We start from the raw sequence: 57671 nt of genomic DNA, 5'->3' as shown, positions 1-57671 counted from the left end.
CGACAACGTGGTTGTTGGTCACCGCATAGCCGTCAGCGGAGATGAAGAAGCCGGAGCCCTCGCCGGTGATCACCTGGTGACGCTGGCGCGGCATGCCGTTGGGGCCACGGAAACCGAACTGCCTGGAGAACTGGTCGAATGGCGAATCCTCGTCGGAGTCCATCCGGTTCTGTTGCAGCATCGCGCTCTTGTCGTTGTCCTGGTCGATTCTGACCCGCACCGAGATGACGGCGGGTTTGACCTTGGCAACGAGGTCGCCGAAGCCCGGCGGCGTTGCGGTGGCTTCCGCCGCCTGCGCTGGCGCAACGAAGGGGGTCACACCGAACGGCGAAGAACCGGGAGAAGCAGCAAGCACCGCCGCGCCGAGCGCGGCGACGGTGCCGAGCAGCGCGAGCCGACGCGGCCTCAGAATCTTGCGGGACGTGCTGGTGTCGGAATTGACGCGGTCGTTCATGTCGAAATGTCCATGTTGCTGAAGGTGTCGCCTTGCACGCAACATGGGCGCTGGCACCTTACGGCGTCCCGTCCACGCAATTAAATCTTGGCAAAGAAGCCGCGGCCCCGATTTGCCGACGCAGCGTCAGCGGTCCATCCGGAAAACCACAAAAAACACAAGAGTGCTGTCAGGCTGCGACCGTGGTCTCGCACGCCGCGATGCCGTCACCTTCGCGTTGCGCATTGCACGCGTCAAAATGCGCCTTCAGCGCGATCTCGGCGAGATATTCGAAATGTTCGGCTTGACCAAGCAATTCCCAGTTCTGGAGCGGCCGATAGGCCGCCTGCTGACGACAGAGGGACGCCAGCGCCCGGTAGCGACGTACGTTCTCCATGAGACCCTCCCTCGCGTTCACTGGCTTATCGTCCTGATTTGCGTCACGCCGATGGCGGTTGTGCAAAACATTTGCTGGGAGCACGGCCCGCCTGATCGCAGTTAAGTTCTGAAACGCGCGTGAGGGATTTAGTTCCAATCGGCGCAGACTCTACACCATGGAACATGGCTCGCCGGCCAGCGAGCTGGGCGTAGAGCCGGCGCTCGCCGTTTATGGCTGCCGTAGTCTACCGGAGGCGCACGCTTTCGCCGGCGCGCATCGGCTGCGTGGAGCTATCTTGCAGCTTTGGAACCCGGCCGGCCTCGGCGGCAATGCGAATGGCTGCGATGTTGCCGGCATAGTCGGCACTGCTATTGCCGCGAAACACGGCCGAGCCCGCCACCAGCGTATCGGCGCCCGCGGCGGCAACGGCAGCGGCATTGTCGCGCGTGATGCCGCCATCGACCTCGAGCCGGATCGGCCGGTTGCCGATCATGGTTCGAATGCGCCCGATCTTCGCGAGCTGGGATTCGAGAAAAGACTGGCCGCCAAAGCCCGGATTGACCGTCATCACCAGCACGAGATCTATACGGTCAAGCACATATTCGATCGCATGTTCCGGGGTCGCCGGACACAGGCTGACGCCGGCCTGCTTGCCGAGCGCGCGAACGGCCTGGAGCGAGCGGTCGAGATGGACACCGGCTTCGGCATGCACGGTGATGACATCGGCGCCCGCCTTCGCGAAGGCCTCCAGATAAGGATCGGCCGGCGCAATCATGAGGTGGACGTCGAAGACCTTCTTCGTCAGCGGCCGGATGGCCTTGATGACGTCGGCGCCATAGCTGATGTTCGGCACGAAGTGTCCGTCCATCACGTCGCAATGGATCCAGTCGGCGCCGGCCTTATCGATAGCAGCGATCTCCTCGCCGAGGCGCGCGAAATCCGCAGCCAGGATCGACGGCGCAATGAAAATCTCTCTGGTCATGGCTTTGCACTCCGCACATCGGCACCGCCGCTGAAGACGCGGCTCGCCAGCACGTCGGCGGGATCGATCCTTTCGAGGTCGGCGACATCAAGCATGCGGTCGAGATCGGAGACCAGCCGATCGGCCTGTCGCAAGCGGATGCGGTCGACCGCGTTGCGGATCGATCGCGCATTGGAGAAGAACGGCTGGGTCCGGCGCAATTCGATGTATTTCTCGAAGGCCTCGCGCGCGGCGGCCGAGAAGCGATAACCGCGCTCCCTGAGCATCAGCTCCGCGATGACGAGAAGCTCGGTCTCCCCATAGTCCGGAAAGTCAATATGATGCGCGATGCGCGAGCGGAAGCCGGGATTGCTGGCGAAGAAGCTCGTCATCCGCTCGCCATAGCCGGCAAGGATCACAACGAGGTCCTCGCGCTGGTTCTCCATGACCTGTAGCAGGATCTCGATCGCCTCCTGGCCGTAGTCGCGCTCGTTGCCGGGCCGATGCAGGTAATAGGCCTCGTCGATGAAAAGCACGCCGCCCATCGCCTTCTTCAATATCTCTTTTGTTTTCGGCGCGGTATGGCCGATATATTGGCCGACGAGATCGTCGCGCGTCACCGAGATCACCTGCCCGCGCCGCACGAAGCCGAGGCCGTGCAGAATTTTCGCCATGCGCAGCGCCACGGTGGTCTTGCCGGTGCCGGGATTGCCCGTGAATGACATGTGCAGCGTCGGCGGCGCAGAGGCCAAGCCCGCACGCTGGCGAATGCGTTCGATCAGCAGCAGCGAGGCGATCTGGCGTACGCGGCTCTTGACCGGCCTCAAGCCGACCAGCTCCTGCTCGAGCTGCTGCAGCGTATCCGTGATTCCGGCCGCTTCAGCTTCCTTGCGGAGATCGAACCTGGTCTCGCCGCCTTCAGTGGTCGTTGCATGGGGCACATCAAGCATCGGCACCTCGAAGAAAAAGGGCTTCGCCGCGGGGAAGCGGCGAAGCAGTGGTCCGCCAAGGATACGGAGCAGGGAGTGCTCCGCGCGGAGTGGAAGGATTTACTGCGAAGCGTTGGCCGCCGGCTTTCGCACAGTCGTGTACCGGATCGCGCGCCCGCCAATCTCTTGCCGCACCAGCTCGAACTCGGCCTCCTGCGGCGGGCGGTTGACCAGGAAGGAGATCCGCACCGATTCCCAGCCGTGGCTGGAGTCGAAGCCACTGATACGGATGTAGCGGTCGCCGTACACCCGGCGGCACTCGGCGAGCTCCATCATCACTCCGGCGGCATCCTGGAGATCGAACATCGGCAGGCCCCACATCTCCCAATAAGTATTGCGGGGATGTGGATCGTCGGTGAATTCGATGTTCACCGCCCAGCCATTGGCCAGGCAATATTGCACCTGCTTTGTGATCTGGTCGTCGGTCAGATCGGGCAGGAACGAGAAGCAGCCTTGCGTCAGTTTCATCTCATGTCTCCTCAAACGGTTTCCAACGCTGTCGGCACGAAGTCCGGCGTGTCGGTGGATTGATAATTGAAAGTGACGTCCTTCCAGACCTCGAGCGCTGCCTTCAGCGGCGTGCAGGTCTCGGCCGCCCTGGCCAGGATCTCCGGACCTTCATGGACGTAGTCGCGGCCCTCGTTGCGCGCGAGGATCATCGCCTCCAGGGCGACGCGATTGGCGATCGCGCCGGCCGCAATCCCCATGGGGTGGCCAATCGTGCCGCCGCCGAACTGGAGCACGACGTCCTCTCCTAACAGGTCGAGCAGCTGATGCATCTGGCCGGCATGAATGCCGCCGGAGGCCACCGGCATCATCTTGTTCAGGCTCGCCCAGGACTGGTCGAAAAACAGGCCGTGCTCGAGCTTCATCGGATTGAAGTCCTCGCGGCAGACATCGTAGTAGCCGCGCGTGGTGTTGGGATCGCCCTCGAGCTTGCCGACCACCGTGCCGGCATGGATGTGGTCAACGCCGGCAAGCCGCATCCATTTGGCGATGACGCGAAATGACACGCCGTGGCTCTTCTGCCGCGTATAGGTCGAGTGGCCGGCACGGTGCAGATGCAGGATCATGTCGTTGCGGCGCGCCCATTTCGCCATCGACTGGATCGCGGTGTAGCCGATCACCAGATCGATCATGACGATGCACGATCCGAGCTCCTTGGCGAACTCCGCACGCTCGTACATGTCCTCCATGGTCCCGGCGGTGATGTTGAGATAGGTTCCCTTCACCTCGCCCGAGGCGGCCTGCGCACGATTCACGGCCTCCATGCAATAGAGGAAGCGATCACGCCAGTGCATGAACGGCTGCGAGTTGATGTTCTCGTCGTCCTTGGTGAAATCGAGCCCGCCCTTCAGCGCCTCGTAGACCACGCGGCCGTAATTGCGGCCGGACAGACCGAGCTTTGGCTTTATCGTCGCGCCCAGCAGCGGCCGGCCGAACTTGTCGAGGCGTTCGCGCTCGACCACGATGCCGGTCGCCGGCCCCTGGAACGTCTTCACATAGGCGACCGGGAAACGCATGTCCTCGAGGCGCAGCGCCTTCAGCGGCTTGAAGCCGAAGACGTTGCCAATGATCGAGGCGGAGAGGTTGGCGATCGAGCCGGACTCGAACAGGTCGAGGTCATAGGCGATGTAGGCAAAATATGAATCCGGCGAGCCCGGCACGGGATCGACGCGATAGCATTTTGCACGGTACTTCTCCGCCGCGGTCAGGCGGTCGGTCCACACCACCGTCCAGGTCGCCGTCGAGGATTCGCCGGCGACCGCAGCGGATGCTTCGATCGGGTCGACCCCCTCCTGCGGCGTCACGCGGAACAAGGCGATGACGTCGGTATCCTTCGGCACATAGTCGGGCTCCCAATAGCCCATGCGCTTGTATTCCATGACGCCCGAGCGATAGCGCTCTTTGCCGCGGACCGTGCCGGTATGTGCGTTCATGACTGTCTCCTCGTTTCTCTCTCTTCTGCTTTCTGAATGGCTCAGGCCGCGACGGGTTCGCGCGCGTCGATCCGCGGGTCGAGTTCGCCGGCGCGGTAGCGCCGCGCCATCTCGCTGATGGGGATCGCCTTGATCTTGCCGGCATGACCCGCGGTACCGAACTGCTCGAAACGTTCGCGGCACAGATCGCGCATCGCATCCATCGCGGGTTTGAGGAACTTTCGCGGATCGAATTCGGATGGCGCCTGCGCGGCAATCTTGCGGAACACCGCCGTCATCGCCAGCCGGCAGTCGGTATCGATATTGACCTTGCGCACGCCGCTCTGGATGCCGCGGACGATTTCCTCCACCGGCACGCCCCAGGTCTGCGGCATCTCGCCGCCGAACTGGTTGAACATGTCCTGGAGCGGCTGTGGCACCGAGGACGAGCCGTGCATCACAAGATGCGTATTGGGCAGCCGGCGGTGGATCTCCTCGACCACCCGCATCGCCAGGATGTCACCATCCGGCTTGCGGCTGAACTTGTAGGCGCCGTGCGAGGTGCCCATGGCGATGGCAAGCGCATCAACCTTCGTTGCCCGGACGAAATCGACAGCCTGGTCGGGGTCGGTCAGCAACTGGTCGTGGCTCACCTTGCCTTCGACGCCATGACCGTCCTCCTGCTCGCCGCCGCCGTGCTCGAGCGAACCGAGCACGCCGAGCTCGCCTTCGACCGACGCGCCGACCCAGTGGGCGAGATCGACCACGCGGCGCGTGATCGCGACGTTGTAGTCGTAATCCGCGGCTGTCTTCGCGTCCGCCTTGAGCGAGCCGTCCATCATCACCGAGGTGAAGCCGTGCGCGATCGCGGACGCACACGTCGCCTCGTCATTGCCGTGGTCCTGGTGCATGCACAGGGGAATGTCAGGATAGGTGCGCTCCAGCGCATCGATCATGTGCGAAAGCATGAGATCGCCGGCATAACTGCGTGCGCCGCGCGAGGCCTGGATGATCACGGGCGCATCGACCTCGGCCGCAGCCTGCATGATCGCAATGCCCTGCTCCATGTTGTTGATGTTGAACGCCGGCACTGCGTAGCCATGGTGAGCTGCATGATCGAGCAATTGCCGAAGGGTGATACGTGCCACGGGATATCCTCCTATTGTGTCTTGCCTGCGCGGGCGATCGCCCGCCGGGCGGCGTCCGCGATGCCTTGCGAGGTGATGCCGAATTCGCGGTAGAGCACGGGCGCCGGCGCCGAGGCGCCGAAGCCGCGCATGCCGACGAACTCACCATCGGCACCGAGCCAGCGTGGCCAGTCGCCAAGAACGGCGGCCTCGATGCCGATGCGCGGCGCGGCGCCGAGAACCTCGGCGCGGTAGTCCTCCGACTGCTCCTCGAACAGGGCGAAGCAAGGCGCGGAGACCACGGCCGCGCGGACGTGTTCGGTCGCAAGCAGGCGGGCCGCTTCCAGCGCAATCGACACTTCCGAGCCGGTCGCGATCAGCGTCACGTCACGGCCGCCATCCGGCGTGACCACGAGATAGGCACCACGCGCCACGCGGTTCCTGCCACGGGCATCGCTGCGGAAGGTCGGCAATGCCTGGCGCGACAGGCACAGCACGGACGGACGATCCTCGGTCCCGAGCGCGCAGTCCCAGGCTTCCAGCGTTTCCACCGCATCAGCAGGACGGAACACCAGCAGATTTGGAATCACCCGCAGCGCGGCGAGATGCTCGACCGGCTGATGTGTCGGTCCGTCCTCGCCAAGCCCGATGGAATCATGGGTCATCACGTGAATCACGCGGATCCGCATCAAGGCCGCAAGCCGGATCGCTGGCCGGCTGTAGTCGGAGAAAGCGAGGAAGGTGCCGCCATAGGGAATGAAGCCGCCATGCAGCGCGAGGCCGTTCATCGCGGCGGCCATGCCGTGCTCGCGGATTCCGTAGTGGATGTAGTCACCTGCGAATGCGCCGCGCGTGACGGGCGTCTGCACCTTGGCGTGCGTCAGGTTCGAGTGGGTCAGGTCCGCCGAGCCGCCGACCAGGCCGGGGATTGTCCCGGCAATGCCGTCGAGGACCTGTTGCGAGGCCTGCCGGGTCGCCAGCTTCGGACGCTCGGTGGCAAAGCGCTCGCGCAATTTGGCCGCGGCTAGCGCATAAGCGGCCGTAAGCGCAACGGCCTTGCCCTCGATGAACAGGTCGCGCTGCTCGGGCGCTGCGCATTCATAGCGATCGAGCCAGGCCAGGCGCGCCACTTGTCCGCGCTGGCCGACCATCCGCCACGCTTTCAGGATCGGGGTCGGCACCACGAAGGGCTGGTAGTCCCAGCCGAGCGTTCGCCGCGCCGCCGCCGTCTGTTCAGGGCCGAGCGGAGCGCCATGCGCCTTCTCGGTGCCCTGGCGATCCGGCGCGCCATAGCCGATGATGGTGCGACAGGCGATCAGCGACGGCCGTGAGGTTTCACGTTCTTCGGCAATCGCCTGCGCGATCGCCTCGGGATCGTGCCCGTCGATGCGGCGCACTGACCAGCCGGAGGCGGCGAAGCGCGCGAGCTGGTCGTCCGATGTCGCGAGCGAGGTCGGCCCGTCGATCGAGATGCCGTTGTCGTCGAACAGCACGATCAGCCGGGACAATTGCAGATGCCCCGCAAGCGAGATCGCCTCCTGGCTGATGCCCTCCATCAGGCAGCCGTCGCCGGCGATCACATAGGTGAAATGATCGACCAGATCATCGCCGTGCCGCGCATTGGCCATCCGCTCGGCGAGCGCCATGCCGACGGCGGTCGCGATCCCCTGCCCCAGCGGCCCGGTCGTGGTCTCGACGCCCGGTGTGTGGCCGTATTCGGGATGGCCCGGCGTCTTTGAGCCCCACTGCCGGAACGCCTTGATGTCGTCGAGGCTGATATCGCCGCCGGTGAGATGGAGCAGCGCGTAGAGCAGCATCGAGCCGTGGCCCGCGGACAACACGAAGCGATCACGGTCGGGCCAGTTCGGATGCGCCGAGTCGAATTTCAGGAAGCGCGAGAACAGCACGGTCGCGACGTCGGCCATGCCCATCGGCAAGCCGGGATGGCCGGACTGCGAGGTCTCGATGGCGTCGATCGCGAGGAAGCGGACCGCGTTGGCGAGATCGTTGTGGCTGACCGCGTAGAGGTCGGCTTCGGCATGGACGGAGATGTTCATCGGATTCTCCCCTTGTTCACTTCAAATTTCGCTTGCGCTCGATCAGCTGCATGATCAGCGGCGTCAGGATGAGCTGCATTGCGAGGTCGAGCTTCGCGCCCGGGCAAACGATGGAGTTCGCGCGCGACATGAAGCTGTGCGGCAGCATCGAGAGCAGATAGGGAAAGTCGATGCCGCGCGGGTTCTTGAAGCGGATCACGACCATCGATTCGTCCGGCGTCGGAATCCAGCGCGCGATGAACGGATTTGAAGTGTCAACCGTCGGCACGCGTTGGAAGTTGATGTCGGTATCGGTGAATTGCGGACAGATGTAGTGGATGTAGTCCGGCATTCGCCGCAAAATGGTGTCGGTGACGGCTTCGGTCGAATAGCCGCGGGCGCTGCGGTCGCGGTGCAGCTTCTGGATCCACTCGAGATTGATGACGGGCACCACCCCGATCTTGAGGTCGGCGTAGCGCGCGACGTTGACCTTGTCGGTGACGACGGCGCCGTGCAGACCTTCGTAGAACAGCAGATCCGAGTTTTCGGGTAGGCGCTCCCATTCGGTGAAGGTGCCGGGAGGCGCGCCGTGCAGTGCTGACTCTTCGGCGTCATGGACGTAGTGCCGCGTCGTCGCAGTGCCGGTCTCGCCATAGTCGCGGAACGCGCGCTCCAGTTCCTCGAACAGATTGGTCTCGGGGCTGAAATGACTGAAATGCTTGTTGCCGCGCTCGGCCTCCTTGGCCATCTGCGTGCGCATCTCGGTGCGGTCGTAGCGATGAAACGCGTCGCCCTCGATGTAGACGGCATTGACGCGCTCGCGAAAGAAGATCTGCTCGAACGTCTTCTTGACCGAGGTGGTGCCCGCGCCGGAGGAGCCGGTGATGGAAATGATCGGATGCTTCCTGGACATGTCCTATCTCCTCAAAGCCGGAAGAAACCGCGCCGCGCGAACAGGGGCGCGGAGACGCTTGCGACCAGCAGCGGATCGCAATGCAGTTCTGCCACGCGCTGCACCGCGTTGCTCGATCCCATGATCAGCGGCACGCGCTGGTGCAGGCTTTCCGCCGACAGCTCGAGGATGCGCTCGCGCCCGGTCGACGCCGAGCCGCCGGCCTGCTCGATGATCATGGCCATCGGGTGCGCCTCGTAGGTGAGGCGCAGGCGGCCGTCGCCATAGCCGGGGCGCGCGTCGGACGGATAGAGAAAGACGCCGCCGCGGGTGAGGATCCGATAGGCCTCCGCGACCAGCGAGCCGATCCAGCGCATGTTGAAGTCATGGTTCGCCGGCCCGTCGACACCGGCGAGGCACTCGTCCACGAAGGCACGCACCGGCGGATCCCAATGCCGGCGGTTGGAGCCGTTGATCGCGAACTCGTCGCAGGCCTCGGAAATCTGCACGGCGCTGCGCACCAGACGGAAGCCGGCGGACCTGCGGTCGTACGTGAAGATGTCGACGCCGTCACCGAGGGTCAGCACCAGCGAGGTCTGTGGACCGTAAGTGACGAAGCCCGCCGCAAGCTGCGCCGAGCCGCGTTGATGGAAGGCGAGGGCGAGATCGTCCGGCGCCGGCAGGATCGAGAAGATCGTGCCGACGGTCATGTTGATGTCGATGTTGGACGAGCCGTCGAGCGGATCGAAGGCGACGCAGATCTTCGCGTCGCGGTCGCCGAGCTGCGGTTCGCGCATCTCCTCCGAGGCGAGCGCCGCAATCGGTAACTTGCCGAGGTAGCGGCGCAGGATCGCATCCGCCTGGACGTCGAGGTTACACTGGAGATCGCCGTCGCTGTTGCGCCCGGTCGTCAGGCCCGATGCGTCTGCGATGTCTCCGGTGCCGATCAGGTCGGCGATCTCGATTGCGGCCGCCGCGATGGCATCGACCGCGGCTGCAACCGCCAGCGCGTGGGGTGCGGTCTCGGAATACCGCTGAAGGTGGTCGTCCAGCCTGAGTTGCCCGGTCATGTGCGTCCATCCCTTGCTGGCGCCGTCTCCAGTTCCCTCCCTGGCGGAGGTTGGTACGGTCCGTCCCAGCATCAGGAGATTGACAGAGGTGGCTTAATAAGGAAAATTTCTAATCATAATGAGCGCCAAAGAATTATCTTATAATGCCCGCCTAGTGGCGCAGCTCCGGCATCTCACGATCCGGCAGCTGCGTTCGCTTGCGGCGCTCTCGGCCAAGGGCAGCGTCACAGCGGCCTCGAGCCATCTCGGGCTGACGCAGCCGGCGGTCACCCAGCAGCTGCGCCAGCTTCAGGATCTCGCAGGCCTGCCGCTGGTGCAGCGGACCGGCGACGGCATGCTGCTGACGGAGGCAGGCAGGGAGGTTCTCACGCTCGCCGAGCGCGTCGAAGCCGCAATCGCCGACTGCCAGGGCGCGCTCGACCTGCTCGCCGGGCGAACCGGCGGCACGGTGCATCTCGGCGCGGTTTCGACCGCAAAATATTTCGTGCCGCACGCGATCGCGGCATTCTCGAAGCGGTATCCGAAGATCGAGATCAAGCTGACCATCGGCAATCGCGAGGAGATCCGCGAGGCCATGCACGGCTATGACCTCGACTTGGCCGTGATGGGTCGGCCACCGGCCGACGTCAGCGTCGACGTCCGCCAGCTCGGGCGCAATCCGCACATCATCGTCGCCCGCAAGGGGCACTGGCTGGAGAAGGATGCCGGCCTCAGCCTGACCGACCTCGTGCACGAGACCTTCCTCACCCGAGAGCCGGGATCGGGCACGCGCACGCTGATGGAGGGCATGTTCCAGAAGTCGGATCTGGAGCCGATCATCGGCATGGAGATGAGCAGCAACGAGACCATCAAGCAGGCGGTGATTGCCGGACTCGGCGTCGCCTTCATTTCAGCCCACACCGTCGCGCATGAGCTCACTGAGGGCCGGCTCATCGTGCTCGATGTCGCGGGCCTGCCTATCGTGCGGCAATGGTACGTGATCCGCCGCAGCGACAAGGTGTTGCTGCCGCCGGCGCAGGCGATGTTCGATTTTCTGGGCTCGGAGGGCTCGAACTATCTGCCCGAGGTGCCCGAACTCGGCGGGCGATAGCTCGCCGACGTTCAGCCCATCAGCTTCATCGCGACCGTTGCAGCCAGGATGACGATGATCTGGAGCAAACGCTGGGTCGTGAAGATGCGGTTGAAGGTGGTCATCGCGTGCCCCCGGCCGACGCAAATATCGCGGTCAGCGCCTTGCTAGCACACGCAAGCACCGAGACAACTCCGTAGTTGCCACCGTCTGCTCGGATCCGCCCGCTCGCGGGCCTTGCACATCCCGGCTTCCGGGAGAGACGGTCGACCACCACGCAAGATCCGGTCCGCGCCTGTACGACCGCAGCGATGGCTAACGATCAGGCAGCGAACTGGACGGCGTGATCCGCGCGGCTGGCGAAATAGGCTTCCAGCTCCGTCAGCGCCCGTGCTTCCCATTCCCCCGCCTGCTCCAGCAGCGACCAGCTCTGGCTCGGCCGGAAGACGGCAGTCTGGCGATAGAGCGATGCGATCCCGCGGTAGCGGCGCACATTCTCCAAAATGGCCTGGCCGTTCATGTTTCGAAAACTCCCTCGTCATTCCCGCGGGAGAAATTGCGGCCAAATCTTTTTCGAAAAGTTAGCGGCGCAGGGCAAGCGCGCAAATGGTTGCCGGACTGTTGCGCCGACGCAACGCGCCCCGCTCGCGCCCGGCCCTTTTATTGCGAATTCGTTGCCGCGCTCTCGCCAGACGGCCTCAAGCCGCCGCGGCTGATGATCGCCGTGGTCTCGCGGCAGAGATCGGCAAGGCCGATCAGCAGCACGGCGAGCAGGAAGAACAGGTTGATGGAATCGGTATTGGCGCTGGTCAGCGCATTGAACTCGAAGAACGGCGGCATGAATGCCCACCACACCACCGGAACGGTGAGCAGCGCCGCGAACACCGCAGCCGGTGCGCCGGCGAGAATTCCGACCACGAAGATGCTGGGCAGGAAGGCCGCGAAGTAAAGTTTTGCGCCGAGCACAACGCAGATGCCCTGAACGGCGGCCGACGCGGCAACAATTGCGAATCCGAGCACAAACGCCTGCCACGTCCATGGCCGTACTTGCGGTACGCCGAACAGTTCCGCACGCTCCATAAGCCTCCCCCTGCCACCTGTTGACCAGGCCCGATTGAGACCAAAGTACAACAGCGGCGGGCAAATCGCGAGGTGGAAATCGCAGCCACGAGGTCTTGGTAAACGGCCGCGGGGCACGACGTGTTTGGTGTTTGCCCACTTTGCTACTCGGTGGCGGCATACGCCAAGCCCGCGACCGGCACGGCGAGGCCGATCCCCGATGCCAGCGTCCAGCCGCCTTGGGCGAAAGCCCAGGCGCCGAGCGCGGAGCCGGCAGCGCCGGCTGCGAAGAAGGTCGCCATGTAGAGACCGTTGAGGCGGCTGCGGTGCGCGTGCCCGAGCCCGAAGATGGCGCGAAAGCCCAGCACGACATTGCCCTGCACGCCGAAATCGATGGCGATGGCTGCTGCGACCAAGCAGGCGAGATTGAGCACCGATCCGGCCGCGCCGAGATACGTAATCAGGAAGCCCACTGCGACGAACAGCATCGCCACCAGGGTTGCCACGCGGCTATGTCCGCGATCGGCCAGCCGTCCCGCTATCGGTGCCGCACACACGCCGGCGACGCCGGCGAGTGCGAACAGCGCGATGCCACGCTGGGAGAAGCCGAATGCGCTCGCGAGTTGCAGCGGCGCCACGGTCCAGAACAGCGTGAAGGCGCCGAACAGGCTGGCCTGATAGAGCGCGCGGCGCCGCAGCAGCGGCGTGGTGCGCACCAGATGCGGCATCGACAGCAGCAACTCGCCATAGTGCATGCGCGCCACCGGCTTGCGCTTGGGCAGGGTCATCCAGAGCGCTGCGGCAAGCGCGATCATCAGCGCCGCCGAGCCGAAGAACACCGCGTGCCACGACAGGGCCGCGGTGACGAAGCTCGACACCGGCCGCGCCAGCATGATGCCGAGCATCAGGCCGGTCGAGACGTTGCCGACGACGCGTCCGCGGATGGCTTCCGGCGCGCATTCATCTTCGCCACAGGGTCCCCAGCAGTGTGCACACGCGCCGGAGAATGTTGGCGAGACGAACCTTTCAGCGCCGCTCGTCCGCACGTGGCCTCGGGCTCACAGGGACTACCCGCCCTGCCCGCACCTCTCGTGCCGACGCTGCCGCGTCCACCGCAAGCCCGGCTCGCGAAACGTGACGACGTACGATCGCCCCTCAAGGTCGAGCCGGGATGGACGACACATACGCCGTTTCCGAATTTCGGTAAAGTAGAATATTTCGGCGCGAAGGACTTGACACGCCGCCGACACAGCCGGCGGCTCGCCCCGCTGGCCGTTACCCAGCCCGGTTTTCGCCGCACAAAATCCCAACTCACCCGAATTGGGGGCGGCCAGGAACCAGATGCTTCGGCCTCTATTGTTGCACAAAGCGAGGAGCGCAACATGGCCAGACATCTGACACGAGCGGGACTTGCGCGCGGCGTGACCGGCGCGATCTCGGCGCTGGTCGTCTGCACGATGATCGCATTTGGCGCCGCGTATCATTTCGCGCTGTAAGGGGAAACGTTGGCATGACATCGGACCCCGAGGAATCGGTCAGGCTGCAAGGCTATGGCGAGATGACGCTGCGCACCGGCGCTCATGGTCGCGTTCCTGATGGGGGTGCTGGTGGCGCGGAGGTGACGACCCCGACGCGCGACGCATCAACCGCCGATCGGCCCCGACAGGGTCCGCAGGCCCGCTTCGATCAAGGCGATATCCTCATCGATCTGCGCGATTGACGACCCGCACTCGAAGCCCGTCGTCGCCTTCAGATCAGCGACCAGGCGCCGCCGGTGCATCACCAACTGCTCCAGCGACTGACGATCCTTCAAGCGGGTGTAACCCCCAACGATCAATTTCATCGCACTCGACATAATGCTGCCTCACAAACACAAATGAAAAATCTGCAATGAGCAGAGTGTACGGCCGATGTGACGGCCGCGCCATCCCATGGAAGCGGCATGGCGGGCCCGCTGCCCGGCCCCAGGCTGGCATTCTGCTTGCTCCACTGCGGTCAATCCCCCAGACCCGCCGTGGGTCTGTCTCAAAGTGAGGCGATCACATGCAGCCGACGTCCCGTTTCGAAGCGACCATGCCGACACAGCTCCATGCGCTGATTTCCGATCTGCGCTGGCGCACGCAACTGCTCGATGCCGATATCCGCGACGAAGAGCGCAAGGCCGGAATCTCCGACCCGACGAACCTTGCCTATCCCCTGCTCGCTCTGAACCTGAGGGCCCGGCGCGACAATCTCCAGGTCAGCATCGCAATCCTGGAAAACCGGCTTTCGAGCCAACCGACCGAGTGGCCTCGCGCCGCCTGATTCGAATCGTTTTGGGGCACAGATTGGCAATGCGAGGCCTCGCTTTTGCGTTGCTAATCTGCAACGGTTCCCGTCCGTCAGACGCCGGACAAAAGAAACTCCCATTGCCGCCACGAACCCCGCTCACAACGCTGTGAGACTATCAGGGGAACTACGATGCGTGCACAACGGGTGTGGGTGGTGAACGGGACCGCCAGCGTCGAGCAATTGCAGTCCAGGCTGGACGATCTCAACAAGCGGCTGGGTCAGCTCGAGCGCGAGCACCCGGAAAATCGGAACGTCGAGGCACTGAAATCAGGTGCGCTCAACCTCTCGCGCGAGATCGACGAGATCCGCTGCGCCGAGGCGACGGCGGCGTTGAGCGAGCTGCTGCGGAAGTAGACGGGCGCCGCGATTCGGCGTGGGGACGGAGGAACCAACATCCGCCGCCGATTGGTCGCCCACGCCTTTCGGATCGACTCCGAGGTCGATGCGCACGGAAACTTCTTGCTGACGAAACATGTAGACGTGACATTCAGCATCTTCGATCTGATCGAAGTCCAGCTGTTCGAATTCACGGAAGCCGGAATCATGTTCGGGCTCGACGTTGAGATCGATCCCGACGGAACGACACTGAGCTTCGATTCCAGCTATGGCGTGCATGGCCGCATCAAGGCCAAGCGAGTCGTCGTCTCGTTCGAGCCCGGCTGATCGGTTCATCCTGACAAGCCATGCCGCGCGCACAGGCCGCCCTGCCCGGCCAAATCGGCCGTGGACCGACGCTGAAAATCGTTGCAATAAGGCGCTTCCGAGGCGCTGGCGGCCGGTCCGCCAAGCCTCTAGGAAAACGTCGATATTTGGAAGAATGGTCGGAGTGGCAGGATTCGAACCTGCGACCCCTGCGTCCCGAACCCGGTTATGGAGCCGCATAATACTGAAAAGTCGAGAGTTTTGACTTCATTCGACCCTGGTTATGTCCGTTCGTTCCTGACGTAGCCGGGGTTATCCCGGGGTTGGCACTTCATACAGAAAATCGGCTTCGACCAAAGCTTTTCGGTTGGTTGCGGGGACCAATCCTTATCGCAGCCGTCGAACTCCTCGAACAGCACACCCAAGCCCGCTTCAATCAAGTCGTGCTTCGGCTCGGCCTTGAACAGGAAATCTCCTCCAGCACCAGCCTCAGCGTCGCTAAGAAATGCGACCTTCTCGGTCGCATTGTCGTGCAGAGGGCTGAGACCGTGCTCGACACGCTCGACGGCAGCATGACGCTCGGCGAAGCTGTGATCCGCCAAACCGCGCAACTGGCGCAGCGCGACTCCGACCACCCCAGCAAACAGCCTTTGCGCGCGGGCTTGCGCGCGACGGGTATGTGCTCGCCTGGGACAACTATGGGTGCAATGCCTCCATTCGGGCTGCTCCGCCTGGCGAAATCCAGCTCCCCGAGACCGACGACGAGGTTCATCAGCTCCTCAAATCGTTCGGTTTTGTTCTCGATCCGATTCCATGGAGATTGGTTGGACAGGCAAACCGGTGCGAAGCCAAGCAGCGGAAAAGACTCGAAAATTCCATATGCGATACCCCTGCCCTCGCGGGGGAGGGGTTAGGGACAGGGATAAACCGCAACGGAGGTGCGCCTAGGAACGTCAGTTCGACTTCGGGGTCGCCGCTGCCGGCTGGGCGGCCGCCTGCGGGGCGCGGCCGACGATTACGGTGAGCAGGCCGTCGCCCCAGAGCTTCTTCGCGACCCGCCTGGTGTCATCAAGCGTCACCGCGTCGACGATGGTGTTGCGCTTCTCGATATAGTCGATCGGCAGCTTGTCGAGCTGATACTGCAACAACGTCCACGCCAGCTTGGAGGAGGTGTCGAGCGCCAGCATCTGCGAGCCCTTGAGATAGGACTTCGCCTCGTCGAGCTCCTGCTGCGTCGGGCCCTCCTCGGCGATGCGGCGGATTTCCTTCTCGACCGCATCGACGGTCTCGCCGGCGCGATCGGCGCGGGCGCCGGTCTCGCCGATGAACAGCGCGGAGTGATCCATCCAGAGCAGCGCTTCTTGGATCGAATAGGCCAGCCCGCGCTTCTCGCGCACTTCCTTGAAGAGCCGCGACGACAGGCCGCCGCCGAGAATGTGGTTCACCACATCGGCCGCCATGAAATCCGGGACTTGCCTGTTGATGCCGGATCCGCCGAAGGTGACGACGGTCTGCGGCACGTCGAGCGGGATGAAGGCGCGCTGCGGCGGCTTGGCCGCCACGACGTCGGGGATCGGTGTCAGTTCAGCCTTGGCCGGCAGGGCGCCGAAGGTCTTGTCGAGCAGCTTGCCGAGCGTATCGGGATCGACGTCGCCGACCACGACGATGCGCAGCGTATCCTTGGCGAGGATCCGGCGCGCATAGTCCTTCAGATCGGCGATCTCGATCTTCGGTACGCTGTCCAGCGTGCCGGTGTCCGGCCTGCCATAGGGATGATCGCCAAACGCGACTTCGAGGAACTTGCGGTGGGCCAGCGAGGACGGACTGGTCGATTCACGGCGCAGGGTGGAGATCACCTGGGCGCGGATGCGTTCGACATCGGCCGGCTCGAACCGCGCGGAGGTCAGCGCCATCCGCAACAGGTCGTACGCTTCGTCCTTGTTGTCCTTGAGCATGCGAAGCGAGCCGCGGAAGTGATCGCGCGTCGCGGAGAAGCTCAACTTGATGGCCCGGCGGTCGAGCCGCTCATGGTAGGTCTTGGAATCGAGATCGCCTGAGCCTTCCTCAAGCAGGTCGGCGACCAGATTGCCGACGCCGGGCTTGCCGGCTGGATCCTGGCTCGCGCCGCCGCTGAAGGCATATTCCATCGCGATCAGGGGCACGGTCGCGTCCTGCACGAACCACGCTTCGATGCCGCCAGGCGACACCAGTCGCTGGATCTTGGCTGCAGCCTGCGAGGGCGCGGATGACAGCGTCAGCATCGCGGCGCAGGCGCCGCCGATCAGTGCCGCGCGGCGGGTGAAGGAATAGGTCACGAGCGCTTCTCCTTATGTTTCGGCGCAGTATCCTTGATCAGATAGCCGGTCACCGATCGCTTCTTGTCGAGCCATTTGGCCGCGGCGTCGCGCACCTGCTCGGCGGTGACGGCGCGGATGCGGTCCGGCCAGCTCCTGATATCGTCGATGCTGAGACCGGTGGTCAGGGCACCGCCATACCAGCGCGCCAGGGCCGCCTGATTGTCCTGGGCGTAGATCGCTTCGGCAATGAGCTGGGTCTTGACCCGCTCGAGGTCCTCGGCGCGTGCGGTATTCTGCGCGAGGTCGGCGATCACCTTGTCGATCGCCTCCTCGATCGGCGCAAATTCGACGCCGGGCTTCGGCGTCACCAAGATCGAGAATTGCGACGGGTCGAGCGCCGTGCCATCGTAGCCAGCGTCGGCGCTGATCGCGAGACCCCTGTCGGTCACCAGCGCGCGGTAGAGATAGGAGTTGGCGCCGCCGCCCATCAATTGCGCGAGCACATCGAGCGCGGGGCTTTCGCCCGTTGCCGCCGTCGCGGCCGCCGGAACCAGATAATAGCGGCGCAGGCCGGGCTGCTCGACGCGCGGATCCGACAGCGTCACGGTGCGCGGCGCCGCCGGCATCGGCTCCTGCGGCCGGATGCGCTTCTCGGGGATTGCGTGCTGCGCAGGGATCGGACCGAAGTTCTTCTCCACCAGCGGGCGGATGTCGTTGACGTCGACGTCGCCGGCGACGACCAGGATTGCGTTGTTCGGGGCGTAGAAGCGCTTGTAGAACGCGAGCGCATCCTCGCGGTCGAGCTTTTCGATCTCCTGGTGCCAGCCGATCACCGGGCGGCCGTAGGGATGGTTGAGGTAGAGCGCGGCCATGATCTGCTCGGTCAGCCGCGCGTCAGGGCTGTTGGCGACGCGCATGTTGTACTCTTCGAGCACGACGTCGCGTTCGGGCAGCACGTTCTCGTCCTTGAGGATGAGGCCGGTCATGCGGTCGGCCTCGAACTCCATCATGACGCCGAGCTGCTCGCGGGGCACGCGCTGGTAGTAGTTGGTGTAATCGACCGAGGTCGAGGCGTTCTCGTTGCCGCCGACGCGGAGCACGGTCTGGGAGAATTCGCCGACCGGGTGCTTCTCGGTGCCCTTGAACATCAGGTGCTCGAGAAAGTGGGCGAGGCCGGACTTGCCCGGCGTCTCGTCGGCGGAGCCGAGCTTGTACCAGATCATCTGCGTCACGACAGGCGTGCGGTGATCGGGGATCACCACAACCTGCAGGCCGTTGTCGAGCGTGAAGCTGGCGGGGCGTTCGGAGGTAACCGTGGTCTGGGCGCGGAGGCCGCTGCTTGACAGCGAGGTCGTGCAAACAAGTGCGGCAACGAAAAGGGCGGTCGCTCGGTGTGAGGACATCATGATCCTTATGGAAGCCCGAACATGCGGTCGGGCGCGAAAGCACGGGCACCCTACAGGGCACTGTCCGTGCCGGTCATCACGAAACGGAGAGAGACGCGCCGCCCCGCATTAAGCTTTGCTCATGTGAGGCCCGGCCGCGAGGATGAGATTGTAAAACCATACGTATCGCTGATTGACGTTAGGTTCGATCGTCTCCGCGCGGTGCGCCAGCGCCTCTCGTGGCAAACCATTTACCTGCCGAAGTCTCCTCACGGTAAACGCGGTACCTTTCGGATAGTCACGCCCGAGAGGGCGTCTCCTTCGAGAACTCTACACACGTCGCATCTGGTTTCTCCATGAATGGCTGTTGGGGCGCCGACTTAAATCTCCGTTGACACCGAGCTCCAGTACGCCAGTTCCGGGCAGAATTCGGCACGGCATCGTGTCCGCAACAATCTGCCGGGTACACCGGACTTCTGCCCGCTCGTTTTCAAGACGCCAGTACTGGTGGGTCTGTTGCGCAGGATATCAAGGAACGCGCCCGCGCCGTAGTGAGCCAGATTCCAAAAGATCTGCTCGCGCGAACCGCTGCCGTTCTTCTCCTCAAAGACTCAAAGTCGAGCTACGTCAATAGAAGGCGAGAGACCACCGCAGGACCGTATCCAGCGATGGGGAATGGTCATCGGGAAGGCGGGACGGGGACCGCTCGATGAGGCAGAGATTCTACGCGTGCAGCGCATCGCGATCGGCGATGAGCGCTTCGTGAAGCTCGGCTTCCGTACCGAAGCTGGTTTCGTCGGCGACCACGACCGCGAGACGCAAAGACCGATCCCGGATCATAACAGCGCGCGCCACGAAGATATCGCCTCCCTGGTCCGCGGACCAATCGCGTTCGATGATGCGGCGGAAAATGAGCTTGATCCAGTCGTCGCCGCCGCCGTGCTGGCCTTCGGTTCATCTTTATCCACCGCTTTGGGGACGGCAACGGCCGCATTCACCGATAGCATCCGTCAAGTTCATCAGCCCAGCGAGATGCAGCAGCCCGTCCTCAGGACGCTGCCCTTGCGTCAACAGCCGAACCAGCTCCCGTGTGGCTTCCACCACAAAGACGCCGCAATCATAGTTGCTTCCCTGCGGTCGGGCTGCAGGTTGCGCCGAACTTTGCTGCCAGGAGATTTGCAATAGCGAGGTGAAATCCCCTGGAAGAGTCGTAGTGATAAGCCATCTTTCCAGCTCGCGTCGACCGACGAACAGCAGCGACCAATGCCCGCCGTCGTCGATTCCGCCACTGCCGTCGTTCACTGGCACCAACAGGAAGTTGGCGTATCGTTACCATGCTCGTCGAGGACGATTCCCTGCACGGCTTCCAGCATATCGATCTCGTCCCCGCTCAAGCGCAGGTGCTGCGAGCGGGCGCGACAGATCTCCCAGCTGCGTCAACGCGGGAATGGTTTGCATTAAACGCAAGAAGCTGATGCATCCTCAATCCGCTGCGATTTTGGCGACCTCAGCCAGAGGTCCCGGTTCTACTCGGATATCACCGGAAAAAGGACGCTCTTGCAGACCAATGAGTCCCAGCGCCATCACGACGGCGATTGAGAACACGCTTAGCGCCGTAATTTGCGCACCGGCCTTCTTCAGGTGCACCAACCCGATCGATATCTGTGTCACCACGCCAAGGATCAGGACGAGAATCCATTTGGCATCGATCGTGCGGTCCGAGGCTAACGCGAGCCGTTCGGAGCGCGCGCTGCCCGCTCCGACTGCGGCATTTAGCAAGGCCGTCTGCACCGCAGCACCCGCTGCTTGACCGATCCGAGGATCGCTCACTTCTCGCAGCAAAGCGTCATAGACGGACTCAACCGAATGGGCCTCCTGGTCCTGCGCCATCGCCGGCCACTCGTCATCCACGAGGGCGGCGACGTATTTCGCAAGCACTGAGCGGAGGCTGCCCATGTCCGAGACGGACGCGTTACTAACAGCATAGATGTTGCGCAGTTCCGCCGCCTCTGACTGCACCGCGCGGGCCGCTTGACGGTTGCGATCGGTTATATCATTGGCCAAAAATCCGGTCAGGAACGCAAACAACACTCCGACCGTGCCGAAAAGCGGAGCGACCACGCCTTCTACGCGGCGCACCAGCACAACCGTTGCAGGGCTGAAACTCGCGACCACAATGACAGCGCCAGTCGTTGCGTAAAGGGCGATGAGGACCGCGAACAATTCAAATGCTGGAAAGTCCAACCAACCTTTGATCATTGGGTTAGGCGATCCTCTATTGCAAGGCGGCGAATCCGATTAGAAACATATGAGCATTGAGCCGCCCAACAATATATTGCTAGTGAAAGCACAACCAAGGGACCGCGACAGAATGGTTCAGGGATTGGGTTCGTTCGCTTAAGGATCATTATTCTCTCAAAGTTTTTCGATGGCTTTTGCATGGCCAACTCTGGGCACGCCAGATCACGTCGCTCGGGCACTTGGTCCGCATGATGCCGCTAGCCTACGTGAGGTCTTACGTCCAGGCGCCGCCGCATGTCCGCCGATGAGCACCTCGGCTTGCGGCTTGGGCATGGCGATGTCGAGAGGGGGGCGGGCGGGAGCTCCTTCGCGGCCATAACCCAAAGCTCCTGCTCGCCTTGCAGACGAAAGGCACCCGGGTTGGCGAGGTCGAACATCGCGAAAACCGAAATGATGAGGCTGGCCCTAGAGGACGACGCTCGCATTTGGTCAACAGACCCAATATGCGTGACTTTACTAGAATGGGCATGAAACCTGTCGAGACGAATTCGTCTTTACCAATATCTCTCGAGCGTGACGGACTTTCGGTCCGACCATGCGAACGTGTCTTTGTGTCGCGTACCGAGTTAGGTAGGCGGCAATTCACCTCAGCTAAATGGTGGTGATCGAACTGAAGATCGAAGATCTTCAAGCCCGAATTCGCAGGAAAGATGAACTTTTATCTCTCGGCCGTTGACGACCAACTCCGGCACCAGGTCGATCAACCGATGATCGGCATCATCCTCTGTAAGGGCCGTAACGAGGTGATTGTCGAATATGCTCTACGCGACGCGAGCAAGCCGATGGGTGTAGCGCAATATCAGCTCTCACCTGCACTGCCGCTCCAGCTTCAGCAAGACCTGCCGACTGTGGAGGAGTTCGCTCATGAATTTCCGCTCATGTCTGTCGTCAAGATGCGCGTGGAGATCGAGAGGGCCCTGCGGGACTTCATGGGTGACCACGGCTTTGCTCCGACTCGACCGACCGGCCTCGGCAGCATGCTGCGCGAACTGCATCGTCGCAGCCTCGCCCCCGCCAGTACCGCGCAGCTTCTGGACTCCCTGCGGGTCATGAACGAAGCCGCGCATGCTATGGACGTCGACCCGGCGACCGCGCAGCGAGCCGTCGATGTCGGCACGGTTTTTCTGGCGGAACTTCGAAACATGCGCGGAAACGACTCCATTGACGGCGAAACATCATGATCCAGGACCTGTTCGTTCGCCGTTACCCTCAGCAGATCTATTGGGGCGATCGACCGACTGCTGAGATTCATCAACTCTTCGTGCAGGTCGCGCACATCGTCTTCGGCGACCTTGTTGAAGGTTTGCAATTGAATGCTGACTTCTTCAAGCCGCGCACGACGCACTTGCGCGAGAAACAGGGCGCAGACGTCTCTACGACGCGCCCTCCTGGGACGCGGCCTGCGGCGAATTCCTGACCGAAGCCTATGATCTATGGACCGTCATGGGACCGCAGACACCTTGTCTGAAAATGCGTCTCAGCCTGGTAGAGCTGCTTTTCCGTTTGGCGGAAGAGCGAGCTCGCCAACTCAGTCGAGCCGCTCCGGACGCAATCCCTATCGTCGCACGCGCCGTGGATGAGCTGAACAGTCGCTTCCGGCAGGCCCGGATGTGGGATTGCACTATCACAACGGGATCCTGCAGCTTGCGAGAGACGAGCTGACCAAGACGCGCACCGCGGCGCCCTGCTGGACGCTACTGCGAGACGCGAGATGGGCAAACGTCGATCGCGAGCTGTAGGAAGCGATTGAGCGCGCCGATGGGCAGCGCCAAGGTGCAGGCTTTTATGCGGCAAAGGCGCTCGAAAGCACCATCAAGATCATATCCGATGACAAGGGCTGGTCGATGGGCCGCGAGCGTGGCGCCGCCAATTACGTCGACAACCTTGTTAGCCAACAGAACGGACGGTTCCATGTTGAAGGCCTACTTCATCCACGTTTGGAACCCGCATGGCCATGGCGCGGGGAGCCCCCCGCCTTGACGGTCCATCAGACAGATTGGGCCGTTGAGACGGCGATGGCGTGGATCAAGAATCTGATCCGTCGCACCTGATCAAATCAGTGAAGTTGCAACATAACTGCGATCACCGATTACGAACTCATGCAACTGCGTTGGCAGCATCGCGTTCCAGCGATGACCGAGCGCTACGGCAAGAGTCGCTGGCCCCGCGAAAAAAGCTGAATCCTTCTAGGTCGCAGGCGTGCGACCGCGACATCCGCGGACCGCTTGATAATTGCGACGCTGGCTTGTGCGGCCTTGGCCGACGGGATTGGTTCATCAAGAAAAAGCCTCAGCGCCGCATCGCGCGGGACGCCCACGGTGCGGATTTTGCCGCGCTACGCTCTTCGGCAGTTGGTTCACAGCACTGTAAGAGGCTGCAACTCCGGAGGCGCAGCTTTAGTCTCAGTAACGGCGTCCGTTCTTTGAGCTGCTTGAACATGTTCCAGTTGGGGGCTCGTCCGGCCCAGCTGCGGCTGCGCAACGCCGGTATTCCAGCCGCCGTCGAGGCCATGCGCCAATATTGGATGCCGATCCGCTACCCACGCGCCCGCTGATCACCGCAGACGTGGGAGCTCATGCCGATTACGATCAATTCCGTCGCAACGGGACTTGGACCGCCGAAGCTTGTGGCGACCTGGAGATCGACCAAACCCTCGATCCAGTCCGCCATGGGAGCGATATAGCCGCAGCGTACGGAGGCGGAGAGCGTCTTGGAGAAACTGCCGATCCTGATGACGCGATTGAGGCCATCGAGAATGGCAAGGCGCGGCGACAGGGTCGGCATCCGCGAAGATGTCGTCCTCAAAGACTTCGATATCGATCTTGCCGCTCATCCGGCAATTCCAGAAACGTAAGTTCTAGTTGCTGGCCACTGGCACATCTGGTTCTGAGCAAGGGCTCGAGCATTCCGTTTGCAGGACGACATTCATTCGCGGAATTCCGCGATCCTCTGCTATCCGTTGAAACGCTCGCTCCAAATTCTGGACCAACAGAGGATCCGACAGCACGAGGTTGCTGGTCATTATCTCTCGCACCCGCGCGAAATCGTTAGCTGGCAGATTCTGCATCAGGATGGCGACAAGTTCGCTCACGACCCCGGTCGTCCCTCGCTCTGCTCTAGTCGCGCCCCGATTAGACTGATCTAGCCGGTCTTCGGCTGTCACACTTCCTGCTCCGACACGCTCTTGAGGTTCGGTTGAGTGAAACATTTTTAGCTCGGCTCGCATGGCCGACGGAGAAATATATTCCCCAGCCTCTATGCGCTTTAGGATATTAGCTGCGAATTCTTCTGGCGTGCCCGAGGCAGAGAGCAAGTAGAGAGCTGACGGCGACAAACGCGCAACGGTTGCGTGTTTGTCTGCGACCCACTTGGCTGCCCGCATGTAGGCTTGAGCAGAGCGCGATGGGATGCACACTTCGCTCTCGACCCAACGAAGGAACTCACCGTGAGATAAGTATCGCTTCGCCTCGACCAGGGCTTTTCCGATCTGAATAACTGAGATGGCACATTGCTGCCTAATTCGATCAGCTTGCCCTCTCAGAAAAGCGGCGACATTCGAGGGCACCGACTCATAGCTGAATCGCGCACCACTTAAGCAACCGCCGAGCGGTTCGTCGCATCGGCCATTCGTTTCACTAGGCATCATACGCTCGAGAAAACGACCACATCGCCCCGCCCGATGCACAGCTGCCAGCTGTCTTATTTGAAAGGCACAATCCACTCAACACAAATCAATGTAAGGTTGTTCCCGCAATCTTTGTCTTGTCACGCAAATGCAGCTGACGTGACCATCGAGGCTTCAGCACCTGTGAAGCCAAACGCGAGCACAGCACGCAAAATTGTCTCAAGCTGACAGATCAAATATGCTACCTTCTGGACCGGACTTGTTTACGGTTGAGGCGCGAACATCCAGCTTCACCCTACCGATCGTCGCTGTGGTGTACCGCAAGGGGCTTAACGATAACTGACGGGCTTGCGACATCCACATGGCATGCGCCTATCGCTGGTTTTGTTTGGCATTTTCTTGGGCTTCAATAACGCCAAGAGCAGACAGAAGATCGCTATCCGGCAACGACAGCATGGACCTCGCTCAACCACGACGCCGCGCTAAGCCTGGCGCCGGAACGTCAGTCCGGTATGTACGAAGCCATCGTTGCATGCGAAGCGGCCGAACAGAATCATTCCCGACGGGAGGTCATTGGAAAGTGGCCGTTCGAGGCGAATACCAAACCGGCGTGCTTCGACCTGAACGCTCACGACCTCAGCGTCCAGATAGTCAAAGTATTGATCAATCAAAGGGTGTAGGCACTTAAAGAGCGATTCCTTGGCTGAAAAACACAGGGTCAGGGCTTTAATCCGATCAAGTTCGGTCTTGCTTGCGATGCGGTCCAGTTCACTTTCGCTTACGACCAAGCTTGAGACTTCGCGTGCGACTTTGGCACTCAATATCCGCTCGGAGTCGATTCCTATGGCGTCCAAGCAACCGCGACGGGCCGCTGCCGCTGCAACGTAGCCATCGGTATGGGTTATCGAGCCAATGATGCCGACCGGCCAGACGGGTGCGCCGGTCGGTCCCCTGCTGATGGGCGTTCGCCAATCAAAATCCGGTTGAATTTGGAGAACGGCCCGATAGGCGCAATATCGGCCGATGATGAACTCATGCTGTCTCTTCGGCACGCAGTTGCGCATCTGATGCGGCAATAGGTCTTCCCAATTTTCTCCAATCAGCCGCGGGACGCGATCGGATGATCGATGGCTAAAGTGCGCCACGAATTCCGGCAGGACGATCGAGGCACGGGAACTCGGCGTCGACATGATATGTTTTTCGTGTCCTTCAAAATTGTTGCCGCCCGGGGGCTTGACGAATTCAACTATCAGTAGTTCACTTATACTTATCAACCTATAACTGTTTGACAAGCGCAATCCGCGGAGGTCGACAATGGCAGAGCACAATGACGAAGCTGTGTCCGAAGGCGGTCCTGGCCGCCCTGCTAATCTCAGCGAGTGGTTCGACCCATGGCTGAGCAAACTGATCGAGGATCCGAACAAGATTCCGAACGTGATGCTGCTCTGCGGCTATGCGACAAATTCGCCCGACGAAAAAGCCATTCGGGTATTTTGCGATCCTCAATTGCTGTGGTGCGTCGACGTCCCGAAAGACGCAATCTTGCATCGCGAGGGCTGCCCGACGTCTGCGTCGCCGCTTGGCGGAAGCTATCTGTGGATTGATCGAGGGGCCTGGTCGTCGTGCAGGACATATCGACGTCAATGCTGAGCGCTGGACAGCTGTGGACGCGAGACTTGTCCTTCAGAGCCCCACAGTCGGACGCGGTAGACGCCGCGGGAATGAGTGTGATCGCAGCGCCACTACCTGCTGCTTGGAAGCCTCAGTGCGCGTTGCACGAGCTGTTTGAGGAGCAGGTCGCGCGCAGCCCGGCTGCCGACGCCGTGACCTGGCAAAGCCGCCGGCTCAGCTATCGCGAGCTGGATGAACGGGCGAACCGGCTCGCACACTTGCTGCAGCAACGCGGCCTGCGGCCTCAACAGTCCGTGGGCATCGCGCTTCCGCGAGTGCCGGATCTGATCGTCACCATGATGGCGGTCCTCAAGACGGGGGCAAGCTACGTGCCGCTCGATCCGGCCTATCCGCGTGAGCGGCTCGCCTTCATGATCGCCGACTCCGGCTGCCAATTCGTCATCACCAGTTCGGTCACGAGCTGCGATCTCGCTCTCGGATCATCGCAGATGGTGTCTCTCGACCGCTGTGAAGCGGACCTGCGGCTGCAGCCGCCCGCGAGTCCCGCGGTAGCTGTCGGTCCGAACGACCTCGCCTACGTCATCTACACCTCGGGATCGACCGGACGGCCAAAGGGTGTCGCAATAGAGCATGGCAGTGCGGTGGTCTTCCTGCGCTGGGCAAGCAATGCTTTCTCGGCAGCGGAGCTCGCCGGCATGCTGGCGGCAACATCGATCTGCTTCGATCTGTCGATCTTTGAGATCTTTGCACCACTGTGCTGGGGCGGCACGGTTCTGCTCGTGAACAACGTTCTCGAGCTGCCCGAATCCCCGCTTCGCGATCGGGTCACGCTGATCAACACGGTACCCTCCGCAATGCGCGAATTGCTGCGATTGCAGCCATTGCCGGGGAGTGTGACGACCGTCTGCCTTGCCGGCGAAGCCTTTCCGGCAGCGCTGGTCCGCGAATTGGGCAGAGAGGCGCGGCCAATCCGCGCCGTCAATTTGTACGGCCCGACCGAGGACACCACCTATTCGACATGGGCTGAAGTCGACCTGACGCGCGCGGAGCCGCCGCCGATCGGACGCCCTCTGCCGGGCACCTGCGCCTACGTCGTGGACAGCGAGATGGCGCTGTGTCCCCTCGGCAGGGTCGGCGAGCTCTATCTCGGAGGAGCGGGATTAGCGCGCGGCTATCTCGGCCGCCCGGAGCTGACGGCCGAGCGTTTCGTCTCCGATCGCTTCGGGAGCGATCCCGAGGCGCGGCTCTACCGAACCGGCGATCATGTCCGGATGAGGCTGGATGGCCAGCTCGAGTATCTCGGGCGAATCGACGACCAAGTGAAGATCCGCGGCTACCGGGTCGAACTTGGCGAGATCGAGCGTGTTCTGGTCGATGTCGACAACGTCGCCGAATGTATCGCGGTGGTCGCAACCGGGCCCGCCGGAGATGCCCGGCTCGCCCTCTATTTCACCGGAGCGGCAGACATCGGGCGGCTGAAGGAAACAGCCATCGCAAGGCTGCCGACGTTCATGGTGCCGGCGGCCTTCATCCACCTCGACAGCATTCCGCGCACGCCCAACGGCAAGCGCGATCGCAGCCGCCTGCCTCCGCCCGACTGGAGCGTTTCGGCCTATGGCGGTGTAGTCGCCGGGCAAGCCCCCACCGAGGCGCTCGAACAATCCGTCGCGCGGATCTGGAGCGAGCTGTTGGGTCTGCCCTCGATCGGGCGCAAGCAGAATTTTCTCACGCTCGGCGGACATTCGCTGCTGGCGACGCGTATCGTCGCGCGTGTGCGCGACGAGTTGAAACGCGACCTCTCGCTGGCGCAATTCTTCGCTCACCCAACCATCGCGAGCCTGGCCGATGCCATCGCCAGGTTTCCGGGATCGCCTGCAACGGACCTGGTCGCCGCGCCGCGGCGCAAGCACGCCGCGCTGTCGGCGGCGCAACGCCAGATGTGGTTTGCGGCCCAGATCGATCCCACCGACACATCCTATCTCGTTCCCTGCAGCATTCGCATCACGGGCCGCGTCGAGCCAGCGCTGATCGAGCTTGCGCTCAACGACGTGGTGCGCCGCCAGTCGGCGCTGCGCACCAGCATCCAGTGGCGCGACGGACAGGTCGTCCAGGTGATCGCGCCGGAGTTGACGATCCACCTGCCGGTCAAGGACGTCGCCGGAGAGGCGGCGCTTAGGCAACAAACGCTCGGGCTCGCGGCCGCCGCGATGGACCTTGCGCAGGCACCGCTGCTGCGCGTCAAGCTGCTCCGCCTTGCGCCTGACGACTGGTGCCTCGTGGTCGCCGTGCATCACATCGTCTTCGACGAGTGGTCGCTCGGCCTTCTCGTGCGACAGCTCGCCGTTGCCTATCGCGCAGCGGCCCGGCGCGAGCCGGCCGCCACGCCGGACCGGCCGATCGAATTCGCCGACTATTGCGCCTGGCAGCAGGGCCGCGACTGGAGCGAGGGCCTGGCGTTCTTTCGCGGGCAACTGTCCGGCGCGCAGTTCAGCCTCAACCTGCCGACGGCCCATCCGCGCGGCGAGTTGTCCGGCTCTCAGGGCGGCAGCGCCTCGCTTCTGCTCGATCGCGATCTGTCGGATTGCGTCGACGCACTCGCGGCGCGCGAGCAGGCGACGCCCTTCATGCTGCTGCTCGCGGCGTTCCAGATCCTGATCTCAGCACTCGCCAACGAGAACGATTTCGTCACGTTGACCGCGGCCGCCGGCCGGCGCCATCGCGAGACCGAGGATCTGATCGGCTGCCTGATGAACATGGTGGCGATCCGCGCGGCGCTTCGTCCCTCCGAGACGTTTGTCGGACTGCTCGAACGTGTGAAGACCGCAGCACTCGGCGCGCTCGAACATCAGGAGCTGCCTTTCGAGCTAGTGATAGCGGATCTGCGGCCGCCGCGCGATCCCCGCTATACCCCGATCGGACAGGTCGCGTTCGGGGTCCAGAATGCACCCGAGGCCCGATCCGAGTTGGACGGGCTGAGCTATGCCGGCACCGAGCTACGCCCGGACCATGCGCGGCTCGATCTCACGCTGTGGGTCGATCGCCGCACGGGCCCGCTCCGCGCCGTCTGGACCTATCGCGCCAACCTCTTCACCGAAGCGCAGATCGCGGGCTTCCACGCCATGTACACAAAACTTCTCAGTCGCATCGTGGACGCACCTGACAGCACCATCACCGCTCTTCAAAGCGATTGCGGAGCACGCAGCATGGCCACCACCACACCGCGCAAATCGTTCCCGGGGGGCGCCGCGCCGAGCGTCCTCACGGCGGGCAATCTCGTCAGGACCGAGCCGAACTGGCTCGGCACGCCGCTGCCCGCACGCATCAGCGCGCAAGTGCCGGGCCTGAGCCTCGCCGACTGGGTCGGCCAACACCGCGACGACATCGAGCATCACCTGCGCCAGTGCGGCGGCATCCTGTTCCGCGGCTTCAAGGTCGAGAGCATCGGCGATTTCCAGCGCTTTGCCCGCGCGATCGCATCCGAATTGATCCAGTACGGCGAGCGCTCCTCGCCGCGGACCGAGCTCGCCGAAGGCATCTACACCTCGACCGATCATCCGGCCGATCAGCCGATCCTCCTGCACAACGAGCAGTCCTATACGCTGAACTGGCCGATGCGCATCATGTTCTTCTGCGAGCAGCCGGCGCTCAGGCACGGCCGCACGCCGATCGCCGACAGCCGTCGCATCCTCGCGCGGCTGTCGCCGGCGATGGTGGAGAAGTTCGAGCGCCTCGGCGTGCGGTACACGCGCAACTATCTGCCGGGCATCAGCCTGCCCTGGACGGAGGTGTTCCAGACCACGGATCGCGGCGCGGTGGAAGCGTATTGCCGGGCCGCATCGCTCGAATTCGAATGGCTCGACGGCGAGCGGCTGCGCACCAGACAGACCCGCCCTGCCGTGCGCATTCATCCGGTGACGGGCGAACGCACCTGGTTCAACCACACGCTGTTCTTTCACGTCACCGGCCTGCCCGACGAGATCAGCCGATCGCTGCGTTCCGCGGTTGCCGACGAGGACCTGCCCTACAACACCTATTACGGCGACGGTTCGCCGATCGAGGACGCCGTGCTGCATGAGCTGCGCACGGCCTACGACACCGAGACGACGTCGTTCGAGTGGCGGCAGGGCGACGTGCTGCTGCTCGACAACATGCTGGCCGCGCACGGACGCGAGCCGTTCGAGGGACCGCGAAAGGTGCGCACCGCGATGACTGATCCGTATGAGCAGCTCTACGGCGCTCCCGCCAGCCACCCGCAAGCTCTGACGGAAAGGACCTCATGATGGCCGACAAGGCGATCGAGCGAAGCCCATTCTCGCCGCGCCGGCCGCTGAAGGCCACACAGGTCTCCGAGGCCGGACTTGTGCGCGAATCTCCGCTTCGCGCGGACAGCGGACCGCCCCTCGTGCTTCAGCCGAACGACGCCGCGGTCGACCTAGTCCATTGGGCCGGCGTGCACCGCGCCGCGCTGATGGCGAAGCTGATCGCGCACGGCGCATTGCTGTTTCGCGGCTTCTCGATCGACAGTCCGGAGGCGTTTGCCGATCTCGCGCGCGCGCTCACGCCGGATCTGCTCGACTACCTCGAACGCGCGGCCGCGCGATCGCAGGTTGCGCCGAAGGTCTTCACATCGACCGAGCTCGCGGCCGACCAGTGGATCCCGCACCACCACGAGATGTCCTATTCGCACAACTGGCCGGCGCGCATCTATTTCTACTGCGACACGGCGGCCGCAGAGGGCGGCTGCACCCCGATCGCAAGCGAGCGCGAGTTCTTCCCCCGCCTCGATCCCGCGATCAAGCGGCGCTTCATCGAACACAAGGTGATGTATGTCCGCAATTACGGCCACGGCCTCGACCTGACCTGGCAGGACGCATTCCAGACCGACGATCGCGCCGCGGTGGAGGATTATTGCCGGCGCTTCAACGTCGCCTTCGAATGGACCGACGGCAACCGGCTACGGACCCGACAGGTCCGCCAGTCCATTGCGACGCATCCGCAGACCGGCGAAACCGTGTGGTTCAATCACGCGCACTTGTTCCACCAATCCAATCTCGAGCCGGAGATCCGAGAGGTGCTGCTGCAGGCGTTCGGCAGCGAGGGGCTGCCCCGCAACGCCTATTTCGGCGATGGCACGCCCATCGAGACCTCGATGCTGGACGATATCCGCGCGCTCTATCACGAATGCGCCGTGTCCTTCCCGTGGCAGCGCGGCGACGTGCTGCTCCTGGACAACTTCATCACCGTGCACGCCAGGGAGCCGTACAAGGGCGCGCGGCGGATTCTCGTCGCCATGGCCGACCTCCATGTGAGCGGAGCGCCGAGCTCATGAATGCCCAGCAGACACCAGAGGCCGCGACCATCAGCGGATTTCGACTTTCGCCCTCGCAGTGGGAGCTGTGGCGCCGTCAGTCGAAGACCGGGGCGTTGCTGAGCCGCGCCCGCGTCACCATCGATGGCGGTCTGGATGCCGACTGGCTCGCGGAGTGCCTCGCCGACATCGTCGGGCGCAACGACATCCTGCGTGCCGCGTTCCGCCAGCTTCCCGGCATGGAGGCGCCGCTTCAGGTCATCCAGGACGACACGCGGCCTGTGGTCGAGATGTACGACTGGCGCGCCTGCGACCCCACGGAGCGGGAGAGCAGGCTGCGTCAGCTCTGGACAGAGGAGCCGGCGTTCAATCTGCATGACGGGCCGCTGCTCGCAGCGGCGCTGGCGAGAACCGGCGAGCACGAGCGGGTGCTGCAGCTCGTCGCCCCCTCGATTGTCGCCGATTCCGAGAGCCTCCCGCTCATCCTGCGCGAGGTCGCCGCCCGCGCGAACGGCGCCGCGCCCGGCCCGCGAGCCGAGGTGCAGTTCCTGCATCTGTCCGAGTGGTGCCATGAGGTCCGCGAGGACCAGGACAACGCCGCACGCCGGAATTTCTGGCGCGATCAGATCGACCAGCGCCTCCTTCTGCCTTTCGCGCGCATCGCTGCCGCCGGAGCCGTCGGCGAGGCGCACACAGAAGGACCGGTGTCCGATCGCTCGATGGTGCTCGCGGCCTGGGCCTTGGTCCTCGGTCGCTATGCCGCAAGCCGCGAGGTCACCATCGACTGCCGCCTGCCGGGGCGGATGTTCGACGAGCTTGCCGATGCCGTCGGCCCGATGGCGACATCGGTGCCGATCAGGATCACCTGGTCCGCCGACGAGACGCTCTCTGCATTGACCGAACGCATCGATCGCTCCCTGGCCGAGGCGAGCGAAAACCTGCCCTATTTCGAAGGCCGTTCAGCGAGCGCCGAGCCGGCGCAGATTGGCTTCGACTATCAGGAGGCCCCGGAGTTTCCCGCCGCCCCGACGACGTCGTTTCGCAATCTCGAGATGCGCGGCGAGATCGAGCCATGCGATCTCCTGCTGCGCGGCGTCCTGGCGGACGGGCGGCTGCGGCTCGACATTCTCTACGACACGAACCGTCACGACGGCATGATGGTCGGCTTGCTCGCGGACGCGCTCCAGGCGACGCTGGAGAACGCGCATGCGCCCGCGCCGCTGCAACAGGTTCCGGCCATAGGACCACGCGAATGCGATCTCTTGCTCAACGACTGGAGCCATACCACGCAGGCACCGATCGAGGATGTCTGCATCCACGCCCTGTTTGCACGGATCGCGCGCGAACGACCGGACGAGATGGCGGTCAAGTCACCCGAGCGGCAGTTGACCTTTGCGGAGCTCGATGCATGCAGCAATCAGCTTGCCCGCCACTTGCAAGCTGCCGGCATCCGGCCGGAAGCGCGGATCGCCATCCTCTTGAGGCGCGGCGCCGACCTGATCGTGGCCGTGCTGGGCGTGCTCAAGGCGGGCGCCGCCTACGTGCCGCTCGATCCGGACAATCCGCCGCAACGGATCACCGCGCTGATGGACGCGGCCTCGGTCAGCGCGGTGATCGTCAACGATGAATCCCCCGAGCTTCCGGCACGGAGCTGCAGCAGGATCAACCTGTCGAGCCCGTCACTCGACGTCTGCTCCCCCCTGGCTCTGCCGCCAGCGGACGACGTCCGGCCGTCGAACGCGGCCTATGTGATCTTCACCTCGGGCTCGACCGGAACGCCGAAGGCCGTCGTCGTCGAGCACCGCTCGGCGGTCAATCTGGCCGCGGCGCTTCAGGAGCGCATCTATTCGGGGCGCGGTGACCACCTCACCGTCAGCGTCAATGCCCCGCTGTCGTTCGATGCTTCGGTCAAGCAGATCGTCCAGCTCCTGAACGGCCATTGCCTCTGCATCGTCCCTGAGACTGCCCGGCAGGACGGCGAAGAACTCCTGAACTTCATCGTCGAGAGCGAGATTGACGTGCTGGATTGCACGCCGTCGCATCTCAAACTGCTGATGAGCGCGGGCTTTGCGGATTGGAATTTCGCCTATCCATCGGTGGTCCTGGTCGGCGGCGAGGCGATCGACGCCGAGAGCTGGACCATGCTCGCGCGCCATCGCGCCACGTTCTTCAACGTCTACGGTCCGACCGAGGCGACGGTGAATGCCTCGGCCGAGCGCGTCACGGCCGACGTGCCGCCGAGCATCGGCCGGCCGCTCAGAAACGTGCGTGTCTACATTCTCGATGCCGATCTCAGCCCCGTACCGGTCGGCGTTGCCGGCGAACTGTGCATCGGCGGCGCCGGGGTGGCCCGCGGCTATCTCGGTAACTCCGCGGCCACTGCGGAACGGTTCGTTCCCGATCCCTTCGGGACCGACGGCGAGCGGCTCTATCGCAGTGGCGATTCCGCTCGTTTCCTTGCCGACGGACGCATCGCGTTTCTCGGCCGGCTCGACGACCAGGTCAAAGTGAGGGGGTATCGCATCGAGCCGGGAGAGATCGCAGCCGCGATGCGCGAGCATCCCGCGATCGAGGAGGCGCTGGTTGTGGCGCGTGGCGAACCCGGCGATCGCCGGCTGGTCGCCTATGCGCGATGCCGCACCGCCGCGACCGATGCCGCGAGCTTCAAGTCGACGCTCGCGCAGCTCAACAGCCACGAAACCGAATATCTCTACGACGAGATCTTCACCAAGGAGATCTACGTCAGGCACGACATCCGCCTGCGGCACGACGCCTGCGTCCTCGACGTCGGCGCCAATATCGGCATGTTCTCGGCCTACGTCGCGCGGCGTTGCCGCCGGCCGAGACTCTATGCGTTCGAGCCTCTCGCTCCGATCTTCGAGCGGCTCGCGGCGAACCTCGCGCGGCATGCGCCGAGCGCCAAACTGTTTCCGATCGGCTTGTCGCGCCGGCAGCTCAGCGAGGATTTCACCTTCTACGCCGGCTATTCGATGATGTCCGGGCAGAAGGCGTATTCCGACGCGGCCGGAGAGGTCACGACCATCAAGCAATATCTGCGCAACGAGGAAGCCGCCGGACGGGGCTCGAGCGAGCTGATTGCGCATGTCGACGAGTTGCTGCCGGAGCGCTTCCGCGCCGTCGAGCTCACCTGCCAACTCCGCCGCCTGTCCGAAGTCATCCGCGAAGAGGCGATCGAACGGATCGACCTCCTGAAGATCGACGTCCAGCGCGCCGAGCTCGACGTCCTGCAGGGCATCGATGATGACGACTGGCCGCGCATCCAGCAGGTCGCCATGGAGGTGCACGACCAGGCCGGCACGCCGACCCAGGGTCGCATCGACATTCTCCTCGATCTTCTCGAAAACAGGGGCTTCGAGGTACGCGTGGAGCAGGAGTCGCTGCTACAAGGCACCGACCGCTACAGCCTCTATGCCTGGCGGCCGGAGTACGCGCGATCGCTGTCGGAGGACGACATTGCGGGCGCGCTGGCCGCCCCGCCCTCGCCGGCCGAGATGCGCGGCTTCCTCGCCGAGCGCCTGCCCGACTACATGCTGCCCGCGGCATTCGTCGTGCTTGCGAAGTTCCCGCTGACACGCAACGGCAAGGTGGACCTCGCGGCCCTGCCCGAGCCCGGCGCGCGCCGGCTGCATCTGCAGGGCACCCTCGCCGGTCCCGAGAACGTGCGTGAAGAAGCGATGGTGGAGATATGGAAAGAGGTGCTCGGTCTCGATGAAATCGGCGTCGAGGACAATTTCTTCCAGCTCGGCGGAGATTCGATCCGCAGCATCCAAGTTCAGGCGCTTGCCCAGAAGCGCGGGCTGCGCTTTGGCCTCTCGCGGCTATTTGCCCGCCAGACCATCCGCGAACTGGTGCGCGACATCGACGCGGCCGGCGAGCCGTCGCGAGCGGGCGGCGGCGCTGCGGCTTTCGGCCTCGTTCGCGCCGAAGATCGCGCGCGGATGCCGGTGGATGCGGAAGATGCCTATCCATTGAGCGCGCTGCAGGCCGGCATGGTCTATCACACCGAGCTGACCGGCAGGCCATCGACCTATCACAACGCAACCTCGCATTGCCTGCTGTGCCGACTCGAGCCCGACATGCTTCGCGGCGCGGTCGACGAGCTGATCACGGCCCATCCGGTGCTGAGGACCTCCTTCCACCTGACCGGCTTCAGCGAGCCTCTCCAGATCGTGCATCGCGAGATGCATGCCGCCCTGGAGATCAGGGATCTGTCGGCCCTGGCGACTGATGAGCAGTATCGCGTCATCGATGCCGACGTTCGCGCCGAGTTGCAACGGCCCTTCAAATGGGACAAGGCCCCGCTGGTGCGCTTCGGCGCCTATCGCATCGATCCGTTCCGGTTTCAGTTGATGGTTGCCGAGTATCACGGAATTCTCGACGGCTGGAGCCTGCATCTCCTGCTTGCCGAAATCTGTCAGCGCTACGCGAGACGGCTCGGTCTCGGCGCGACGCTGTCGCTCGATCCGCCGCGTCTCACCTATCGGCGGTTCGTGGAGATCGAGCGCGAGGCGCAGGCTTCGGACGATGTCCGCCAGTTCTGGAGCAGCAAGCTTGCCGATGCGCCGCGCGCGCACCTGCCCCGCCGCAACGGCGCCCTGTCCCAGCGGGGAAGGGTCGAAGGGCACGAGGTCGAATTGGCCGACGAAACGAGCTCGGCGCTGTCTGAGCTGTCCAGGCGCATAGGCGTTCCGCTCAAGAGCATCACGCTGGCTATTCACGTGCGCGTCATCGCTCTCGCCTGCGGCAGTCGCGATGTGGTGACGGGCCTCGTCGTCAACGGCCGGCCGGAAGAAGCCGAGGGCGACCGCATCATCGGCCTGTTCATCAACACGGTGCCGTTCCGCATGTCATTGAACGGCGGCTCGTGGCTCGAGCTGGCCCGGCGGGCCTTCGCACTGGAATCCGAGCTGGTGCCGCACCGGCGGCTGCCTTTCGCGGACATCCAGCGCATGCACGGGGGATCGCCGCTGATCGATTCCTTCTTCAACTTCTCGCAATTCCATCTGCTGCCGGGACAGACCGACGATGCGCCGGTCACCATCTCGGAGAGCCGCACGGTGCCGGCCGACATTGATTTTCCGCTCGCCGTCGATTTCGAGGTAAAGCCGGGCCAAAGCGAGGTGCGGCTCAGCTTCCAGTATGATGCGGAGCGCTTTTCCGCCGCACAGATCGCGCGCCTCGGCGGATGCTATCGCAAGGCGATCGATGCGTTCCTGCGCGATCCGCATGCGGCCTGGGACGAGGCCGTACTGGAGGAGCCGACAACCGACATCGAAGGGCAGATTGGCAGAATCTGGAGCGATGTTCTCGGACATGTCGGCATCGGCCGCGATGACGAGTTTGCCGCGGTCGGCGGCCATTCGCTGCTCGCAACCTGCATCGTCGCGCGCATCCGGCAGGAGCTCGGCCGCGATCTGCCGCTGTCGGCCTTGTCCGGCGGCACCAGCATCGCCGCTCTTGCCCACCTCCTCAACTCCGATCGCCGCCGCGTGGAGGTTCGACCATGACCATGACGGCCGCTGCCGATCGCTGGATCACGACGTTTCGTCCGAATTCGCTGGCGCGGCTGCGGCTGTTCTGCCTGCCGGCGGCGGGCGGCAATGCATCGGCGTTCCAGGAATGGGCCAATCTGTTTCCCGACAATATCGACGTATGCGCCGTGCAGCTGCCGGGTCGGCAGCAGCGCGCGGCGGAACGGCCTTTCACCCGGATGAGCCTCGCGGTTCAGGCGATCGAGCAGGCGATCCGCCCCTATCTGGATCTGCCGTTTGCGATCTTCGGAACCTGCACCGGCTCGCTGGTCGGGTTTGAATTGGCGCAGCGGCTGCGGCGTACGCTGGATCTCCAGCCGGCGCACTTCTTCGCTTCCTGCTGTCGCGCCCCGCATCTTCCCGATCGCGACCTGCCCATCCACGCCCTGCCCGGAGACGAGCTTTGGGCCGAGATCGAGCGCCTCGGCGGCACGCCGGCGATCGTCACCGCGCATCCAGAGATGCGGTCGGTGTTGTCACCGGTGCTGCGGGCGGATTTCGAGCTGGCCGAGACCTACCTGTACTGTGGCTCGCGTCCGCTCGATTGCCCGCTGACCGTGTTCGGCGGCCGCAACGACACCATCGTCTCGTCGGACGAGCTGGCCGGCTGGCGCGACCATACGACCGGAGCCTTCGACACTCTGATGCTGAACGGCGGACACTATCTGATCGATACTGCGCGCGACGAGCTGGTGCGCGCCATTGCGACGGGGTGCGCGTGACGCAACCGAGATTCGCAGACGCCTACGTGAGTGCACCCGGCGGACGCGTGTGGATGCGCCGCTGCGGCGGGAGCGCGAAGGCGCCTCTCATCACGCTGCACGGTGGTCCGGGCTCTCCGCACGATTATCTGGAACCGCTGGTTGCGCTCGGCGACGAGAGGGAGATCGTGTTCTATGACCAGCTCGGCTGCGGACGGTCGGACCGTCCGGCCGACACGTCGCTCTGGACCATCGATCGCTTCGTCGCCGAGCTTGATGCGGTGGTGGAGACGGTCGGGCGCAAGCCGGTGCATCTGCTCGGTCATTCCTGGGGCGCGATGCTGGCGGTCGACTACGCTTTCGCCCATCCGGAGAACGTCGCCAGCCTCATTCTGGATTCGCCATGTTTGAGTATGCGGCGCGTACGCAGCGACATGCAGCGGCTGCGCGCTGCGTTGCCGCCGTCCGTGCAGCGCGTGCTCGATTCCTGCGAAGCGGCGGGAAACACCGACTCCGGCGCCTACGGGGCTGCCGCCATGGTGTTCTATCGCCGGCATGTCTGCCGCAAGCCGGATTGGCCCGAGCCTCTGATGCGCTCTCAGGAGAATTGGGCCTGGCCGGTATATCACACCATGTGGGGGCCTGCGGAGTTCACGCCGGTCGGAAATCTCGCCGATTACGAGCGCGAGGACGGCTTGCGCGATCTGAACCGACCGGTGCTCTATCTCTGCGGCCGACACGACGAGATCACGCCCGAGGCGACCGCCGCCTATCATCAACAGACACCGGGATCGGAGTTCGTCGTGTTCGAGGACAGCGCGCATGTCCAGCACCTCGAGGAGCCCGAGCTCTACGAGGCCGTCGTGCGCGGCTTCCTGGCGCGGGCCGAAAGGGTAGGGCAATGAGCTCGCTTGCCGACAGGATCTCCCACCTGCCGCTGCGCATGCTGGCGCGGTTCGTGCGCTGGAGCGAGATGGACAACTCGCTCGATCAACGGCTCGAAACCATCGTGCCGAGAAATCCGTCCGAGCCGGCGCCGCTGTCGTATGCGCAGGAACGTCTTTGGTTTCTGGAGCAGCTTCAGCCGGGCAACAGTGCCTACAATCTTCCCGTGGTGCTGCCATACGGCGATCCCCTGGATGGCGCGGTGCTGGAGCGCGCGCTCAATGCCATCGTGGCGCGGCACGAGGCGTTGCGCACCAGCTTCGTGATGTCGGGCGGGGTGCCGGTGCAGCGCGTCGCGTCGCATCTTGCCGTTCCCATCGAGGAGATCGACCTGCGCGGAGAGGCCGATGCGGAAGCCGCAAGCTACCGCCTGCTCGCCGAGGAGATGGCGCGGCCGTTCGACCTGCAGCGTGGGCCGCTGGTGCGCGCCAGGCTGATCCGCCGCCGGCCGGGCGATGCGCTGTTCGTGGTCAACATGCACCACATCGTCTCCGACGGCTGGTCGCTCGGCGTCTTTATGCGCGAGTTGCAGGCGCTCTACGCCGCCTTCCTGCAGAACCGGCCCTCGCCGCTGGAGGAGTTGCGCATCCAGTATGCCGACTTCGCGGTTTGGCAGCGCGAATGGCTGCAGGGCGACATGCTGGCCCAGCATCTCGGCTACTGGCGCGATCAGCTGGCCGGCCGTCCGCCGCTGCTCGATCTGCCCTGCGACCGCCCGCGCCCGGTGATGGAGAGCTATCGCGGCGCGGTGCAGATGTTCACGGTCGGGCCGCGCGTCACCGAGAAGCTGCGCGAGCTGGCGCGGGAACGGCAGGCGACCCTGTTCATGGTGCTGCTGGCGGTGTTCAAGGCGCTGCTGGCTCGCCTGAGCGGACTGCACGACATCGTGGTCGGCTCACCGATCGCCAACCGCAACCGCGCCGAGCTCGAGGCGCTGATCGGCTTCTTCGTCAACATGCTGGCGCTGCGCACGCAGGTGTCGGACGAGCTCAGCGTCGCCGAGCTGATCGACCGGGTGCGGGAGGTCACGCTGGGGGCCTATGAGCACCAGGACCTGCCGTTCGAGAAGCTCGTGGCCGAGCTGCATCCGCGGCGCAGCCTGAGCCACAGCCCGATCTATCAGGTGGCCTTCGTGCTGCAGAACACGCCGGATGCGGGATCGGCCGATGCGGCTGTCGAGATCGCCGAGCCCGCCTGGGATCGCGATCCCCCGCATTCGGTCGGCACCTCGAAGTTCGACCTGACGCTGTCGCTGGCCGAGCGCGGCAGGATTCTGGTCGGAAGCTGCGAGTACCGGACGGACCTGTTCGGCCATCGCACCATCGGCCGCCTGTTGCGGCGCTATTTGCGCATGCTGGAGGCGGCCGCCGCGGATGCGACGACGCCGCTCTGGCAGTTGCCGCTGCTGTTGCCGGAGGAGACGCAGCCGACGCGCCGCGCGGCCTCGGCGATCGAGCCGCGGCTCATCGAGGCGATGGCGCCGTTCGGCGGCGACAGGACGGCGCTGGCGCTGGCAGCGCGGGCGGCGGCCACCGCGATGAAGCTCGAGCGGCGCAGTCTTTTGGCCGTGCTCGACGACGGTGACGTGAGCCTGCGGCGGCTCGGACAGACCGCAGCGCTCGCCGCCAGCGCCGACGTCGCGCTGGTCGATGCCGCGCGTCTTGCAACGATGCGCTCGAGTCGTGTGCCAAGCCATGTGCTGGTGCGGCCGGAGAGACTGGCGAAGCTGACGACGGAGGACGTACCGCAGGAGGCGATACTCGTGATCGTCGGACTGCCGTGCTTTGCGGCCGCGCTGGAGCGCTGGAAGGAGCGGCGGATCATCGGCCTCTGGGGCACCGGTCCGCTGCCCTGCTGCGCCACGCTGTCCTTCGAGGCACCGGAGGCGGTGATCGGCGAGGCGCTTGCCGGCTGCGCGATCGAGGTGTTGGACGCGCGGATGCGGCGGCAGGCGGTGGATGTGTGGGGCACAATCCATGTCGGCGGCGCAATGGCCGGACAGCCGAGTGCCGCCCTCGGCGAGGCTCTGGTGAGCGATCCGTTCGCGCCGGGCGGCTGGCTCTATCGGACCGGGCTGACCGGCCGGCGCCGCGCCGACGGCCGCATCGAGCTGATCGGCGCCGAAGAGCGGCTCGTCGCGCTGCAGGGGATGCGGGGCGACCCGCAACGGCTGGAGACCTTGCTGCGGCAACATCCGGCGCTGCAGGAGGCAACCGTCTGGGTGCAGGACCAGGGCGAGGAGCGCTGGCTTGCGGCGTCCGTCGTGCCGCAGGCCGGACGCAGGATCGGCGAGGAGGAGTTGCTCGCTTACGCCAGCGAGCGCCTGCCGGCAGGCCTGGTGCCGCGCCGCATCCAAGTCAGTGACAAGCTACCGCTTGCCTTCGCGCTTGCCGAACCCGAGGAGGCTGACAAGCCGAGCAACGCGGTCGAGGCGGTGATCGCCCGCATCTGGGCCGAGGTGCTCAAGCGCCCGCAGCTCGACGTCAACGCCAACTTCTTCGACCGCGGCGGCAACTCCGTCACCTCCGTCCAGGTCATCTCGCGAATCCGCGAGACCTTCCACATCGATCTCCAGCTCCACCGCCTGTTCGAGGCCCCGACCATCGCAGAGCTCGCAAAGGCCGTCCAGGCGGCGGGCGCCGGCATTTCCGAGACCGACGACGCGTCGGCGGATTCGGCCGGCGCCGGCGAGCCGGAGCCGCTGCATTTCGGCCGCATCCGCCGCGCCCCGCCCGGGCCGCGGCGCTCTCGCGCACCCTTGTCCTACGCGCAGGAACGGCTCTGGTTTCTCGATCAGTTTCAGCCGGCCTCGACGGTCTACAACATGCTCGTGATGGTGCCTCTCGGCACGCTCGTCGACGCAAAGCTGATCCGGCGTACCCTCACGGAGATCACGCGCCGGCACGAGATCCTGCGCACGACCTTTCCGTCGGTCGCCGGACTTGGACAGCAGATCATCGGCCCGGTGCAGACGGTCGCCCTGCCGGTCGTCGACGTGACGCACTTGCCGGTCAACGAGCGTGAGGCAGAGGCCGAACGGTTGGTGATCGAGGACTTGCAGAAGCCGTTCGATCTCGCCCGCCGGCCACCGCTGCGTGCGCGCCTCATTCGTGCGGGCGAGGCCGGCAGCTATCTCTCCATCATCATCCATCACATCGCGTTCGACGGCTGGTCGTTCGGAATCCTGACCCGGGAATTCTGGGCGATCTACAACGCGTTCAGGGAGGGCGGAAACTCCCCGCTCGATGAGCTCCCCGTGCAATATGCCGACTTCGCACGATGGCAGCGCCGCTGGCTGTCCGGCAGCCTTCTCGAATCGCACATGAGCTATTGGCGGCGCCAGCTCGATAACGTGCCTGAGCTGCTGAACCTGCCGACCGACCACCCGCGCCCGGCGATCGAGACCCATCGCGGCGGCAGCCGCTGGTTCTCGCTGCCACAGCCGCTCGGAGACAGCCTGCGCGCGCTCGCCCGCCAGGCCAACACGACGCTGTTCTGCGTCCTGCTTGCAGCCTTCAACGTCCTGCTCATGCGCCTGTCGGGGCAGGAGGACATCGTCGTCGGCTCACCGATCGCAAACCGGACACAGGTCGAGACCGAAGCGCTGGTCGGCTTCTTCGCCAATACGATGGTGTTGCGCAACAACCTGTCCGGCAACCCGACGTTCTCCGAACTGGTCACGAGCGGGCACCGGGTGCTGATGGAAGCCGCCGAGCACCAGGACGTGCCGTTCGAGAAGATCGTTCAGGAGCTGCATCCCGCGCGCGGCCTCAATCACAATCCGCTGTTTCAAGTCATGCTGGTTCTGCAGAACATGCCGGGCACCGAGGAGAGCTTGCGGGACTACGCCGAAGCCTGGCAGCGCATGGAGCCGACCCAGCCCGATCTGACGACGACGCCATCGGTCGGCACCTCGAAGTTCGACCTCACGCTGACATTGATTGAAACCGGCGTCGGCCTGACCGGCGGTATCGAGTACAGCGCCGAGCTGTTCGAGCCCAAGACGATCGATCGCATGATCCAGCAGTTACGCGCGCTGCTGGAACACGCGGCGGCCGATCCACATTGCCGAATCTGGCAGCTGCAGATCCTGACCGCGGCCGAGCAGGCCAGCCTCGCGGCGGCTTCGCGCGGCAGCGCGACGGCAAACTCGCCCTATGCGACGGTAGTCGAGTGGGTTGCCGCTCAGGCACGCAGCACGCCGGAGCAACCCGCGATCATCACCGCCGACCGCGTCATCGACTACGCCGAGCTCAATCATAGCGCAAACCGGCTGGCGCGGCATCTGGCGCATCTCGGCGTGGCCAGGGATGATCACGTGGCGATTTCGATGCCGCGCAGTCCGGAGATGCTCATCGCCGTGCTCGCGGTCTTGAAGGCCGGCGCGGCTTATGTTCCGATCGATCCGTCCTATCCGGCGGCCCGCCGCGCATTCATGCTGTCAGACTCACGTGCGTCGCTCCTGATCCGCCAAGCCGGCGCCTCCGATCCGGCAGGGGCGACGCCCGTGTTCGAGTTAGCGGCCGGCGATGCCGCCAGGCTTGAGGAGTCGCGCAGGGATCTCCGGATACGTCCGTCTCCCGAATCCAAGGCCTACATCATCTACACCTCCGGCTCGACCGGACGTCCCAAGGGGGTGATCATGCCCCATCGGGCGATGGCGAATTTGATCCAATGGCAGAATGCGAACACCGGATGCCTCGCCGGGACCCGCACCCTCCAGTCCTCCTCGCTCAGCTTCGACGTCTCGTTTCAGGAGATCTTCTCGACATGGACGAGCGGCGGCGCGCTGGTCCTCGTCGATGATGCAGTGCGCGCCGACCCGAACCAGCTCCTCGATCGTCTGCGCGCGCACCAAGTGCAGCGGCTGTTCCTGCCCTACGTCGCGCTTCAGCAGCTCGCCGAAGCATCGCGCATGGGCCACGGGGCGCTGCCGCCCCTGCGCGAAATCATCACCGCGGGCGAGCAGCTCCGCATTACGCTCGCGATCGTCCAGCTCTTCGAGCGGCTCGGCGACTGCGCGTTGCGCAACCAGTACGGCCCAACTGAAACTCACGTCGTCACCGAGCATGTGCTCGCGGGACCGCCGCGGTCCTGGCCGCCGCTGCCGCCGATCGGAGCGCCGATAGCCAATGTGGCCGTTCACGTGCTGGATCGTTTCCGGCAGGTCGTTCCGATCGGCGTCATGGGCGAGCTCTACGCGTCTGGCGCCTGCGTGGCGTCCGGCTATCTCGACCGCGACGAGCAGACCGCGGAGCGCTTCCTGCCGGATCCCTGGAGTGGGCACGAGGACGCGAAGATGTACCGCACGGGCGACCTCGCGCGACGTCTCGCCGACGGCAGCATCGAATTCCACGGACGCAACGATCACCAGATCAAGATCAGGGGTTACCGCATCGAGCCCGGCGAGATCGAGCTGGTGCTGACGGACATCGACAACGTAGTCGAGGCCGCCGTAGTCGTGGTCGGAGGATCAGCGGACACGAAGCGTCTCGTTGCATTCATCGTCACGGACCCGCCGATGAGCGAGACCGGCCGGATCCGCGACCGGCTGGTCGCGCGGCTTCCGGAGCACATGATACCGGCCACCATCATCTGCATCGACCGACTGCCGCTGACGCCAAGCGGCAAGCTCGACCGGGAAGCGCTGATGCGCGCACCGATGGCGGGCAATCGCGAGGATGACGATCGCGAGGCAGCAGCGACGCCGCTCGAGCAAATGCTTGCCGCGTACTGGTCGGAGCTCTTGGGCCTCGAGCAGGTGGGCGTCGACGACGACTTCTTCCGGCTGGGAGGGCACTCCCTGATGGCGACGCGCATCATCGCGCGCGTCTACAGCGAATTGGGCCTGCGCGTCCCCGTGCGCAGCCTCTTCTCCGCGCCCACGGTGCGGCAATTCGCAAGCACGATCGTGGAGCAGATTGCGGAGCGCATCAAAGCAGCGCAGAGCGAGGTGCTCATGACCAAGCTCGAGGAATCTTTGCTCCGGCATGCATCGTGAGACGAAGGCCGAAGCGCTTCGTTGGGGCAACAGGCCGGCCTTGGTCTTTCACGTCGCGCCGGCACGGCAGGACAAAAAAGGAGCAAGACGACGTTGCGAAGAACGCCGGCTCGCTCACCAGACGACGCGATCGGCCCACGCGTCAACTATCACCAGTTCAATTCGCCCGGACCGGCCCAAGGCACCCTTATCATCAGATGATGTTCACGCCGCTGGCCGGCACGAACATGAAACAATAGAACTGGTAGTCCACCACCAGATCCTGGTTGTTGTTCGGAGCCTGCGAGAGCGGTCCCTGGTTGACCGTCCAGTTGGCTGTCGCGGGGTTCGTGATCGGCTGGCCGGCGAAGTCGAAATTGGTGACCTGGTCGCCGCCGTCCTTCTGCGACCATGAATCGCAAGGACCAGAGGAATCGTCGCAGCGGGCCCAGTGATAGTCGCCCGGCCAGTTCTGATCGCCAGCCGGCGAGACCATCAGCGCCACGAAATGACCGTTGAGGGCCGCGCGCTGGCGGGACGACTTAAAGCCTGTGATATCCGTCGTTGCAGTCCCGACGAAGATGAGCCCGTCCTTCACGGCGTAGGAGCTCACGGTCTGGCCCAGCGCCGGCACCGACGTCTGGAAGTTCGCCGCCGTCAGCAGGAATCCGCTTTGGCGACCGGGTTGCGGAAAGGTGTTGGTGGAGATGTTGCAGCCATAGGCGTAGCAGTTGTTGTTGGCCTGGAACTTGTACGACATGTAGTTGCCGCCGCAATCGCCGGGCGGATCGTAGCCGGCCGCCGGTCCGCCGACGACCGTGGGACCGTATTGCGGGACACCGATGGTGCCGGTCCCCGGCGGCACGGTGATGTTCACATTGACGATCGTGGGCGGGATCAAATGCTCGTCGGGCGCTTCGAGCGCGCGACCCGACAATCTGATCTGATGGAACTGGTCGTCCGCGGCGATCCGGCCGCTGAGCTTGAACCGCCGAACGAAACGGCTGCTGGTCATCTGTTTCCTCCGAATCCGATTGTGAGGGACAAGCCTATTTCTGCTGGTACAAGGTCTTGGTCACCGCGTTGTGGTCGTAGTCGTAGACCAGGAGAGCAAGATCGGCTGGCTTGCCTGCCGAACCGCTCAACACCAGCATCGACGAGGCTCCGGTGCTCACGCCGGTGTTGGTCGCCCACATCGGCGCGTTGTAGCGGCTGTAGAACACCAGGTTGCCGTCGTTCTGCATGATGAGACGTCCCGGCAGCTGGTTGGCCGGAGGAGCCGGCGACATCGCCGCCCACAATTGCGTGCCGGTCGAGTCGCGCAGCACCGGCCCGGCCACCGGATCGTTGCTGAGCGTCGCGCTGCCGTCGAGGGCGGCGAGGGTCTGATTGGCCAGCAGCAACGGATTGACGCGGCTGTCCAGCTTGTTGACGCTCATCATCTCGCCGAGCAGATTGGTCTGCATCAAGGTCTTGACGTGGGCGGCCGTCCACTTCCGATAGCCGGCTGTGGTGAGCAGGATCATCAGCTTGGCGAAGGCAGCCATCGGTGTCATGTCGGCGGGATTGAGCGCGCCGACCGCGGGCAGCCAAGCGCCGGCCGCGTAGGCATTGTCGTTGACGACGCCGGCAATCACCTGTGTGCAGTCGACGATCACCACGCCCCCGGCGTTGGCCGCCGCGAGTGCCTGATAGGCGGCGCCGCCCGAGGGATTGTCGGGGTTGCCCGAAGGAAAGTTGCCCTCGCCGTAGGATTCGAGGATCAATCCCTTGATGCCGCTTGCGACGCAGGCGTTGAGGAGGTTCGCGATCAGGCCCGAACAGGTCTTGGTGCTGTCGTTGAACGCGTACCAGGCCGGAAACGCGTTGAACTGCATCACCGGAAAATTGTTGATGTTCGCTGCGACGTAGTTGAGCTGCTGGATGGCCGAGTTTCGCGCCGTCGCATCATCGAGGCTGACGCTGTTCGAGACCGGCGGCGGCAGGATGTTCTCGAACAGGATTTCGAACTGAATGCCATATTCGCCGAGCGACGGATAGTTCGGCGACGAGAAGGCGTTGAACTCGCTGGCATTGGTCTTGAGAACGCGGTTTCCCCGGTAAAGCTCGTTCTGAAAATAGATGCAGACCTCGGGGATGCCACTCTGGGCAGCGGCGATTGCGCCGCAGAAGTTCTGAAATGCATCGGTGTTGTAGGCGAGCGCCGACGGCTCCTTCTCGTTCGGCCCCTGATGGAACATCGGCAGTTGCGAGCCGGTGATGATGACCGGCTTGCTCAATTGCGCGGTGGTGACGCCGCGATCGTTGAAGGCCGACAGCAGGAACGGCAACGCCGTGCCGGTGAAATCCATGCTGTCGGTGCCATGGAGGACCACCCAGCCGTCGAAATCGGCATAGTGATCGAGGATGTAGCTCGCGATGATGCACCAGTCCGTCGGCTGAAGATTAGTGCTGTCCAGCGTCCCGGTCGACGACTCCGGGAACTTCACGTCCACGGCGTAGTGCAGTTCCGTGTTCGGGTAATCCTGGACGATGATGGTCTCATCGATCAGCGTCTTGCAGGCCTTGGCGAACGCCTGCGCCGACATGGGGCCGAGCGGTGTGCCGACGCAGCTTATCGTACCGCCGGTGTTGATGATGGCTATTTTCATGGTGCTGCGATGTCCTCGACGACAGGCGCACATCCAGCGCTTCATCCCGGCGCCGGGTTATGCTATCCTAGATAGAATATACACCAGATAATACCTGAAGGCGATAGACAAAATGCGCCGCCACTTTCACGGCTCATTCAGCGCCGCACCGAGCGAGCGCAAGTCATCGCAAAACTTTCGTCGCACGGCACTCCGATCGACCTTGAGATTTCGGGTGAGCAGACCGCTTTCGAGCGAGAGCGCCATTGTCGGAAATACGATTCCGAGCACCGGTGTCTTCCGCAGCACCGTGGCATTGAGGCCCGTGAGCGCCTGCACCGCGAGCATCTGATCATCTCTGTTGTCACCGACCGTCCAGATCGCCGCCGCGAGCGACGGCATGTTCGGATGATCGAACACGATTGCGTGCCGCACCGTGGGCAAGGCCGCGATCTTTTCCTCGATTTCCTCCGGCGAGACCTTCACACCCCCGGCCGTTACGATCACGTTCTTCTTACGGCCCGATATGGTCAGGTAACCATCCCCATCGAGGGCCCCGACGTCTCCTGTCGCCAAGGTGTCGGCGCCGACGAAAATGCTGCTATCGACGGTCTCACCCTCGAACACCTCATACGAGGTGCATTGATTCCAGCGGCACGACACCAGGACCTCGCCGTCGCTGGCGATGCGAATGGCTTCGGGAAAGGCTGCTGTGCCAGCCGTTCCTATTTTGTTGGCGCCCGGGCGATTCCAGGCAATCCAGCCGGCCTCGGTCATGCCGTAGATCTCGAACAGGGAAAAGCCGGCCAGCCTGAACAGGTCGAGGGTGGAGCGTTTCACGGGTGCAGAGCCAACCAGCATGATCCGCATGTCGCCGCCATAGAGCCGGTGAAAGGCGTCGAACAGCCTCGCACGCCATGACCGTCGCGGCCCGTCGGGAAGAATGCCTCCGGCACGCGACAATCCCAACAGGGTGAGGCGACGCCAGGCCGGCAACAGCTTGAAACGCTGCTCGACGATTTCGTAGAAACTCGGCGTTCCCAGCATGAAGGTCGGCCTGCCGTGCCGCAGCGCGTTCAGGAAGTTTTCCAGCCTCGCCAACACGACCTTGCATCCACACCAGATGGCGCAGTGGATCAGGTGCCGCTGCTGGAAGGCGGAGAACGGCAGGACCACAAGAATTCGGTCCTTCTCGTCGAGATCGAACGCCTTGCTGAACGCCTCCATGTGCTTCAGATTGGTCGTCCACGAGATCGGCAGCCGCTTCAGCCTGCCGGTCGAGCCCGAGGAGAAGGCGACCGTAAACACATCCCGCGTCGGCGAGACGGTCTGGCATCCGGTCTTGTCGCCGATCCCCAGCTCCGGCGGATGGGTCCCCAGGATCTTGGACAGATCGACGACACGGGGCTGCGACAACTCGGTCCTGCCGTCGGCGGCCTGGAACAGCACCGCAAGATACAGCGTCTCGATCAGCGAGGCCATGGGCACTGCGTCGAACTCGGGCGCTTCGCTCGGCAGACAGACGGAAATGCAGCCAAGCGAGACGAGAGCCAGATCCAGCACCAGCCATTCATAGGAGTTGGGTCCCCTGATTCCGACCCGGTCTCCAGCTTCGAGCCCGCCCCTGCTCAGATATGCCATGACATGATCGACGTCCCGCGCGAGCTCACCCACGCTGTGCTCGCGAACATTGTTCCCGTCGACGACGACGATGCCGCCATTGACCTGCCGCGCGAGAGCCTGGTTCGGGGGTTCGGCAAGCGGGATCAGCGGCTCCAGATCCATGACCTACCCTCGGGGCTGCGAATTGGCCGGCTCGCGATGGAATGCGCGTTGGAAGAAAGAGATCTGCTCGTCCAGGGCGCGCCGCGCCAGCGACGAGGATGCGATGGCGTCAAATGCGTGGAAAGCGCCCGCGAAATTGTGAATATCGGTCGGCACGCCCGCCTGCAGCAATCTCACGCCATAGGCGAGCCCTTCGTCGCGCAGAGGATCCATCTCCGCCGTCATGAGGTAGGTCCGCGGCAGCCCCGACAGATCGCTCGCGCGCGCAGGCGCCGCATAGGGCGGCACGCCGGCGATGCGTGCTTCCGGTAGGTAGTGGTTCCACATGTGCACCGAGCTCCTGCTGTCCCAGCCCGGCGTATCGACGAAGGCCAGCATCGAAGCGGTCTGCATCTGATCGTCCAGCACGGGGTAGATCAGCGTCTGGCACAGGATGGGCGGACCGCCTTCGTCGCGGGCGCGCAGAGCCGTGGCGGCGGCAAGCCCTCCGCCGCAGCTGCTGCCGGCCACCGCGATGCGGCCAGCATCGATGCCGATATCGCTCGCACGATCCGCGGCCCACAGCAGGCACGCGTAGCAGTCCTCAACGGCGGCCGGATAGCGGTGCTCCGGACTGAGGCGATAGTCGCAGGAGACGACGACGCTCGAGGTGCCAGCCGCCCACTTTAGGCAGCGCCAGTGCTCGAAGTCGAGATCGCCCACCATGAAGCCGCCGCCATGAAAGAACACGATTGCGGGCGCGGCGCGGCCGAGGGTGATCGGCCTGTATATGCGCACCGCGAACGCCGTTCCGTCCGGGTGCGCGACGGAGACATCCTCGCAACCGATGCCCTGCTCTGCGACGCGCCAATAGCCTTGAGCCTTCAAGGCCGCGGACAGCCTGGCGATCTGTTGCCGAACCTTTACGGGATCCGAGAAGTCGTATCTGGGCTGGACCGATGCGGCCAAGACGAGCTCTTGATCCAACATTTTCGAAGCTCCACCAAAACGCATCTGTCGAAGATCATTCATCCTGGCGCACCCTCATTTGCCGACCTCGATCACGGACACCAGGTCCCTCAGCGAGGTACTCATCAGCACATCGGCGACGCTGACCGGGCTTCCGAATTTGTCGGTGGCTTCCGCGGCGATCTGCATGGCGAGAAGCGAGGACCCGCCAAGCGCGAGGAACTGGGCCTCGGGCGACCAAATGGTCTGTCCGAGGACCGCGGTCCAGATGGATGCCATCAACTCTTCCTTTTCGGTCCAACGTCTCGTGTCACCCCTCACATTCGTCTCCTCTAGACGCGTCGCAGCAGGCATGCGCTGGCAACATTGGGAGCCCAGGCGACGGAAATGACGTACTCGCCCGATTTGAAGTCCTGGGCGCGCATTCGGTCGCGCATCCCGATCAGACTGTCGCAGCCATAGACGTGGGCGTAGCGCGGCAGGTTCTCCCGGTAGACATGGTTGTCGGCGACACCGGATGCGGAGCCGATCATCTGCAGATAGATCGAGCTGCCATTGGTCGCGAACACCGCCGCAATCTCGCGTGCCGAAATCCGGCCCTGCGCGTAGACGCTTTCGCAGACCTTGCGCAGGGACATCACGCCCGAAACAAGATATTTCGGAAAGCTGAGCTCCGACCATTCCAGCGCCGCGAGCGCAGGATCCGTAAGGCTCGCGGCGCCGACGATCTCGAGCGTGCCGGAGCCGGACGAGACGATGCAGGACACTGCGCCGTCGCTGAACAGCGTCGCCGCCTGCGGCGCCAGGCGATTCCCCTCGCTATCCTTCCCGAAAATGATGACCAGCACGTTCTTCGGTCCGAAGGTCGAGGAGACGAGCAATCGCGCGAGATCGAGCGCGGCATTCGCCACAGTGCAGGCTTGCATCGAGACGCCGAAGATCTGGCTCCGCGAAAACCCCATCGCGGCAAGCGCGGACAGGAACGCCTGCTCTTCCTTGAGATCCCACTTCGCCATCGAGTGCCCGAGCACGACGGCGCCGATGTCGGCGGGTTGCAGGCCGGACTCCGCCAGCGTGTCCGCAATGCACGACGTGCACATGTCGTGCGCCGGCCGGCAGTCCTCGCAAAAATTCTGGATTCCCCGCGCGGCCAGCGACTCGATCGTGTTCTGGTCGGCCATGCCGAGCGCGACCAGCGCTTCGATCGGCCGGATCTCACCGACCGAATAGCATATCGACGACACTTTCGGCAGAGTGCTTTCCATGGTCAGTATTCTTGCCCGATCACGTCACACGATCATGCATGCTCACGAAGGCTTTCCCGGCGAAGCCACCTCGCCGACCAGCAGATACGCATCAAGCGGCCCAAGCTCCTTGCGGAAGAGGCGATCGAGCGCCTGGTCCCCGGTGGACGGAAGCTCATCGTAGAGGGCGTCGAGGTTCGCATAGGCGCCACGAACAATGAGGCGCTCCCGCTCCAGAATCGCGCTCTGGCCGAGCCAGGCTGCGAGATCCGCCCCGCAACGGACGATGTGTTCCGGCAATGCCCCGCCCACGTTCGGGTAGACGCGGTCTCGTCCGACCAGGCCGCAGAACAGCTTGTACAGGATCGGGCTCTCGCTTCGCGCCGAAACGAACAGTCGCTGCGACCTGTTGTGCGCGAAGGCATTGTTGACCAGCCTCTTGGCCCACAGCGCCCGCATGATCCCCCGGGACTGCCTCGACGGAATCATGCCCGAGGAATCGATGTAGATGTTCTGGTAGCCCTCGAAGTTCAGAACCGAATATCCGGTCCAGCCGACGATCTGGTCTTCCGCATCGGCAACGAAGATGAACTCGGCCAGCCGGCTGAAATAGCCCTGGTCCCGGCGCCCCGCCCAATAAGGTGTCATGTCTGCCCCGAACGACGATGTCGTGACCGGCACCAGCACGGAATAGATCTCGTCCTGTGTTCCGCGGTCCAGCACGGCGCCCGGATCGAGCACGGAATATCCTCGAAGATTCTCCGGCAGGTCGAAGGTTCTCACACTGTCTCTGCTTCGCGAGAACAGCTCTTCCGCGCCGGGCGATCTCGTCATCAAGCTGCTGTTCGTCATGTGCGACAACCTCCCATGCTCTCTCATTTTTCGTGTCGACCCCGCGTCAATCACAACCTTCACTGCCGATTCATGCGGTTTCGCCTCCGTCGATCGGAATGTGCTGTCCCGTGATGTAGGCAGCCTCGTCGGACGCGAGAAACGCGACCAGCGCGGCCACTTCTTCCGGCGCAGCGTGCCGCCGCAGCGGAATCCTCGCATTGACAGCGGCGAGCATGTCATCGGTGTATTCGGCGCGCTGCATCGGCGTCAGCACGTAGCCGGGGCACAACGCGTTCACTCTCACCTTCGGCGCCAATTCGAGCGCCATCGTGCGGGCCAGCAGGATCACGCCTGCCTTGGTCGCGTTGTAGTCCGCGTAGTAGGGATGCGCGCTCATTCCGTTGGTGGATCCCATGAGGGTCACGACCCCGCCGTCGGAGGCGACCATGGAACGCGCCGCAAGCTGCGCGGTATGAAAGACACCGTGCAGGTTGACGTCGACCACGCGTCGCCACTCCTCGATCGTGATGTCGAGGAACGCGTGCCTGATGCTGATGCCGGCATTGGCAAACGCCGCATCCAGGCCGCCGAAGCGCGCTTCGATCTCGCCGAACGCCTTTTTCATGGCGCCATAGTCGGCTACGTCGACAACGATCGGATGGACGCTCTCAGAGGAGCTCGGGAAGCTCGCGGCGAGAGCCCTTGCATCGACGTCGAGCGCAATCACGCGCGCACCTTCGGCGACGAAACGGCACGCGGTGGCATAGCCGATCCCGCTGGCTGCGCCGGTCACGAGAACGCGTCGGCCGCGGAGCTCCGGATATCTCGGCGTCACGTCGGACCTCTCGAAACTGACAAGCTCAGCACCTCTCGCCCTTCGAATTCGCCGGTTTAGACCGTTTGCACATAGTCGAGCACTTCGGTGGATTGTCCGAAGCACGCGCGGAATTTCGACGAAAACTCCGCTCGCGCCCCGCCGCCGTATCGGTCGATGACCGCCTTCGTGCCCTCCACATCATTTGCAAGCGCGGTTCCGGTCAGAAGCGTCAGCATCTGCCTGACGCCGGACAGGACGCGCTCGACGGAGGTCATGATCTTTCGCCGATCGAAATCGACGTGGACGAAGCCGTTGAGTTCGAGGAACGACAGCTCCAGAAACGCGGCTTCCGCGTCGGGGAAATAGGTTTCCCCTCGACGCAGGTAGCGGAGCATCTCGTTCAGGAAGACTTTGACGGCGAAATCGCTGCGCAGATTGGCCAAACACGACCACGGCCCGCCGCTGACCAGCAGCAGACCGAACAGGTCGGCCATGACCTCCTGAAGCATCATGGACGCTGCGCGCCCCTGCTGGCCCAATACCCGGAAATCCGTTTCCGGCAGAACCACCCCGTGACCGATGTCATGGCCGCGGAACCAGCAGATGAGGTAGTCCTCGACGGACAGAGCCGCCGTCTGGCAGTCGTCCCCCTCGATCATCAGGGCAGACGAGCCGAAGGGCTCGCTGACGCCATGATAGATGGCGGAGTAGACGTTGCCGAAGACCACGGTTTTCTTCTTCCTGGCGCGCTTGATCCCTTCATCTTCCGGCAGGAAATAGGCAAAGTGCTTCGGATAGCGATTGGCTTCGCCGCCGCAGAAGATGAGGTTGCCGACCTTGAACAGCGGCGGAGCGCGCACGATCAGTCGCGGATTGATGATCGCCTGGATGTAGCAGGTCAGCGCATCGACCTGACCATCGAGATCCGCCACGAGCCGGTCGTAACGTCGGTCCACGGCGGCAAAGAAAGCCGAATGAAAGACCTCACGCGACTTGTTGTGCCAAGTGTGCAGGTCCCCGCTCAAGGAGATCAATCGCGTCTCGTCCAGCCCGATGCAACGCTCGACCCGTTCAGGCCAGGAATCGCCGCGCAAGGCTTCGGCGCGCAGGCGCAGACAGGTCGCCGATGCGTCGCAATCCAGCACATCTGCGCAGGCCTCCATGGCGGCAGCCTCGGCATGGTGTAGCTGGACGATCTCCTTCGCCCGGGCGTTGCGCTCGTCGGGCGCGAGGTCCTGATAGCCGCGGATGATCTCCGCAATCTGGGCAACCCGCCTGAGCGAATTCGCGACGAACGAGCCGAGCAGCGGGGTCGCCGCAGGCAATGAGACGGAAAGAACCGTGTGACTGGGCCGCGGGGGCCAAAAGCGGTTCATGACAAGCATCTCCTGGGCGGGCGGATCTCGTGTCAGCTGCTTCCCGTCGCCTTTGCCTCGCCATAGATGGCTCCGCTGCCATAGGCCCATTTCCTCCGGTCGGCCAAAACGGCAAAGACGTGGCCGACATATTGGACGGTAAACCAGAGCGGAAGATAAGCCGCGAAGGTCGGCGGAGCGCCCGTTTTCAGCCAGATCGCACCAGCCCAGAGGATGACTCCCAGAGCCGCAGACAAGGCGACGGTCGTCGACAGATCCGTCTGCTGCTGGCCCCAGTCATCAGCCTCGGGCTTGCAGGCGAGCCCCAGCACCAGTCCGACCAGGATCGCGCCGAGCAGACCGAACAGGCCGACTTTCACCATGGCGAGCGGCGAGATATGTGTTGCGCCGAGACAGAAGTAATAGAGAGCGGCCAAGCCTATTCCCCCGACCACGCCCATCCAATGCATTTGCGGCCGACGCCAATGCTGCGGCTCAGGCATTCTGATATTCAAAGCGCCGTAGGGAGCGCGATAGACGGGCGGCCAGATCAACCCAGTCACCGCCTGATAGTCGGCATAGGCACTGCCGCCGACCTTCTCCAGCCGCTTGTCATAGAGAACGCTGCCGATCACGTTGTAGATGTTGACAACGACTGCGAGGACCAACAGGTCCAGCGTCATGGTTGGAAGCAGAAAGAACATTCCGAAGAAGGCGGTGTGCACCGGGAAGCGGACCCAACGTCGGCTTCCGACCTTCCAGGGCACTAGCTTTGGCCTCGCCGCCAGGCCGCCACTCAGCCGGCTTACGAACGTCGTCGAGCCGAATGCCAGGCCGCAATCGTATTCGAACAGATGGAGCTGCCAGTACCAAATCCACGACAGGCAACACGCCACCAGCATGATGGTCGCCGGAAGCCCCTCCAGACGCCAGACGACCACGTCAACCGGCTGCCACAGCATCGCGGCAACCAGAATATAGAGAACATTGACGAGGGACTCGACGGATCGCCAGGCCAACGGATCGATCGCAAACCACTTGCCTGCCTGCTTCTTGACCGCGAGCGTCGCGATCAAGGAGTGTTGGACACCGAAACCCAGCGTCAGGAAGGCATCAATCATAAGGGCATTGCTCGTCGGCATGATCGACCCCTTATATTCCGTTGCCAGTAACGTTGCTCGCAACTGCTTGAGGAAATCGTTCGCTGGAACACGAACCTACTTCCGAGGCAGCTATCCAAATTGATCTCATCGACGACTCGTTTGCGTGGATGTAGAGATGCAACGTCGCGCGCCTACGCGATCAACAAAGCCGGGCAAATACAATCTCTGCTATAGTAGAACCAATGTCAACACCTTAACGTGCTATGGGTTCATGAATTGCAGTAACGCTGAATGCGCGGGTGCGGCGGCTCATCGCATCATGTCATCCACGAAGTCGAGCTATCGGAGCGCGTCGTGAGAAATAGGTGTGCATAGACGAACACCGGGCTGATGAGGCGATTGGCGAGCGCCGGGGCAGCATCAAAGAAGCCATCTGCCTCGACCCAGAATGCCCGTCCAAAGGAAATCTCGGCACCTACGCGCAAGGCGCTCTGGAGAGCCAAGGGGCAAATGCGCAACCGTTGCGCGTTTGTGCGACGGAGCCGAAGGCAGTCACCCCAGTTCAGCGGGATCGGCCGTCATCAGAGCGATTCGAGGAGTGCTCGATATCGTCGCCAACATCCTTGAATTCCGCCCCCCACTCGTCAGCTCACCGACACGCCGCGAACTGCGCCGCTCGATCTTCGGGAACTACAGTGTTGTCACAGCACGGCCCGGCACTGGAACTGCTTAAGCTGTTCATCGCCAAAATGGGAGGTTCCGATCGGTGTCGGCTGCTTCACCTTGATGTGGCGCTCGACCGACTTCTCACCTTGGCCGGTGCGGATTGGGGCGTCCTGTTCGCATTGAAAGGTGCGACTGTCGCTCCTATCCGGGTATCATCTTCCGCGAAGTGCATGATTATGGCGCGACAATCTCCGGATGAGAGCGGCCATCGGCTTGCACCTCCATCCTGATTGCCGCGCCGCAGTTGAAGCTCTCGATGAAGGCGTTCTGCATCGGTTTGCCCGGCGCGATGTAGTGCCACGCGACTGGCTCTGGTCGGCCCATGCCAGAATGGCGTTGCTGGTGAGTTCGCTGGCGTTGTCGCTGACCACCATGCTGGGCTTGCCGCGCTCGATCATCAGCCGGTCCAGTTCCCGCGCCACACGGATGCCATCGGCTGCTGCCGCATGACCATGAGATATCGGACGACCCAGGCTGACGATGCCAACCTTCGCCAGCGCATGAGGGCGATTGCCCAGGAACGCCGGTCGTGGGGCTCGGGACTAAGCATCGAAGCCATAACACTCGAGAAATTCATTCTTTGGGTCTATTTAAGAGTTCCGATTAAGGCGGTTGAAATGGCTCGAGCCAAAACTCGGCGGTTTTTTGGATTGCTCACCATTGTCGCGTGGTTCCCTGGAACCGCTACCGCATGAATGGCCCCCGCATTCAAAACCAAGTCCCAACCCTGCTTTGGCAAGCTTGCCTCCCGATCTAGTTGTTCATGAGGTCGTACCGCACGATCGATGAGAGGCTCAATGGCATAAAACAGATGTATCTCAATTGGGAGCGACGGAAGTCGATACGACTGTAGCGCCCGATGAAATTGGGCGGCTCTTTGATACATCAAAACGTCGCTGTGGACATCGTGATCTGGAGGTAACGTTCCCGTTTGCTGCATCTTTTCAAGCAACTCAGAAATGGAACATTGTTCAGTGTAGCGTTCCAAAACCTCGCCGTATTCATCGCGCAAGATTCCACAACGCTCCAAAACAAATTCTCGCGCCAAATTGATAAGTGATGCGTTTGAAGAATCTGCAGGTAGACTAACATCGATGAACGCCATGAATGACACAACTTGGTCGATACTCAGTAATTGCTCGGCAATTGCATAAGCCAGGATTGCACCTGATGAGTATCCAGCAAAGCGGTATGGGCCCCGTGGCTGGATCTGTTTAATCGCAAGGATCACCTCCGCGGCCATCGCCTCAAGAGTCGGTGGACAAACGTCATCGAAGGGCGGCCATGGCAGAGCGTGGACGGAGCAGTCTGCATCCATTTCTGCCGCCAAACCGAGGACATACGAACAATCTCCAAAACCTGTGGGGACAAAGAAGAGCGGTGGCTGCGATCCGGTCGGTCGAACGGAAATCACTGCCGGGCTACTGGGCTGCGGCTCCAAATGAATCTTCGATGCAAGTTCCTTCAGAACAGGGGCTTGGAAGAGGTCGGTGGCGCTAAAACTCAGCCCAAGATTTAATGCTCGACTGAGCACCTGCACGACCAGCAGCGAGTGGCCGCCCAGTTCGAAGAAGTTGTCGTGGCGCCCGATGCGCT

The 57671-nt window shown here is 63.5% G+C and carries 45 protein-coding genes and 4 pseudogenes (1 of these 49 running past the window's edge); 14 read left to right on the top strand and 35 right to left on the bottom strand.

The window, feature by feature from the left end; all coding sequences use genetic code 11:
* From FXV83_RS22655 to FXV83_RS22610, 10 genes are all read right to left on the bottom strand, one after another.
* Positions 1 to 454 carry the beginning of a Do family serine endopeptidase gene (locus FXV83_RS22655; RefSeq protein ID WP_187436085.1) on the bottom strand. It extends 1085 nt beyond the left edge of the window, so 454 of the gene's 1539 nt are visible here — the first part of the coding sequence; its start codon is at positions 452 to 454; its stop codon lies off the left edge, out of view.
* 169 nt (positions 455 to 623) lie between these two features.
* On the bottom strand, positions 624 to 830 hold the full coding sequence (locus FXV83_RS22650) for a hypothetical protein (RefSeq protein WP_148741590.1): 207 nt from the start codon (positions 828 to 830) through the stop codon (positions 624 to 626).
* A 226-nt stretch (positions 831 to 1056) separates the two neighbouring features.
* Complete coding sequence (gene rpe, locus FXV83_RS22645) at positions 1057 to 1794, bottom strand: ribulose-phosphate 3-epimerase (protein WP_148741589.1); 738 nt, start codon at positions 1792 to 1794, stop codon at positions 1057 to 1059.
* Positions 1791 to 2723 (bottom strand): CbbX protein, encoded by a 933-nt coding sequence (gene cbbX / locus FXV83_RS22640; protein WP_187436084.1) that lies wholly within the window; start codon positions 2721 to 2723, stop codon positions 1791 to 1793. Before cbbX ends, rpe begins: the two co-directional genes overlap by 4 nt.
* Positions 2724 to 2822: 99 nt before the next feature.
* Positions 2823 to 3230, bottom strand: a complete 408-nt coding sequence (locus tag FXV83_RS22635) for a ribulose bisphosphate carboxylase small subunit (RefSeq protein WP_148741587.1) — start codon at positions 3228 to 3230, stop codon at positions 2823 to 2825.
* An 11-nt stretch (positions 3231 to 3241) separates the two neighbouring features.
* A complete protein-coding gene (locus FXV83_RS22630) occupies positions 3242 to 4702 on the bottom strand; it encodes a form I ribulose bisphosphate carboxylase large subunit (protein ID WP_148741586.1) in 1461 nt (486 codons plus the stop codon).
* Positions 4703 to 4743: 41 nt separating this feature from the next.
* The gene (fba, locus tag FXV83_RS22625; RefSeq protein WP_148741585.1) at positions 4744 to 5829 is read right to left on the bottom strand and encodes a class II fructose-bisphosphate aldolase; all 1086 of its coding nucleotides are present in this window, start codon (positions 5827 to 5829) and stop codon (positions 4744 to 4746) included.
* A gap of 11 nt (positions 5830 to 5840) precedes the next feature.
* Positions 5841 to 7865, bottom strand: coding sequence for a transketolase (tkt, locus tag FXV83_RS22620; protein WP_148741584.1), 2025 nt, complete (start codon positions 7863 to 7865; stop codon positions 5841 to 5843).
* A gap of 16 nt (positions 7866 to 7881) precedes the next feature.
* Positions 7882 to 8757 carry a phosphoribulokinase gene (locus FXV83_RS22615; protein ID WP_148741583.1) on the bottom strand — a complete coding sequence of 292 codons (876 nt, stop codon included), beginning with the start codon at positions 8755 to 8757 and terminating at the stop codon, positions 7882 to 7884.
* Positions 8758 to 8768: 11 nt separating this feature from the next.
* Positions 8769 to 9806, bottom strand: coding sequence for a class 1 fructose-bisphosphatase (locus FXV83_RS22610; RefSeq protein ID WP_148741582.1), 1038 nt, complete (start codon positions 9804 to 9806; stop codon positions 8769 to 8771).
* Between the two features lie 118 nt (positions 9807 to 9924).
* Here FXV83_RS22610 and FXV83_RS22605 point away from each other — a divergent pair, with 118 nt between their 5' ends.
* Positions 9925 to 10896 (top strand): LysR family transcriptional regulator, encoded by a 972-nt coding sequence (locus FXV83_RS22605; protein WP_148741581.1) that lies wholly within the window; start codon positions 9925 to 9927, stop codon positions 10894 to 10896.
* Positions 10897 to 11197: 301 nt separating this feature from the next.
* Here FXV83_RS22605 and FXV83_RS22600 read toward each other — a convergent pair whose 3' ends face one another.
* The 4 genes and pseudogenes from FXV83_RS22600 to FXV83_RS22575 all read right to left on the bottom strand — a co-directional run bounded on the left by FXV83_RS22600 (position 11198) and on the right by FXV83_RS22575 (position 13777).
* Entirely contained in the window at positions 11198 to 11395 is a 198-nt protein-coding gene (locus tag FXV83_RS22600; protein ID WP_148741580.1) for a hypothetical protein, read from the bottom strand.
* 140 nt (positions 11396 to 11535) lie between these two features.
* Positions 11536 to 11955, bottom strand: a complete 420-nt coding sequence (locus FXV83_RS22595) for a DUF4118 domain-containing protein (RefSeq protein ID WP_148741579.1) — start codon at positions 11953 to 11955, stop codon at positions 11536 to 11538.
* 143 nt (positions 11956 to 12098) lie between these two features.
* Positions 12099 to 12890: pseudogene (locus FXV83_RS22590) on the bottom strand (MFS transporter); the annotation flags it as partial.
* 686 nt (positions 12891 to 13576) lie between these two features.
* Positions 13577 to 13777, bottom strand: coding sequence for a hypothetical protein (locus FXV83_RS22575; protein WP_430648942.1), 201 nt, complete (start codon positions 13775 to 13777; stop codon positions 13577 to 13579).
* A 200-nt stretch (positions 13778 to 13977) separates the two neighbouring features.
* Between FXV83_RS22575 and FXV83_RS22570 the strand changes: the two genes are divergently transcribed.
* From FXV83_RS22570 to FXV83_RS22560, 3 genes are all read left to right on the top strand, one after another.
* Positions 13978 to 14238, top strand: coding sequence for a hypothetical protein (locus tag FXV83_RS22570; protein ID WP_148741576.1), 261 nt, complete (start codon positions 13978 to 13980; stop codon positions 14236 to 14238).
* Positions 14239 to 14394: 156 nt separating this feature from the next.
* On the top strand, positions 14395 to 14619 hold the full coding sequence (locus FXV83_RS22565) for a hypothetical protein (protein WP_148741575.1): 225 nt from the start codon (positions 14395 to 14397) through the stop codon (positions 14617 to 14619).
* A 126-nt stretch (positions 14620 to 14745) separates the two neighbouring features.
* Positions 14746 to 14928 (top strand): hypothetical protein, encoded by a 183-nt coding sequence (locus FXV83_RS22560; RefSeq protein WP_148741574.1) that lies wholly within the window; start codon positions 14746 to 14748, stop codon positions 14926 to 14928.
* Between the two features lie 260 nt (positions 14929 to 15188).
* Here the strand turns inward: FXV83_RS22560 and FXV83_RS42920 are convergent, their stop codons facing one another.
* The 3 genes from FXV83_RS42920 to FXV83_RS22545 form a co-directional block, all read right to left on the bottom strand.
* Positions 15189 to 15542, bottom strand: a complete 354-nt coding sequence (locus FXV83_RS42920; RefSeq protein WP_187436083.1) for a hypothetical protein — start codon at positions 15540 to 15542, stop codon at positions 15189 to 15191.
* Between the two features lie 318 nt (positions 15543 to 15860).
* Positions 15861 to 17222, bottom strand: coding sequence for a M16 family metallopeptidase (locus tag FXV83_RS22550; protein ID WP_430648941.1), 1362 nt, complete (start codon positions 17220 to 17222; stop codon positions 15861 to 15863).
* A complete protein-coding gene (locus tag FXV83_RS22545) occupies positions 17219 to 18610 on the bottom strand; it encodes a M16 family metallopeptidase (RefSeq protein ID WP_187436082.1) in 1392 nt (463 codons plus the stop codon). Before FXV83_RS22545 ends, FXV83_RS22550 begins: the two co-directional genes overlap by 4 nt.
* A 654-nt stretch (positions 18611 to 19264) precedes the next feature.
* On the opposite strand from FXV83_RS22545, the gene FXV83_RS44185 reads away from it, so the two are divergent.
* Positions 19265 to 19774, top strand: coding sequence for a hypothetical protein (locus FXV83_RS44185; protein ID WP_235940083.1), 510 nt, complete (start codon positions 19265 to 19267; stop codon positions 19772 to 19774).
* A gap of 297 nt (positions 19775 to 20071) precedes the next feature.
* On the opposite strand, the gene FXV83_RS22535 is transcribed toward FXV83_RS44185, so the two are convergent.
* The gene (locus FXV83_RS22535; RefSeq protein WP_148741572.1) at positions 20072 to 20848 is read right to left on the bottom strand and encodes a bestrophin-like domain; all 777 of its coding nucleotides are present in this window, start codon (positions 20846 to 20848) and stop codon (positions 20072 to 20074) included.
* Between the two features lie 692 nt (positions 20849 to 21540).
* Here FXV83_RS22535 and FXV83_RS22530 point away from each other — a divergent pair.
* Positions 21541 to 22071, top strand: coding sequence for a PDDEXK nuclease domain-containing protein (locus FXV83_RS22530; RefSeq protein WP_235940080.1), 531 nt, complete (start codon positions 21541 to 21543; stop codon positions 22069 to 22071).
* On the top strand, positions 22068 to 22307 hold the full coding sequence (locus FXV83_RS22525; RefSeq protein ID WP_148741571.1) for a hypothetical protein: 240 nt from the start codon (positions 22068 to 22070) through the stop codon (positions 22305 to 22307). The genes FXV83_RS22530 and FXV83_RS22525 overlap by 4 nt, the downstream gene beginning before the upstream one ends.
* A 277-nt stretch (positions 22308 to 22584) precedes the next feature.
* Here FXV83_RS22525 and FXV83_RS22520 read toward each other — a convergent pair whose 3' ends face one another.
* The 5 genes and pseudogenes from FXV83_RS22520 to FXV83_RS22495 form a co-directional block, all read right to left on the bottom strand.
* Positions 22585 to 22803 (bottom strand): hypothetical protein, encoded by a 219-nt coding sequence (locus FXV83_RS22520; protein WP_148741570.1) that lies wholly within the window; start codon positions 22801 to 22803, stop codon positions 22585 to 22587.
* A 138-nt stretch (positions 22804 to 22941) separates the two neighbouring features.
* A pseudogene (locus FXV83_RS45475) lies at positions 22942 to 23013 on the bottom strand (hypothetical protein); the annotation flags it as partial.
* 463 nt (positions 23014 to 23476) lie between these two features.
* Positions 23477 to 23708: pseudogene (locus tag FXV83_RS22505) on the bottom strand (PLP-dependent aminotransferase family protein); the annotation flags it as partial.
* Between the two features lie 39 nt (positions 23709 to 23747).
* Positions 23748 to 24533: a DUF3102 domain-containing protein gene (locus FXV83_RS45470; protein ID WP_187436081.1), complete on the bottom strand. Its 786-nt coding sequence runs from the start codon at positions 24531 to 24533 to the stop codon at positions 23748 to 23750.
* Positions 24534 to 24997: 464 nt separating this feature from the next.
* Positions 24998 to 25705: a 4'-phosphopantetheinyl transferase family protein gene (locus tag FXV83_RS22495; RefSeq protein WP_148741568.1), complete on the bottom strand. Its 708-nt coding sequence runs from the start codon at positions 25703 to 25705 to the stop codon at positions 24998 to 25000.
* 124 nt (positions 25706 to 25829) lie between these two features.
* Between FXV83_RS22495 and FXV83_RS22490 the strand changes: the two genes are divergently transcribed.
* From FXV83_RS22490 to FXV83_RS22460, 7 genes are all read left to right on the top strand, one after another.
* Positions 25830 to 26165, top strand: a complete 336-nt coding sequence (locus FXV83_RS22490; RefSeq protein ID WP_148741567.1) for a hypothetical protein — start codon at positions 25830 to 25832, stop codon at positions 26163 to 26165.
* Between the two features lie 122 nt (positions 26166 to 26287).
* Positions 26288 to 30427: a non-ribosomal peptide synthetase gene (locus tag FXV83_RS22485; RefSeq protein WP_187436080.1), complete on the top strand. Its 4140-nt coding sequence runs from the start codon at positions 26288 to 26290 to the stop codon at positions 30425 to 30427.
* Positions 30424 to 31476 carry a TauD/TfdA family dioxygenase gene (locus tag FXV83_RS22480; RefSeq protein ID WP_187436079.1) on the top strand — a complete coding sequence of 351 codons (1053 nt, stop codon included), beginning with the start codon at positions 30424 to 30426 and terminating at the stop codon, positions 31474 to 31476. Before FXV83_RS22485 ends, FXV83_RS22480 begins: the two co-directional genes overlap by 4 nt.
* Positions 31473 to 36983 (top strand): non-ribosomal peptide synthetase, encoded by a 5511-nt coding sequence (locus FXV83_RS22475; protein ID WP_148741565.1) that lies wholly within the window; start codon positions 31473 to 31475, stop codon positions 36981 to 36983. The genes FXV83_RS22480 and FXV83_RS22475 overlap by 4 nt, the downstream gene beginning before the upstream one ends.
* Positions 36980 to 37729, top strand: coding sequence for a thioesterase II family protein (locus FXV83_RS22470; protein ID WP_148741564.1), 750 nt, complete (start codon positions 36980 to 36982; stop codon positions 37727 to 37729). Before FXV83_RS22475 ends, FXV83_RS22470 begins: the two co-directional genes overlap by 4 nt.
* Entirely contained in the window at positions 37726 to 38613 is an 888-nt protein-coding gene (locus FXV83_RS22465) for a proline iminopeptidase-family hydrolase (protein ID WP_148741563.1), read from the top strand. Before FXV83_RS22470 ends, FXV83_RS22465 begins: the two co-directional genes overlap by 4 nt.
* A complete protein-coding gene (locus tag FXV83_RS22460) occupies positions 38610 to 44654 on the top strand; it encodes a non-ribosomal peptide synthetase (protein WP_148741562.1) in 6045 nt (2014 codons plus the stop codon). The genes FXV83_RS22465 and FXV83_RS22460 overlap by 4 nt, the downstream gene beginning before the upstream one ends.
* 193 nt (positions 44655 to 44847) lie before the next feature.
* On the opposite strand, the gene FXV83_RS22455 is transcribed toward FXV83_RS22460, so the two are convergent.
* From FXV83_RS22455 to FXV83_RS22400, 12 genes and pseudogenes are all read right to left on the bottom strand, one after another.
* A complete protein-coding gene (locus tag FXV83_RS22455; protein ID WP_148741561.1) occupies positions 44848 to 45648 on the bottom strand; it encodes a hypothetical protein in 801 nt (266 codons plus the stop codon).
* A gap of 34 nt (positions 45649 to 45682) precedes the next feature.
* Entirely contained in the window at positions 45683 to 47284 is a 1602-nt protein-coding gene (locus FXV83_RS22450; RefSeq protein WP_187436078.1) for an asparaginase domain-containing protein, read from the bottom strand.
* Between the two features lie 126 nt (positions 47285 to 47410).
* Positions 47411 to 49048 carry an AMP-binding protein gene (locus tag FXV83_RS22445; protein WP_148741559.1) on the bottom strand — a complete coding sequence of 546 codons (1638 nt, stop codon included), beginning with the start codon at positions 49046 to 49048 and terminating at the stop codon, positions 47411 to 47413.
* A gap of 3 nt (positions 49049 to 49051) precedes the next feature.
* Positions 49052 to 50017: an alpha/beta hydrolase gene (locus FXV83_RS22440; RefSeq protein ID WP_148741558.1), complete on the bottom strand. Its 966-nt coding sequence runs from the start codon at positions 50015 to 50017 to the stop codon at positions 49052 to 49054.
* A gap of 54 nt (positions 50018 to 50071) precedes the next feature.
* Positions 50072 to 50275: a phosphopantetheine-binding protein gene (locus tag FXV83_RS42915; protein WP_187436077.1), complete on the bottom strand. Its 204-nt coding sequence runs from the start codon at positions 50273 to 50275 to the stop codon at positions 50072 to 50074.
* Between the two features lie 53 nt (positions 50276 to 50328).
* Positions 50329 to 51261: a beta-ketoacyl-[acyl-carrier-protein] synthase family protein gene (locus FXV83_RS42910; protein ID WP_187436076.1), complete on the bottom strand. Its 933-nt coding sequence runs from the start codon at positions 51259 to 51261 to the stop codon at positions 50329 to 50331.
* 42 nt (positions 51262 to 51303) lie between these two features.
* The gene (locus FXV83_RS22425) at positions 51304 to 51981 is read right to left on the bottom strand and encodes a GNAT family N-acetyltransferase (protein ID WP_187436075.1); all 678 of its coding nucleotides are present in this window, start codon (positions 51979 to 51981) and stop codon (positions 51304 to 51306) included.
* Between the two features lie 181 nt (positions 51982 to 52162).
* Entirely contained in the window at positions 52163 to 52909 is a 747-nt protein-coding gene (locus FXV83_RS22420) for an SDR family NAD(P)-dependent oxidoreductase (RefSeq protein WP_148741554.1), read from the bottom strand.
* Between the two features lie 56 nt (positions 52910 to 52965).
* Positions 52966 to 54267, bottom strand: coding sequence for a hypothetical protein (locus FXV83_RS22415; protein ID WP_148741553.1), 1302 nt, complete (start codon positions 54265 to 54267; stop codon positions 52966 to 52968).
* Between the two features lie 32 nt (positions 54268 to 54299).
* A complete protein-coding gene (locus FXV83_RS22410; RefSeq protein WP_148741552.1) occupies positions 54300 to 55388 on the bottom strand; it encodes a hypothetical protein in 1089 nt (362 codons plus the stop codon).
* Between the two features lie 930 nt (positions 55389 to 56318).
* A pseudogene (locus FXV83_RS22405) lies at positions 56319 to 56506 on the bottom strand (integrase core domain-containing protein); the annotation flags it as partial.
* Between the two features lie 155 nt (positions 56507 to 56661).
* Positions 56662 to 57671 (bottom strand): thioesterase domain-containing protein (locus FXV83_RS22400; RefSeq protein WP_235940077.1); only part of this gene is annotated, 1010 nt, incomplete at its 5' end.

Source organism: Bradyrhizobium hipponense (assembly GCF_008123965.1).
Classification (GTDB): domain Bacteria; phylum Pseudomonadota; class Alphaproteobacteria; order Rhizobiales; family Xanthobacteraceae; genus Bradyrhizobium; species Bradyrhizobium hipponense.
The sequence above is the reverse complement of the archived record's forward strand: the minus strand, read 5'-3'. Positions and strand labels throughout refer to the sequence as shown.

What these genes read in the sequence shown, in the direction of transcription:
- FXV83_RS22650 (WP_148741590.1), bottom strand. Translation starts at nt 830, where the DNA reads ATGGAGAACGTACGTCGCTACCGGGCGCTGGCGTCCCTCTGTCGTCAG.
- rpe (WP_148741589.1), bottom strand. Translation starts at nt 1,794, where the DNA reads ATGACCAGAGAGATTTTCATTGCGCCGTCGATCCTGGCTGCGGATTTC.
- cbbX (WP_187436084.1), bottom strand. Translation starts at nt 2,723, where the DNA reads ATGCTTGATGTGCCCCATGCAACGACCACTGAAGGCGGCGAGACCAGG.
- FXV83_RS22635 (WP_148741587.1), bottom strand. Translation starts at nt 3,230, where the DNA reads ATGAAACTGACGCAAGGCTGCTTCTCGTTCCTGCCCGATCTGACCGAC.
- FXV83_RS22630 (WP_148741586.1), bottom strand. Translation starts at nt 4,702, where the DNA reads ATGAACGCACATACCGGCACGGTCCGCGGCAAAGAGCGCTATCGCTCG.
- tkt (WP_148741584.1), bottom strand. Translation starts at nt 7,865, where the DNA reads ATGAACATCTCCGTCCATGCCGAAGCCGACCTCTACGCGGTCAGCCAC.
- FXV83_RS22615 (WP_148741583.1), bottom strand. Translation starts at nt 8,757, where the DNA reads ATGTCCAGGAAGCATCCGATCATTTCCATCACCGGCTCCTCCGGCGCG.
- FXV83_RS22610 (WP_148741582.1), bottom strand. Translation starts at nt 9,806, where the DNA reads ATGACCGGGCAACTCAGGCTGGACGACCACCTTCAGCGGTATTCCGAG.
- FXV83_RS22605 (WP_148741581.1), top strand. Translation starts at nt 9,925, where the DNA reads ATGAGCGCCAAAGAATTATCTTATAATGCCCGCCTAGTGGCGCAGCTC.
- FXV83_RS22600 (WP_148741580.1), bottom strand. Translation starts at nt 11,395, where the DNA reads ATGAACGGCCAGGCCATTTTGGAGAATGTGCGCCGCTACCGCGGGATC.
- FXV83_RS22595 (WP_148741579.1), bottom strand. Translation starts at nt 11,955, where the DNA reads ATGGAGCGTGCGGAACTGTTCGGCGTACCGCAAGTACGGCCATGGACG.
- FXV83_RS22575 (WP_430648942.1), bottom strand. Translation starts at nt 13,777, where the DNA reads ATGAAATTGATCGTTGGGGGTTACACCCGCTTGAAGGATCGTCAGTCG.
- FXV83_RS22570 (WP_148741576.1), top strand. Translation starts at nt 13,978, where the DNA reads ATGCAGCCGACGTCCCGTTTCGAAGCGACCATGCCGACACAGCTCCAT.
- FXV83_RS22565 (WP_148741575.1), top strand. Translation starts at nt 14,395, where the DNA reads ATGCGTGCACAACGGGTGTGGGTGGTGAACGGGACCGCCAGCGTCGAG.
- FXV83_RS22545 (WP_187436082.1), bottom strand. Translation starts at nt 18,610, where the DNA reads ATGATGTCCTCACACCGAGCGACCGCCCTTTTCGTTGCCGCACTTGTT.
- FXV83_RS44185 (WP_235940083.1), top strand. Translation starts at nt 19,265, where the DNA reads ATGGTCATCGGGAAGGCGGGACGGGGACCGCTCGATGAGGCAGAGATT.
- FXV83_RS22535 (WP_148741572.1), bottom strand. Translation starts at nt 20,848, where the DNA reads ATGATCAAAGGTTGGTTGGACTTTCCAGCATTTGAATTGTTCGCGGTC.
- FXV83_RS22530 (WP_235940080.1), top strand. Translation starts at nt 21,541, where the DNA reads ATGAACTTTTATCTCTCGGCCGTTGACGACCAACTCCGGCACCAGGTC.
- FXV83_RS22525 (WP_148741571.1), top strand. Translation starts at nt 22,068, where the DNA reads ATGATCCAGGACCTGTTCGTTCGCCGTTACCCTCAGCAGATCTATTGG.
- FXV83_RS22520 (WP_148741570.1), bottom strand. Translation starts at nt 22,803, where the DNA reads ATGGAACCGTCCGTTCTGTTGGCTAACAAGGTTGTCGACGTAATTGGC.
- FXV83_RS45470 (WP_187436081.1), bottom strand. Translation starts at nt 24,533, where the DNA reads ATGCCTAGTGAAACGAATGGCCGATGCGACGAACCGCTCGGCGGTTGC.
- FXV83_RS22495 (WP_148741568.1), bottom strand. Translation starts at nt 25,705, where the DNA reads ATGTCGACGCCGAGTTCCCGTGCCTCGATCGTCCTGCCGGAATTCGTG.
- FXV83_RS22490 (WP_148741567.1), top strand. Translation starts at nt 25,830, where the DNA reads ATGGCAGAGCACAATGACGAAGCTGTGTCCGAAGGCGGTCCTGGCCGC.
- FXV83_RS22480 (WP_187436079.1), top strand. Translation starts at nt 30,424, where the DNA reads ATGATGGCCGACAAGGCGATCGAGCGAAGCCCATTCTCGCCGCGCCGG.
- FXV83_RS22475 (WP_148741565.1), top strand. Translation starts at nt 31,473, where the DNA reads ATGAATGCCCAGCAGACACCAGAGGCCGCGACCATCAGCGGATTTCGA.
- FXV83_RS22470 (WP_148741564.1), top strand. Translation starts at nt 36,980, where the DNA reads ATGACCATGACGGCCGCTGCCGATCGCTGGATCACGACGTTTCGTCCG.
- FXV83_RS22460 (WP_148741562.1), top strand. Translation starts at nt 38,610, where the DNA reads ATGAGCTCGCTTGCCGACAGGATCTCCCACCTGCCGCTGCGCATGCTG.
- FXV83_RS22455 (WP_148741561.1), bottom strand. Translation starts at nt 45,648, where the DNA reads ATGACCAGCAGCCGTTTCGTTCGGCGGTTCAAGCTCAGCGGCCGGATC.
- FXV83_RS22450 (WP_187436078.1), bottom strand. Translation starts at nt 47,284, where the DNA reads ATGAAAATAGCCATCATCAACACCGGCGGTACGATAAGCTGCGTCGGC.
- FXV83_RS22445 (WP_148741559.1), bottom strand. Translation starts at nt 49,048, where the DNA reads ATGGATCTGGAGCCGCTGATCCCGCTTGCCGAACCCCCGAACCAGGCT.
- FXV83_RS22440 (WP_148741558.1), bottom strand. Translation starts at nt 50,017, where the DNA reads ATGTTGGATCAAGAGCTCGTCTTGGCCGCATCGGTCCAGCCCAGATAC.
- FXV83_RS42915 (WP_187436077.1), bottom strand. Translation starts at nt 50,275, where the DNA reads ATGGCATCCATCTGGACCGCGGTCCTCGGACAGACCATTTGGTCGCCC.
- FXV83_RS42910 (WP_187436076.1), bottom strand. Translation starts at nt 51,261, where the DNA reads ATGGAAAGCACTCTGCCGAAAGTGTCGTCGATATGCTATTCGGTCGGT.
- FXV83_RS22415 (WP_148741553.1), bottom strand. Translation starts at nt 54,267, where the DNA reads ATGAACCGCTTTTGGCCCCCGCGGCCCAGTCACACGGTTCTTTCCGTC.
- FXV83_RS22410 (WP_148741552.1), bottom strand. Translation starts at nt 55,388, where the DNA reads ATGCCGACGAGCAATGCCCTTATGATTGATGCCTTCCTGACGCTGGGT.